The following is a 57,057-nucleotide window of genomic DNA, read 5'->3' as shown; positions in this document are numbered from 1 at the left end:
TAGGGCTAGCGTGTACAATGCCCTTCCGAAGGAAGATGTGCTCTATCTTGCCCAATTCATGAAAGAATTTGAGAGGAAGAACGGGTAAGCGATGATGAAGCTAAAGATGGACGAGACGAACAAAGCGATAATCAAGCAACTGCATGACGGGCGAAAGCCCTTCAGTGCGATTGCAGAAGAACTGAACATCACTGAGAATACCGTACGTGCACGGGTGAACAAGCTCATTGATGAGGGGGTTCTGCAAATATCCGGGCTGGTGAACCCTGAAACCATTCCTGGCCTGCAGGTGGTGATGATGGGGGTCAAGCTCAAGACCTTGGACTTGGAGAAGAAGGCAAAGGAGTTCGCAGAGCTCCGGGGCGTCATCTCTGCTGCCGTGGTCACCGGTCGCTATGATCTGATCGTGCAGCTTGTGCTGGCAGAGGACGAGGGCCTTACCCTGTTGGATTTCTTCAAGAGGGAGTTGGATAAGATTGACGATATTTCTGAGGTCGAGACCTTTGTCGTCTACCAGTCCCACAACTTCAGGATTCCCTATATCCTCTAAAACCTCCCTTACCAGAGTCAAAAGGTGCCGTGAAAACGGCACCTTTTTGCATACATTCTCTGCATGAACTTACGCAAGGCATATGGAGAAACCCTTATATTCATGCTATACTTTGCCTCAGCCGTGTAGTTATGTCCGGCATAAGAGTTTTTGAGGAGTGTGTTATGGCAGATTTGTCAACAAAATATCTTGGTCTGAACCTGAAAAATCCTATCATAGTTGGTAGCAGCCCCCTTACCGCAACGCTGGATTCCCTGAAGAAATGTGAAGACGCAGGAGTAGGTGCTGTAGTTCTTAAGTCGATTTTTGAAGAACAGATCGAGGGTGAGAGCGATGCTGCTGTTGATGATAGCCAAGAGTACCTTGTCCATGCCGATGCCTACGGCTTTATGAAAAACTCCAGTAAGGAGCGGGCCATCGACGAGCATCTGACCCTGCTTGAGAATGCCAAGAAATCTTTGCAAATTCCTGTAATCGCATCCATCAACTGCCGGGAAAACGGCTCCTGGATCGAGTATATCAATCGGTTCATTGCCTGTGGAGCCGATGCCATTGAACTGAACCATTACATAGTTGCCGCAGATAGGGATGTCGATGGCTCTGCCATCGAGAAAAACTATCTCTCCCTGGTAAAGGCTGCCCGCAAGAAGGTCTCCATCCCCTTGAGCCTGAAGATGGGCTCCTCCTTCTCCTCCCTCTCCAATCTCCTGTTGAAGTTTGACCAGCTGTCCATCGATGGTGTGGTCCTCTTCAACCGGTTCTATAGCCCTGATATCGATACGAAGAACCTCTCGTTTACCTCTGCCCACATGCTGAGCTCGGAAGATGAGTATGCACAATCTCTGCGGTGGACTGCCTTGATGAGCGAAGAACTGCGCTATGACATTTGTGCCTCGACAGGGATATACACAGGGGAGACTGTGGTAAAGCAGCTGCTTGCAGGAGCAAAGGCTGTCCAACTCTGTTCAGCACTTATGAAACATGGGCTCACTAGAGTTTCCAAGATCACCGCTGAGGTTAGTTCTTGGATGGATGCACATGAATTCACCCAGATTTCCGACTTTAACGGGCAGCTGGCCCAGGAGAGGATCGCCGATCCCTCACGGTGGGAGAGAACCCAGTACATGCGGACTATCATGGGTGGCAAAAAGGACTGAACATGGATTTGACAAGCTATAGAGACATCTCTCCCTATCGGGGAGCGGATGTTCATGAGGCGGTAGGAAGGGTGTTGGCCGACAAGGATGCCCTTCTGAAGATTCTTGCAGGGTTCATGCCTTCCGAGACAGCAGAGCAACGGGCGATCAACGACAAGTTCGCAAACCACATCATGCATGCATTGCAGAAGGTCGATACCTATGATGACTTCCAGCGGCACATCACCGCTGGTGTCTTCCTGCCTGCAATCCTGCAAAAGAGTGTCGACGCCTTCTCATCCAGCGGGTTGGAAGGAAATTGCAAGGAAAAAGCCTATCTCTACATGAGCAACCATCGCGATATCGTCCTCGATTGTGCCCTCATCGACTATGCCCTCATCCAAAAGGACAGGATGATCTGTGAGATGGCCATCGGTGATAACCTTCTGACCAACCAGTTCATCACAGACCTGTTCAAGCTCAATGGTGGGGTGACGGTAAAGCGTACCCTTCCGATGCGCGAGAAGTATCTGGAATCCATCAGGCTCAGCTCCTACTTTGTGGAGATCATCACCGAGATGAACAAGTCCATATGGGTTGCCCAGAAGAGCGGCCGTGCAAAGGATGGTCTTGATGTGACCACCCCTGCCATCATCAAGATGCTCCATCTTTCCCAGAAGCGGAAAGGGATAACCTTCAACGAGGTCATCAACAGCTGCAACATCGTCCCTGTTGCTGTGAGCTATGAATACGACCCCTGTGACATCATCAAGGCCACAGAAGAGATTGCCCGCAAGAAGAGGGGCGAACAACCCAAGAAAAAGTATGAGGACCTCATCAGCATCTCCCGAGGGCTGAAAGGGTACAAGGGAAGGATCCACATTGCCTTCGGTGAGCCTATCCATGGGGAGTTCCATAACTCCGACCAGGTAGCTGCTGAAGTAGACAGACAGATCCATCTCTCCTACAAGCTTTGGCCGACCAACTGCTTTGCCTACGACTATCTGGAAAACTCCGATAGGTTCAAGGAGGAGTATGCTTCGTTCGATACAGAGGCCTTCCTCGATCGGTTCAGAGGCCAGAAAGAGGATGTGAGGCTGTTCGCTCTCAACTCCTATGCAAATCCCGTCCGGTCCTTCCTTTCCGCACAGGCCAGGTAGCATGAAGGCAAGACTACCCATCCTTGTATGCGTTGGTTTTGCCTTTTCCCTGCTCTTCTCCTGCTCCCGTTCCCCATTTACCCTCATAGAGGTTCACAGTGAAGTGAGCACCGTGCGCCTCTATGACAGAGCCCAGCAACTCATTACCCAGTATGAGAGCTTGGGTGTGTTCCTCCAGACCGAGGAGGAGCAGCCATCGCTTCAGCTGGAGGTAACCTCCCCCGATGGCCTCAACACCTGGCTGTTCAAGGCCGAAAAGAAGGTCGTTGACGGAATCCCCTACTATGGAAGTGCAAACCTCTCCCTTGGGCCCCTGGTGCCGATTGCAGAAGGGCAGTGGAGCCTTCGGGTGCTCAAGGATGATGGGCGTACCCTCTCAGACTCTTTTATGGTAGAGAAGGGCACGGCTTCCCCACGGCCGTTGCCTGAGGTGGACAGGGAGAGCTGGACCCTTGCCGTCGGGGATGGGATAGGGGAGTATGGTCTTCAGCTGTTGGATGAGAAAGGGCGGCTGCTCTTTTCCAAGACAACAGGGGATAGGCAGGTCAATCTGCAGCAGCTCTACAAGAAATGGGAGAACGTCCACACCCTCGGCCTTGCCTGGTATGACGAGCGTGCAAAAGAGAGCCAGATTGTCTGGTATCTTCTCTAGGTCCTTCCTACCGCCTGTGCTAGCTCATCCTTGTTGAGCCTCACCACAAAGGTCCTCCCATGGGGACAGCAGGGCTCCTCCAGGGCAAATACCTTCTTCAGCAACTCGGTCGCCGTGGTCCGGTCAAGAGTGTCTCCGCCCTTGATCGCAGAGTGGCAGGCTACGATGGCATAGAGCCCTTTTTCGATTTCCTTCCCATCCCCGGCATGACGCTGGATGAAGGTGATGATCTCGCTTTCTATGGATTTGTACATTGCAGGAATTGCCAGCAGATTCCATTGCAGATGCCCGACCTTCTCCAGTTTGATGCCTAGGTTGAGGTATATGTCCAACTGCTGCTGAAGATAGATGTCCACATCATTATCCACTTCAAATTCCACCGGTATCATCAGGGTCTGTACATCCTGACGTGATCGAACCGCATCGAAGAGAATCCTCTCATGGGCGGCGTGCTGGTCGACCAAAAAGAGGTCATTGCCTTTTTGCGCGATGAGAAAGAGGTTGAAGGCCTGCCCAAGATAGGTGAAATCTTCATCTGTGGCTTGTTCTTGCCAGATGTCCGACTCTTCTGTGGTGCGGGAGGCCTCCATCCTGTTCTCTTTCAGGGCTTCCTTGGCCTTTTCAAACCAGAGTGGGTCACTAGGTCTCTCACTTGGGGTGTAGGGCCTTCTTGCCTCATGGGAAGAGGAGGGGAAGGAGGGGCCTGAAAAGCCCGAATGGTTTGGGGTGTAGGAGGGGGAGGTGTACTCCCTCTGCTCATTTTCTTCCAGGTTGGCCTGCACCTCCTTGATCAGTCGGGGCAGTGTGCGCTTTACCTGGCTTGCGATCATGGAGACTATCTGGTGGTGAATCTCAGCCTTGTTCCTCAGTTTTGCCTCTCGCTTGGTAGGGTGTATGTTGAAGTCCACCAGGGTTGGATCGACGGTTATGAAGAGATAGCAGTAGGGAAAGGATCCCCCTGGCAAGAGCTCCCCGTAGCCATAGGTGACTGCCTGGACCAGGGCAAAGTCCTCGATCGGCCTGTCGTTGATGTAGATCTTTATATGGGAACGATCGCTTCTGAAGATTGCCGGGGAGGAGCTTACCGCATAGAGGCTGAACCGTGCTGCACTCTCCTGTAGCTCGAGCATCTCGGATGGGACGATGTTCTGGCTTGTCGTTAGTGCATCGAGGATCCTTTTCTTCCTCGTTGTGGCAGGAAGGTCGAGCCTCAGCTTCCCGTCGCTGAAGAACTTGAAGGAACGCTGGGGAAATGCCAGGGCCTTTTCCAGGAGGATGTTCTTGCACATGGTGGCCTCTGTCGAGGGGCGCTTGAGGAACTGCCTCCTGGCAGGGATCTCCTTGAAGAGCCCTTCAACGGTAACCTTTGTCCCCACATCAGGACCACCAGGCAGAACGTCGCTCTTTTGCCCGTTGTCAATGGAGATGTTCCTTGCCGGCTCTCCCTGGTAGCTGCTGCTGATGGTGATCTTCGACACCGAGGCAATGCTGTAGAGAGCCTCGCCCCTGAAGCCCATGGTGCTGAGGTGATACAGGTCGTCCAGGACTGCAACCTTGCTGGTTGCGTGGCTTTCGCACAGCAGGGGAAGGTCCTCCTCTGCTATGCCCGATCCATCGTCAATGACGGTAATCTCCTGAAGCCCACCCTCAACCACGCTTGCCACTATGGTCGTTGAGGATGCATCGAGGGCATTGTCTATCAGTTCCCTCATCACGGAGGCGGGTCTCTCTATCACTTCTCCGGCAGCTATCCGCTGTGCTACCAAGGGGTCAAGCAGTTTGATGTTCATGCACACAATGTAGCATGTTTCTCAACGAAGGGCAAAAGGAAAGGGCCCGAAGGCCCTCATCCTCAGAACTGCATCCCTACCTTGTAGAGTGCCGAAACGGTAACCCTTGGCGTGGTAAAGAGCGTTGTGTCAGGTGGGTAGTCTGCCTTGACCTTCAAGGTCAGATCCCCTGTCGAATATGCAACAGAGAGGAACGAGGTTGCTGTCTGCCCACCGAAGAGTGTGGTTATCGCCTTGCTTCCATCGAGGATGCCCGTGAGGGTCTCGGAGACGCCCATCTCCTGAAGGCCGAGGGAGATGGTGACTCCCTTCTGCTTGTAGGAGAGGGTAAGTTGGCTGAAATCTGCCTTGTAGGGGAGGTTGCCGGTGACTATGCGCAGGTTGTTGTCAAAGGGAAGATTCAGTAGGAGGTCTGCCTTGAAGTGTTCCCCCTCATAGGTTGCCTGTGCCAGGATATCGAAACTTGAGCTGTAGGAGGTGTCGAAAGCGTAGGAGAGGTCGCTGATCAAGAGGTTCCTGTTCTCACCGTCGCTGATGGAGGCCAGGATTTTGGCAAAGAACGGGCCCTGCTTGAGGGAGAGCCCTCCGCTGAGCAGATAGTTTGGAAAGAAGGAAGAGAGGGTAGCGTCAACAAACTGTGAGAAATCAACAGTAGGGTAGGTTGGCAGGTACCCGCTGGCCATCACCAGTGCGTTGAGCTGGGTCGTACGGACATCAATGATCGGGAAGAGGAAGTTGATGTTGGGATAGAGGTCAACCGTCCATGAAGGGGTAATCTTGGCCAAGGCTCCCAGGGAGAAGGCAAAGCGATAGCCTTCGCTTTTTGCGTAGGTCAGGGCAAAGGATCCGTATTGGCTCTTGTTTGCCAGAAGCCGGGTAAGGTAGAGGTCATCAAAATAGATGGTGGAGGAAAAATCTCCCACCTCAATCTTGTTGTAGAGGCTGAGCTTGTTGCTCTCTCCAAATGCAGGGGCGTAGAAGAGGTCGAGCAAGGATGACTGGTGATGGCTCTTGTCCAAGGCCAGGAAGAACGGCGAGGAGCTGTACCCGATGCGCAGGGTATCGATGAAGCCAAAGCCGTAGGAGATCAGGGGGAGGGTGCCTGTCGGGATGTCTGTCACGTTGGAACTATAGGTCGAAAAGTCCTCGGTGGTTACCGAAGCTTGCAAGATCAGGGAAACATTCTTGTAGGTGAAATAGGGCTTGAGGGAGAGTGCGTGGCTCATGCTGTCGTTGTCGGTGCCGTCAAAGACAAAGCTATAGGCGGCCTCCAAACCAAAGGAGCCTGGTTTTGTCTTCTGTTCCACTGTGGAGAGGATCCCCTGGGGTTTCTCTTTCAGGGGAACCTTTTCCTCAGCTACCGTGGGTGCTTGCTCTTGAGTGGCCATTGTTTCACTCTCAACAGTCACAGGTTCCTCAATGGCAATTGGTGCACTCTCAACCACTGGCTCCTGTACTGCAACCTCTGCCCTATCGATTGTTACCTGAGGCTCTTCATATACTGAAGGAGTTGCCTCTGGAAGTAGTGCCGGTTCTTCCTGAATAGCTAGTTCTGCGGTAGCCACGACCTTGCTGGTGGGGGTGGTAGGCATTTGTGGTGCCATGGGTCTGACCGTTACTACGATACGGGCCTTTGGTTTGGGGATCCAGGTGGAGGTGAGGGTTGTTGGGGCCTGGGGAACCTTGACCGGTTCTGTCCTGACTGAGAGATAGGAGGGCTCTGGAGGGAGGGTAAGCATCTTTTCTTCAACCGAGGTGAAGGTTGGTGCTGTTGAAGGCATGATGATGACCCCTGGTGTGGCTGGGGTGGAGGGTTTGGCAGGCCTCAGGAGCACTGAAGAGACCTTGGGAGCTCTTGGTGTCGGAGCTATGACCGGTTTGGCCATCTCACTGATCAGCTGTTTTGCAAGCATCAGGTCGGGGTAGGTTGCATAGGTCAGGTAGTAGCCTGCAGGAATCTGCTTTGCTGTTGCAAGACTCTCCTGCATGAGAAGCTTCTGGAAGGAAGCGATGTGCTTCGTGGCCTTGGTTATCGAGTTGAAGGAGGTGACCTCCCCACTGAAGGATGTCACCGACTCTTCGTTGTCATCGGTGATGACAAACATCTCCCCATCTCCTGTGAGCTTGAACAGGGAGACGGGGGTTGCAACCGAAAGGGTTCCCCCTTCCATGTCATAGGTAGTGAAGGTGGCCTTTCCTTTCACGAGGTAGAGGCTTGGGTTCCTGCTTATGAGATCTCCTGTTATGAGGATGGAGTCCTCATACAGGTTGATGGAGCCTTTTGGGGTTATGATGAGGATTGGGGTATCGGGGTTGTGGATTATCCATCCCTGCCCGATATTGGAGGCAACTTCTGCTGTCGATTCCAGTCTGGTACCTTGGCTGTCAAACAGGCGAATCCCGCCGATGTCACCATCACCAATGAATACAGAATCCTCAGCGGCAATGGGGAACAATACCAACATGGCCACCAAGGCAAGACATACTCTTTTTAGCACCCGACTCATATATTCTCCCTCACCTGAAGTTATAGGATTGCAATCCTGACTGCGGTATCTACTACCAACGTCGATTTAGCTTGTTCATCAAAGATCATACTAAGGCCAATGGTAAACGAATAAGGTTTGACTTTTATGATGGCCGAAGCCTCAATGTCCACATTGCGCAACGTAGAGAGACCTTCGAAGAAAGCTTCATCCGTACTGGTAGGATAAAGCTTTTCATAGCTCAAGTCCAGTGAAACGATATTGAATAACCGTTTGTCAATTCTTGCATTTGCAAGGAATTTGTAGTTAAAGAAGTTCCCGTCGCTATAATCGCTACGGATGTTTGCCCGAAGATAGGCACCCAGGCGGGTAAAGTTCAGCCCAGCCAACGCATCGATTCTCATCGATCCTATTTCGAGGACCGAGTTTTCTCGATCCTCTGCCGTCAACGCTTCAAAGCCAGAATCGAAATAGTCGGGGTAATAGGTCCCGAAGGAGGGGATGGTCAGGCTGGTGTTGAAGATGAAGAAGCTCTTGGAGTGCCCCCATATGCCATACCGGGTGGCGATGCCAGGAGCTGGTGTGTTTGCCCCTGGGGTCTGTACCAACAGGTCTGAGAAGAAGGCAAGGTTGAAGAACTCCCGCTTGAGCAGGGGGATGCCTAGGTCAATGGCGATGAGCTTTCGTGTATGGTGGCTGTCATCAGATCCCTCAGCAAAGGATGCAGAAGGGTTCTCAGCATAGCTGACCCCAACCTCCATGTTTGCAAAGAAGGAGTTCTCATAGGGGTAGAAGGGGCGGGCATAGACCCTCCAGGCAGAGAGGGTCGGCTCAAACAGGTCGTTGGTAACAAACTCAAAGCCCGCATTGGGGATGTGCAGGAGGTTTCCGTCGATGGCAACATCCAGGCCTGGGCGGGTAGCGTGGCTATCGACGCCCCAGTCAAAGAATCCATTGAGGATTGCCCCGTCACCCAGGGTGATTCCTGCCAGCTTCCCATAGCGGATGTAGATGTCCTCGTACCTTTCGCCCCACTGGATGTACCGAATGAAGGAGCTGTACTGCGCCAACGCAGCAAATAGGTAATCGGCTGTTGTTTCCTCAGCTGTTTTGGGTCTCAGGGCCCAATCGGAGAAATCAAAGGAGAGATCTACCGGGTTATTTGTTGCCTGACCCTGGAGCTTGAGGGCAAGCTGGAAGGAGAGTTTGCCAAAGGTAAAGTCAGGGGCAAAGGAGAGGCTGAAAAAACCATCCGATGTGGCGGTTCCTTCAAGAAGGCTCCCTACGGTGTCCTCCAATTGAGCTTGCCCCAGGTTTACAGGGGGTGTCTGTATGGTCCCTTGTGCAGGTTGGCTCTCTTCTGCACTAAGGAGCGAAAGCACAACGAGCAAAATTACCAGAAAAACTGAAATTCGTTTGCTCACAGGCTTTTTCTCCTCCCTACCACTAAGATTACACATAAGGGTCACACATGTAAACCTCGCACAGGGTAAAGAGGTTACAGTCGGCCTTCAAAGCTATGGGCGTTGTAGATGTGTTCCCTTGCATACTTGTCCATGTGTGACAATTCCTTGATAAGGGGTTTGAGTTGGGCTCTGATGTTTGACTGGTCGTAGGGACATACCGGTTTGACAACAGGCAGGTCATAGGAGAGTGCAAGCTGTTTCAGGCTGTTTTCGTGGATTTCGATCATGGGCCGTATCATCTGGATCTTGCCGTCGAAGAAGGGCTGGACAGGTTGCATGGTGGTGAAGCTGGCCCTGAAGCAGAGGTTCATCATCGTCGTCTCCACCAGATCATCGAGGTGATGGCCCATGGCTATGAGGTAGATGCCCCTCTTTTCACACTCTTCGAACAGGATCCGTCTTCGGTTTCTGGAACAGAGGTAGCAGTTAAACTCCCCTTTGAAGGAGGCCGGGTACTGGTTCTCGTCCTTGATGGTGAACTCAATGTCGAGGTCTGCAAAATACTTGGCAAGCCTTGGACGGAACTCCTCCGGGATGGGGTGTTCGATCCAGTTGATCATCACAGCCTGTAGCTCATACTTGATGGGCATCCACTTCCTTCTGAGGGAGAGGGCGAGGGCGAGGGAGAGCGAATCCTTCCCCCCTGAAACGGAGAGCAGGACCTTCTCGCCTTCCTTAATCATGGAATAGGTGTTGATGGCCTTGCCTGTATGTTTTATGAAACGCATCACCCAAGGGGGTATGTCCCCGTCGATGAGCGTGGTGTACGAACGTTTTTCTAGAACCTCATTCATGTCAGCAGAACTCCAATGCCCTCTCTACAGCCTCTTTCGATACATAGGGGGGTGTGAAGATTCTGGTTTTTCTTAGATTTTTTGTAAATACCTTTCCCACATCTTGTGAGAAAACCGTATTGGCCCTGTCAAAGGGAATTGCAGTCCCGTCGTTTTGGATAAGGGGAATATCCGACTCGAAGAGGATCGGCTCGGGGATGTCGATGACCACCTGATGGCTCTCAAGGCCCTTGTAACCGAAGTCAGACCTAAGTCTCTGGCAGAGGGACTCCTCCAGGCCCATCCGTTCGGAAAGGGAGGTGCAGCGCCGGTCGAGGGCCCTGGTCCCGTCAAAATCCTGTTCGTGACGGCAACTGAGGAAGATATTGTTCCTGACCTGGGAGAAAAGCTCCATCGGCCTGTAGTTGAGTTTGTCCGGTAGGGTAAAGAACTGCTCGTCGTCCAGCACATAGAGGTCTTCAGCGGTGAGCACCCCTTCAGTGAGGGCACACAGCAAGGCCTTCTTGATCATCGCTGTAGCGCTACGGACACTCTTGTGCCAATATACATTCTTGTACATCAGATACTTGCTGAAAAGCAGATGCTCGACCGACCCTTCGGCATGGAGAGGCAAGGCGGGCTTTCCCTGGTAGATCATAAGCTTGCTGGTAATGTAGGAGACATCCTGCATGCCATAGGGAACTCCGCAGAAAAATGCATCCCGGTTCAGGTAGTCCAGCTTGTCGGGGTCAAGGGCGCCTGAGAGCAGGCTTCGGTAAAAGAGGAGCTCCGGGTCCTCGCATAACCGCCCTTCGTCGATGATCGCCGCAACCAGGGCGGGCGAGCACCCTGAGTCCAGGATTGCATCATGCAGTTGGGAATCCTCTTCGATCAGGGAGGCTGCAATGGCCTCGTGGGACCGTAAGGGCAACTCTTTCAGCGAATGGGCAAAGGGGAAATGGCCGATATCGTGCAGGAGGGCAGCGCAGAGGAAGGTCCGCATCCCCTCTTCGGTGAGCAGGGTCTCCTCCCCTGTGCTCAAGGCCTGCCTGAGCAGGTTGGTGAGGATGGTGTAGCTGATATGGTAGACCCCCAGGCTATGGTCTAGTCGTGTATGCACAGCCCCTGGATAGAGGTGGAAGGTCGGCCCCAATTGCTTGATCCTCCCCAATTTCTGAACGGCAGGAGAGAGATAGATACGCTTCAGTGGCTCGCTGAGGTGGATATCCTTCCATAGGGGGTCGCGGATGGTTACATCATAGTGGGCATAGAGGCTTGAGAGGGCTTTTGCAGTAGCGGTATTCATACCTGCATAGTAAGCGACGCTTCTTCTTGTGTAAAGTATAGCAATGGGGGATTGGGTTGCCCTTTGCCCACAGCTTCTGTATCACGGCAACCACAAAGGTTTGACAAATCGGGCCCCATCGTCTACACCTAGGGATATGAGAATACAGAGAAGATGCATCCTCGGTCTTGCCCTGCTATGCATGGCGATACCCCTTTCGGCCCTACCTCTGGGCACCCAGCTCTCCTTTGCCTATGGCACACCGACCCTTGCCCAGGATCCTTCCATTGGCCTTCTGATAGAGCCTGAGGAGGGTAGTGTTGAGGCACTCTCCTCTCAGGCCCTATCAATGGCCTACTCGAAGGAGTGGATAGAACGGTATGTATCAGAAGACCTCCGGTTTGCCTTTACCCGCACCTATGACCAGGTTCTTGCCAAACTGCTCCCCCAGTCCTCCATCTCCGTAGGCAAGGCGATCAGGGGCAATGATGTGATAGAGGTCCCCCTACGCTTTGGCCCGGACATGAAGTATGGGAGCTTTGTCTGGATTGAGGTCTCTGAGGGTGTCTATACCTTGGTCTCCATCACCCTTGCCGAATAGGGGCATAGGTCAATTTCCCCATACTTCAATTTCTGGTTCACCTTTTGCGTATTTCCCTACCTAGCAACGGAATTGCTTGCAGATATCGAATACGTTGTCTTGCTAACCCCCAAATCAATGGTAGAATAGTATATTCATTATGCTATTTGGAGGTAAGAATGAAAAAGACTCTGTTGCTGTTGCTTGTTGTCCTCATGGTTCTCGCTCCACTTGTTGCCCAAGGCTCGAAGGAAGATGGCTCTGCTGCCAAGGAATTGGTGGTCTATGCAAGTGTCGATGAAGCAAATGCCGTGAAGATCCTTGACGCCTTTACCAAGGATTCCGGGATCAAGACAAGTTTTGTCCAGCTCTCCTCAGGACCTGCCCTTACAAGGATCCAGGCCGAGAGTGGCCGCCCTCAGGCCGATGTCTGGCTCGGGGCCCCAAGTGACAACCATGTCACAGCCAAGGTCGATGGCCTGACAGTCCCCTACAAGGGTGCTGCCTTCGAAGCCCTTGGTGCCGAGTTCAAGGATCCCGATGGCTACTGGAGAGGTTTCTACATGAACCCCCTCTGTTTTGGTGTCAACACCACCTCCCTTGCAAAACGGGGAGCCGCAGTTCCCAAGAGCTGGGCTGACCTCCTGAAGCCAGAGTATAAGGGCCTGATCCAGGTGCCGACCCCACAGGCATCGGGGACAGCCACCACGATGATCTACTCCCTGATCGAGATCATGGGTGAAGATGAAGCCTTTACCTACATGGCCAAGCTCAATGCAAACGTCCAGACCTACACCTCTTCAGGCACCGGCCCATCCAAGGGAGTAAACGTCGGGGACGCAGCAATTGGCATCCAGTTCTCCCCGGCATTCTTCCAGATGAAGGCCAACGGCCAGCCAGTCGAGATCGTATTCCCAACCGAAGGGTTTGGCTTTGAGTTCCCTGCTGCCTCCATCCTCAAGGGAGCCAAGAACTACGAAGCTGCCAAGATCTTCATGGATTGGCTGGTAAGCAAGAGGGGCCAGGATGTCCTGAAGGCAACCGGGACCTATTTCTACCCTGTCATCGCCGATGCTGAGATCGACCCTGTCATGCCTGCCTTCTCCACCTTGGATGTGGTTGGCGTAGACCTTGCCTACTATAGCTCACGCAAGACCGAATTGGTCGAACGGTGGGTTAGCCAGGTTCTTTCAGCAAAGAAATAACGACGGTTTGTATCGTGTAATTCGGTGGTGCGCCAAAGGCTCACCACCGCTTTCTTCCCTTGTCTGTTGAGGTACCAATGAACAAATCCTTTGTGCAACGCAAGTGGCATGGCCTGATAAAGCTGAGCAAGGACCCCTTGCTGCTCAGTGTCATTGTTGTGCTTACCCTTGCCCTCATCCTTTTTATCATCTATCCCTTGCTAAAGGTCTGTATCGTCAGCTTTCAGGTAGATGGACGGTTTTCCGTGAAGAACTTCACCTCGGTGATGACCTACAGCAACGGCTACTATATGAAGGCGCTGTGGAACTCCCTCTGGATGGGTGCGGCCACCGCTGTCATCGGAACCTTCATCGCCTACATCTTTGCCTTCTCGCTGACACGCGCAAACATACGCGGGCAGAAGTTCTTCAACCTCATTGCTACCATACCCATCATCAGCCCCCCGTTTATCGGAGCGCTTGCTGTAGTCATGTTGTTTGGGCGAAACGGCTTTGTCAGCTCCACCATCCTGGGGATGGACAATGCCAATGCATATGGGCCAAAAGGGTTGCTCTTTGCCCAGATCCTTACCTTCTTTCCTGTGGCCTACATCACCCTGCGCGGGGTGCTGGAGTCCATCAGTCCCACGTTGGAAGATGCTGCGATGGACCTTGGGGGTAGCCGCTTCACCATCTTCAGGAAGGTTACCCTGCCTCTCTCCATCCCAGGCATAGCCAGTTCTGTCCTGGTGTTGTTTGTGGAGTCCCTTGCTGATTTCGGAAACCCCCTGGTGCTTGCAGGGGCCCAGTTCCCCATCCTTTCGGTGCAGGCCTACCTTGAAATTACCGGCATGGGGAACTTTGCCAGGGGTTCGGCCTTGGCCTTCATCCTGCTGGTCCCCTCGGTCTCTGCCTATATGCTGCAAAAGTACTGGGTTAGCAAGAAGCAGTATGTCACCGTTACAGGAAAACCTACCCAGTCATCCAACACCATGGTAAGCAACCGTGCCCGTTGGGCCCTGTTTGCCCTCTGTTGCCTCATCGCATCGCTCATCATCCTCGTCTATGCAAGCATCGTGTGGGGTGCCTTCGCCAAATCTTGGGGAAACAGCGCTCTCCTTACCCTGGACAACTTCAGGTATGTCTTCAGGGTGGGCTTCGAGTCGGTGCTCGACACGATGGTCATAGCTGGCCTCTCCACCCCGATCGCCGGGGTCCTTGGCATGGTCATCGCCTTCCTGGTAGTGAGAAAGAAGTTTTTTGGAAGACGGTTCATGGAGTTCTCAAGCATGTTGAGCTTCGCTGTCCCCGGAACTGTTGTGGGTATCGGCTATATCCTTGCCTTCAACCATTCGCCTTTCTACCTTACCGGCACCCTTGCCATCCTGATGTTCAACTTCATCTTCCGCTATCTTCCCGTAGGGGTGCAGGGCGGGGTGGCTGTCCTCAGCCAGATCGACCCCTCCATTGAGGAGGCCGCCATCGACCTGGGAGCAGGCAGCACCACAACCTTCAGGAAGGTAACCCTGCCGCTTATGATCCCCGCCTTCTTCAGTGCCCTCATCTACTCCTTTGTCCGAAGCATGACAGCCATCAGCGCGGCCATCTTTTTGGTATCGGCACGATGGAAGCTCATGACGGTGCAGATCATGAGCCAGGTGGAGAGTGGAAGGATTGGCTCTGCAGCAGCCTTCAGCCTCATATTGGTCGCCATCATCTTGGTAGCTATGGCTGCCATCAAACTGTTCTTGCGCCTCAAATACCATACGAACAGTTCCATACTTACCCGCTAGGAGCAGAGACATGAGTGTAACACTGGTAAACGTAACAAAGATATTCACCGACCAGGACGATAAGAGCAAGGAGTTCACTGCGGTCAACAATGTGAACATAGAGATTCGGGAAGGGGAGATGGTCACCTTCCTGGGACCTTCAGGGTGTGGAAAGACCACCACGCTGCGCATCATCAGCGGCTTCGAGCAGCAGACCAAGGGGGATGTCTACATTGATGGGCAGCTGGTCAACGACCTTCCGGCCAACAAACGCAACTCCTCGATGGTCTTTCAGTCCTATGCGATCTTCCCCCACCTGACCGTTGCCCAGAACATCGGTTTCGGCCTTGAGCTGAAGGGGTTCAAGAAATCTGAGATCAAGGTCGAGGTCGACAAGATCATGCAGACCATGGGCCTCTCTGCCCTAGGCAACCGCCAGCCCAGCCAGCTTTCGGGAGGCCAGCAGCAACGGGTTGCCCTTGCACGGGCAATCGTCAACAAGCCGAGGGTGCTGCTCTTCGATGAGCCGCTTTCCAACCTCGATGCCAAGCTGAGGGACCAGATGCGCACCGAAATCAGGCGTATCCAGCAGAAATTCGGCATCACCAGCATCTATGTGACCCATGACCAGAATGAGGCGATGACTGTAAGTGACAGGATCATGGTGATGGATAAAGGGGTCATCCAGCAGCTGGGTACACCCTTTGAGATCTACAGCAGGCCTGTCAACCACTTTGTTGCAGACTTCATAGGCCGGGCAAACTTCTTCACCGGGACGGTAACCAGCCTCAACGAACAGGTAACCATCGCGATCAACAAACGGGAGTTTACCTTTCCCACCTTCAACAAGGACATCAAGATGGGCAAGCGTGCCACCATCGTCATCAGGCCTGAGGGGCTGCACATAACCCGCCAGAGCCCAGAGGCCTTTTTCAATGGGACGGTCAAGGAAGCGGTCTACCTCGGGGCGACCATGGAGTATGAGATAGAGGTGAAGGGCAGGAGTGAGCCTGTTGTCGCCATATCCTACAACCCGGTCCTTGAAGGCTTCTATAAGGTTGGCGATGAGGTAGGCCTTACCTTTGAACCCATAAGCGCCCATGTGATCAGCTGACCCGCATAGGCTTGAGTTGCCTCTGGGACCTACGGTATGCTTGGCCCATGCACAAGAGAGAACAAACATACCTACTCGGAGAGTGTAACGAACTGGTCATACGTTCGCTTGAAAAAGCGGATGCTTCCCAAGTGGTTCCCTATATGGGCGCCATGTATGCCAATTCACCGTTCCTGGCACGCTATGGTGATGAATGGCAGATGGCCATTGAGGATGAGGCGGCCTTTCTTGAAGGCGCAGAAAAGTCTGAGAACAACCTGTTGTTGGGTGGGTTCCTCGGCCAGGAACTGGTCGCCCTCTGTGATTTCTCCCCTGTTGGTTCTTCCTACAAGGTCGCCCATCGATGCCAGATGGGGATTTCTGTTTCCCATGGGCAACAGGGAAAGGGTATAGGTTCCCTGATGCTGGCCAGCCTGCTCGATAGTGCAAAGCAAACAGGATTCAGCCAGATGGAACTGGAGGTGGTGGCCAGCAATACCCGAGCGACCAAGCTCTATGAGAAATTTGGATTTCGGCAGGTTGGCGCCATCCCCTGTGGGTTTCGTTATCGGGAAGGGTATTGTGAGGAGTTGCTTCTCCTGGTGAAACAGCTGTGAAATGGATTTCTTCCCAGGGTTGAACGGAGCCTCGATGCTAGTTCCAATACAGGAGGCAGCCTACTGGCTGCCCCTATTCCTATACAATCTACCTCAGGTTTCCTAAGGCTTGGTTTTCTTGATCACCAGGACGTAGCTTCCATTCTGGGGGACGTTTACTGAGAGTTCCTCGACAAAGGTATCTTGCGGTATCGCCTCTCCCTCTCCCTTGGATAGCTCGTAGTCGGAGAGGAGAATCCGCAGGTCCCCGTCAAGCTCTTCCATGTTGAGCACTATGGTTCTCTGGTTGGGTTTGATGTAGATCTTTACGTTGTCAAGGTCGGCATTTTCCACCAAGGGACCTGACCATGTAGGCATATCCTTTGGATTGACTGGGGGTACTTTGCTGTATACCCCACAACCAGAAAGAAAAAGCAGGCCCAGCAGCATGAGGCTGAGGGTAGACCACAGTTTGAAAGATTGTTTTGCCATATTCTTGTGTATGCCCATACCTGCTTCCCACCTTGACAGTATAACCCACCAACTGCCGATTAATTACAATGAGTATAGGGTACTTGACAACAAAGCTACAAGAGTTCCACCTCCGAGCATCCCTCACTTCCTCTTGCATCTGGCCAGCTACCTTTGTAGGATGGAAGGATCATCCCTGGCTGGAGGATCGCATGGCCTTGATACACCTCTCCCTGTTTTCTGATACCCTGATGATGGACAGCTCAGTGGCCATCATATTTCCTCAGGCAAGCCAACGTACTCCTGAGGACCGTAAACCCCTTTTCAAGGGCCCGTACAAGGTACTCTACCTACTGCACGGCCTCAAGCAGAATGAGACGAGCTGGTACAGGATGTCCTCGATCGAGAGGTATGTGAGCAATCTCCCCCTGGTTGTGGTGATGCCATCGGTACACCGCTCCTTCTATACCGACCAAAAGCGGGGATACCCCTATTATAGCTATGTAGCCGATGAGCTTCCCTCTGTGATGAAGGCGATGTTCAACATCTCCGACAGGCGGGAGGACACCTTTGTGGCAGGGCTCTCCATGGGGGGATATGGCGCATTCAAGCTCGCCCTATCAAGGCCCGAGCAGTATGGCTATGCAGCAAGCCTTTCGGGGGCACTGGACCTTGTAGGGTTGAGGGACCAACAGGAGGACTCCCCGTTTGCCGGCGAGATGGAGAACACCTTTGGGGACCTTTCACAGGTTGCAGGAGGTGAGCATGATCTGTTCGCCTTGGCAGGCAACCTCACCTGCCAAAAGCCAGAGCTGTTCATGAGCTGTGGGACCGAGGATTTTCTCTATGCAGGGAACGTACGTTTCTGCTCTTCATTCTCAGAAAAGCTATCCATCACCTACCATGAGGAGCCGGGAAGCCATACCTGGGACTACTGGGACAGGAACATCCAGAGGGTGCTGGACTGGCTGCCCATTCTTGGAGAACAGCACTGAAGTTCAATGCACAGTTTTGCACATCTCATCCTTTGCAAGGAAGAAATACCCCTTGTTCCTAAACCTCTTTCTCGGGTAGATGGCCGTTATGGCGCATCAGGGACCTTGTAATCCAGGCTTTGACCTTCACTGCTACAACTGAAATACACAAAAGTGTTCGTTGACATAGGACATATCTATGCTATTGTGAAGGCATGGCTATTGGCTGTACAAAATTTACCTGTAGCAAAGTTTGAAGGAGTGAATATGGGATTTTTACAATCGCTCGTGGGAAATGCAAGTTCCGTTTCTGTAGAAGATGTGACAAGAGAGTGGGGTAGTATACTCGCAAAAGACGAAAAGATCGAGGTTGCTTATAAACTTGTGAGGGATTATATCATCTTTACAAAAAACCGGCTTATCCTTATAGATGTACAGGGCATCACAGGGAAAAAAATTGAAATCAAATCCGTTCCCTTCAGAAGCATCGTGGCATTTTCTGTGGAGACCGCTGGTGTCCTCGACCTTAATGCAGAGTTGAGCATATGGGTTGCCTCAACACCTTTTGCAATCAAGAAGACCTTCAACAAGGATGTCAACATCTATGAAGTGCAGGCAGTCCTTGCCGATGCTATTGCTTTCGATAAGAATAATTGAACATTCAGGGCAGGGTAAGCCTACATGAAAAGGATGAACCGAATGAGTATCTTCAATTCTGAACAATCCAAGCTAACTGCCTGTAAAAAGGAACTACAAGGTAAAACCACCCCAGAGCTAGAAGCGATCGCTAACCGTACAACCAAAACAGCATTTCTCTTGTCGAATGGAAAGGAAAAACACTATCAGATTGCTGCATATCAATTGTTACGGGAGAGAGCTAACCAGAATAAAGGGTAAGAGATGGTTAGCAACTTCTTGCCTATCTTTGTTTTACCGGCATTTCAAAAGATGTATCCAGTATTTTTTCATTGTTCCTACACGTTTGCTACTGCCAAAGGCATAGCTAACGGCACCCAGCTTGGGTCGAGGGTAAAGACAACGTCTGCCTCACACCAGGATGAGTAGGTGCGCAAATCGAGCAAAATCCGCTTCCTGATGGCATCGAGTTCCCTCAGCCCTCTCTCCTCATGCAGGTAGAAATAGAGGGTTACCGACAAGCTTCGCCCCTGCTTGATGGCAAAGACAGAAGATTTCTTGAACCCTTCCATCTTTACATGTCGCTTTGCAAGCTGTTCGAGGTCTTTCTGCACTGTTGTGGAAGGCGCTGCACCCAAAAGTTCCCGGCTACTCTGCAGCAGCTGCCGAAAGAGCATGGGCGAAAGTCCCACGATGAAGAAGATGGTGACAATGGGGTCAATATAGAGGGCAAGCTGGGCATGGCCAGCCTTGTTGGCAAAGTGTATGAGCACCATGGCCAGCACTGAGGCCAGGCTGATGGCTGCATCGATAAGCCAGGAACGTGCCTCAACACGAAGAACGGGGGAGAGCAGCCTTTTAGCCTGGATTGCAAGTACGGCATAGACGATAACGCAGACGACCAGCGAAAGAAGTGAGATCCTGAATGCTATCCCCACATCGATGGTATAGCCACCGGTAAAGAGAGCGTGTACGGCTCCTACGGCAATGGCAAAGGTCATAAGCAACATCACTGTCGATCGTATGGCGATGAAGAAGGGTTCGAAGGCACTGTATCCAAACTGGAATTTCCTGTTTTCCTTGCGGAACAGGAGGTTCACTATCCGTCCTGATCCGAGAATGAAAAGGCTCTGGATCAAGGAGTAAAGTCCATCGAACAGCATCGAATTGGAGTTTGCTTTGCGTGATGCAACGACGCTGAGTATGCCAAAGGCTAGGCACACTGCGGTAGTTACCCGTAAGAGAAGAAGTTCGGTCTGTTTGTTGCTCATATCCTGCTTGTATGGATGCATGGCGTTAATCCGCCCTGATGAGTGCCGTTTCTGTCCTACGTATAGGGCATGTACACAAGAGGTGTACCTATTTCAACACTATGCAGCATTTCGTATGGCCCTAGCATACCATAGATGCAAATATAAGTGCAAGTACATATAAATGGTCTGAAAGACTTCCTTTGAAGCCTGATACCCTATTTTTTGCTGGAAAATTCCTCATAAAATAGAGGGAGGGTGGTCCCCTGAATCTTGTAAGACATCTGTAAATACCGTATCGTTATTGATAATGACTATCCAATTTTCCACCTCTCTCTTTCCTATAGCCATACACGCTTCTCCCCATAATGAGGTATCGCATGAAACAAACTGGTAAGACTCTGGGTCTTCTCGTAGTTCTTCTCTCTTCGATGGTACTCTTCTCCTGTACAAAGAAAACAGCAGAGCCCCTAGTCCTTGATGGAGTAGCGGCTGCTACCGACTACACCCAGGTAGTCTCCTCGGCTGTGGAGGTGAAGATTGCACCCTTGAGGGACCGGGTCATAGGCAGTGGTACCATCCAGGGGCGCGAAGAGGTGAGTGTAAAGGCCCGAAGTGCCGGTGTCATCAAATCCATCAATTTCAATCTTGGGGCAAAGCTGGAGAAAGACCAGGTGATTTTGGTCCTTGACGATACCATCCCACTTCTCAACGTAAGCCAGCTTGAAAACCAATATACCAACAGCCTCAAGGAACTGAAGGCCAACGAACAGCTCTATGAGCGGGGAGCCATCGCTCTTGTCCAGCTTACCCAGACCCAGTCCAGTGTCGATGGCCTTGCAGCCCAACTGCAGCAGGCCAGGAACAACCTGAAGAACATGATGATCTCCACTCCGATAGCTGGCCGTGTCGCTGAGAAGACCAGCCTGGTGGTTGGTGACCTTATCCAGGCAGGCCAGCAGGTAGTAAGGGTCGTTGACCTCGACCAGCTTCGCCTTACCCTGCCAGTAGGGCAGAACCAGCTCTTCCTCATCAAGGAGGGGGCAAGGGCCATCATTACCCTCCGCACCCCGACAGAAATCATTGAGGCCGAAGGCATTGTCAGTGCCATCAGTGCCGGCAGTGACCTCCGTACAGGGAGCTGGTCAGTCCTTGTGGATTTTACCAATCCCAGGCCCAATCTCATCAAGGCAGGGCTTTCTGCCCAGGTAACCATATTCAACGATGATGCGCCAACCTACACCCTCGTTCCCAATTCTGCCCTGGTCTTTCGTGAAGGGACCACCTCGGTCTACATGGTAGAGGGTACCACTGCCAGGAAAGTCCTGGTCAAGGTTGTTGACCAGTATGGCGACCAGAGTGCTGTAGAAAGCCTTGAGGATGACGTCCTTCTTACTGGAAAGAGCGTCCTGGTAAGTGCTCTTTCGCGAATTCTTGACGGCAGCTCAGTCGTAACGCAAGAAACCTTATAAGGGGACACCATGGACGAACGCTCCCGATTCAGCATAGGAAGGTTCTCGGTAACGAGGCCTGTCCTGGTAAATATCTTGATGCTCACACTGCTCATCCTCGGGCTGCTGAGTCTTGTACGCCTGCCCCAGGAGCAGTTTGCAGAGGTGCCGTTCTTCTGGGTAAATGTCATCGTCCCCTACCCAGGGGTCGGAGCAGAGGACATGGAGTCCTCAGTGACGATACCGGTGGAGAATGCGTTCCAGGGCATGGACAAGCTCAAGAAGATCAGCAGCACCACCAGCGAGGGGCTCTCTGTCGTCAGGGTTGAGTTTGATGATGGAATTTCCAAGCAGGAGTTCAAGTCCCTCTTCCAGGATGCGCAGACACGCTTTAGCCAGGTCTCCCTTCCTGATGGGGTTCTTCAGCCGATCGTCGATGACTTTTCCTCCGCCGACTTCTTGCCGGTCATTGAGGTGGTCATAAGCGGAAACCTACCCTACGAGCAGCTGAGGCAGCAGGCCGTTTCCCTGCGGAACAAGATACTGAAGGTGCAGGATGTCTCAGATGTAGAGCTGATGGGGCTTCCTGACCGGCAGATCATGGTGAACCTTGACAACAGCCGTCTCATTGCCCTTGGCCTTACGGTAAATGAGGTGGTCAGGGCGATAGGGGACCAGAACAGCGTCATCCCTAGCGGTACCCTGAGTACCGATTCCCGGGAGTATTTGCTCAGGACCTTGGGCTCCATCAAGGAGATCTCAGACTTTGGGTCGGTCATCGTACGCCGTTCGGCAACCACCGAGGGGGTAGTGAGGGTCAGCGATGTTGCCCAGGTTGTCGACGGGTTCGACCCTGACTCAAGCCTTGCACGGTTCAATGGGAGCCCTTCGGTCAACCTGAGGGTCACCAAGGTTGTCAAGGGCAGCTCGGTGGCTGTGGTAGAGGGTGTCACCAAGATTGTTGACGAGGCGCGCCTGAACAGTACAACCGGAGCCAAGCTCACCCTGTTCAATGACTCAACAATCCAGATCGCTTCAAGCCTCTCTGTGCTCTCCACCAACTTTCTGATGGGTCTGGTCCTCCTGGTTCTGATTCTCTGGTTGTTTATCGGGCTGCGCAATGCACTCATAACAGCCTTGGGCATTCCTGTGACCTTTGCCGTGACCTTCCTGATCCTGGACCTGTTGGGGGAGACCATCAACACCAATACCTTGTTCGGCCTGGTATTGGTGCTGGGGCTCATCGTTGACCATGCCATCGTCATCATCGAGAACTCCTACAGGCTACAGGCCAATGGGATGCTCCGCCACGATGCTGCCATCGAGGGATCCAACCAGGTAATCTGGCCGGTAGTTGCAGCTACTGCAACCACCGTTGCTGCCTTCCTGCCCTTGATGCTCCTTCCCGGTACCATCGGCAAGTTCCTCAGGGTAATTCCCCTTACGGTAACCATAGCTTTGATGGTAAGCACCGGGGAGGCACTCTTCTTCCTGCCCAGCCACTACGCAGAGTGGGGGCCAAGGGAAGGGGCTAAGAAGAAGGCCAAGGAACCAGGGGCCTGGTTTGGCCCTCTCCAAGGTGGATATGCTCGCCTGCTGAAAAAACTCTACCGGTTCAAGGGCCTTATCCTCATCCTTGCCCTGGTACTGACCGTTGCGGTATTCTCCTTGGTCGGCATGCTCAGGCAGGACCTTTTCTCCGCCGAGGACTTCAGCTATTTCGACATAGAGATCTACACCCCCAGGGGTACATCCCTTGAGCAGACCGACAAAATAGTCTCCCAGTATGAGGCCGTGTTGTTGGCCAAGATTGGCAATGGGGAGATCCTTTCCATCAGCACGAAGATCGGGACCTTGGGTAGTGGAGAGGCAAACTCCACCAAGGCCCAGATAACCGTTGACCTCGCTGAGATGGATGAAGGGAGGAAACGAAGCATCGATGAGGTAATCAAGGAGGTGCAGGACGAGACCTACTATGTCAGCGGCTCTGAGCAGATCTTCTTCCGCAAGGCCCAGAACGGGCCTCCTACCTCTGCTCCCCTGAGTTTCAGGTTCTCGGGCGACGAGTACAAGCAGATCATCGACTCCTCCAATGCCATCATCAACCTGCTCTCCTCCATCGATGGTGTTTCCAACGTAGAGAGCGATTTTGTCCCAGGAAGCCCAGAACTTCGGGTGAGGCTCAACCAGGAACGCGCAAGTGCATTGGGTGTGAAGGTTGCAACCGTGGGCTCCTACCTCCGGGCCCGGTTTGACAGTATCCCCGCCGGTACGTTCTTTGAAAAGAATGAACAGATCGATATCGTGGTGAGGTTCGACCTCGCCGATTCCAAACGGTACGAGGACCTTGAGCAGCTGCTCATCCCCACCGATGATGGTAGGCTGATACCCCTTTCCAGCATTGCAACCATCGAGATGGACAACTCGTTGGGAACCATCAGGCGGGTGGAAGGCAAGCGGGAGATTACGGTAACGGCAAATGCCACGGAAAATCTTGACCTCAAACAGATCAATGCCCAGGTTTCCCAACTCTGGCAGCAGAGCCTGAGTTCCCGCTACCCTGATGTCGCTTTTTCCGTGGGTGGGGAGTTCAGTGACTTCGGAAACCTCATCTTCGACATCCTCAGGGTGTTTATCCTCGGCATTTTCCTTATGTACCTCATTTTGGGAACCCAGTTCAACAGCTATAGCCAGCCTCTCCTGATCCTGGTTTCCGTCCCGTTTGCCTTTGTTGGGGTTGTGCTCTACCTCTTCTTCTCCGGGACACCCCTGTCGACGACGGTCATCTACTCGGGCGTTGCCCTTGCCGGTATCGCCGTCAATGATGCCATCGTCCTGATCAGCTTCATCAACGAGCTTCGTGCAAGTGGAAAGGGTGAGTGGGATGCCATAGCAGAGGCGGCAGGCACACGGCTGCGGCCCATCCTGCTTACCTCGCTCACTACCATTGGTGGCCTGCTTCCTACCGCAATTGGAATCGGGGGTCTGTCGGTGGTATGGTCACCTATGGCAAGCACCATCATCTTTGGCTTGCTCTTCTCGACCCTGACCGCGTTGTTCATCATCCCGATGCTGTACGGAACCATCTACGACAAGAAGAAAAGGAAAACCCCATGAGAAAGTTTGTTCTTCGATATACAGTGATCGTGCTGCTGGCCTCTCTTCCTCTTGCCGCCTCCTCCTATCCAACGCTGACAGGTAGCTATGACCTGAAGGCGAGTGAGATTGTTCCCTTGCAACTGGATGCCTTGCTCTCCTTTCTTGCAGAGTGGCAGGACCCATCGCTGCCAACCCTCACCCATGCTGACCAACGCCTGAAAGAAGCCCTTGAAAAAGAAAACTTGAGCCTTGAGCAGCTTCAGGGCCTCTATAGGATGCAGTCTGAGCAGCTCGCCTTCCAGGTGAGGGACCAGGGCTTCATCGTCGCTCTCTCCTCAAGTCCGCTCTACTCCCTGAGCCGGACTCCCAACTTCACGGCTACCACCCCTCCCTCAACCACCTTCGATACCAAGCACACCCTGGCCGTTGGGGGGAGTGTCACGAAGAAACTGGGAACGGGAGGAACTGCTGTCCTCAATGTAAAGGAGAGTTCAACCTATGTGCTGAACAGCAGTGCAAGCACGAAATGGAGCTGGACACATACCCCTTCTGTAGGCTTGACAGTAAACCAGCCCCTGTGGATAGGTGATGGCTTTCTGGATACCGGGTATGGCTCGAAGAAGCTGGAGAAACAGGGCATTGAGGTACTGAAGGCTAAGCTCTCTGTCGACCAGCTGAAAAGTGGCCTTGTCTCGCAGGGAAATGGCCTCCTTGTCCTGCTGCAGAGCTTGCTTGAGAGTCGTTTTTTGTTGGGGGAACAGCTGTTGCTCGAGCAGGCAACCCTCAAGGATGCCCAGCTCGATCTGGAGAAGGGGAGGATAAGCCGAAATGCCTATGAGGCAAAAACCCTTGTGCTCAACCAGCTGGGCTACTCCCTTTCCGAGATCGACCGGCAGATAGAGGGTGTTCGCTCCTCTTTGGCTCAGCTGTGGGGAGATGAAGCGTATCCTACCCAAATCTCTCTCGACCCAAAGATGCTCTCCTCTGTCCCCGATATCCTTTTCGATTCGCAGCTATTGCTTTCCCACCTATTGGAGAAGGACCCTGCATACGCCCAGGCCTTGGGCAAGCTTCGTTCAGCAGAGTTGGATAGGATGATGAAGAGTCCCTCTGACGCTCCTATGCTCACCCTTTCCCTGCAGTACTCTCCCTACTACGCTCCAGGGGATGGAACCGGCTTCTTCTCCTCAATTGGCGAACTGTTTACGGGCTCTGAACCTACCTTCTCCCTCTCCGTAGGGTTTTCTGCATCGGACCTGTTCAGAAGCACGACAAAGCTCTCCTCAACGCTAGCTGATGAAGGCCTGTTGCAGGCAAAGGCTGAAGTGGAGAAGGCCAGGCAAACTTTGGAAACCCAGGTAGAGCAGACCCAGAGGGATGTCCAGGGCTTGCTGCTCTCCCTCACCGTCGCCCTGAACGACTACCAGCTCAAGGAGAACGCTGTGGAGGTGGAGCGTATCCGCTCCTCTGTTGGCCTTGCCAATGAGAGTACTATCCGGATCAAGGAGCTTGACCGCTTCAAGGCTGCCTTCACCGTCCTACAGACCCTACGGCAGCTCTGCCTGATAGCCCTGGACCTTGAGGGGAGTGGGATCGAACTGTAGATGAGGATTTTTCCTCTATCTAGCCATCCTTCCCAGAACCAGAAAGATTAGGTCAGTAAACCTCTGGCCAAACATGGTGAGAAGCTTCAGCAGGGGACTGTTCTTAACCCGATAGGCACTCTTAGGTCGCTTTGCTTCCAAGGCCTTGATGAGGGCGTTGGTGAAGTGTCTTGGGTCGTGGACGTGCCTAAGTTCCCATTTCAGGATGGGCTCCAATAGCTTGAGGGTAGGGCCATAGAGCTTGGTTGTCTCCTTGAAATGGGCAAACTGCTCTTCTGTCCTTGCATGCATCGCGGTCCGGAATGACCCGCCCTGGATCTTGATGATCCTGTACCCAAGAAAGCCAAGCTCCCTTCGTAGCGTGTCGTTGTACGCCTCCAGGGCCTTCTTGCTGATGGTATAGGGGCCGTTGAAGGGGATGGCGGCAAAGCGCCCCACCTCCGAGCTGCAGTTGATGATCCTCCCCTGGCCGGGGACGAGCAGGTCAAGGAAGGTCTGGTTGACCCTCACACTGCCCATGCAGTTGACGGCAATGAGGTGTTCAACCTCTGTCGGGTCAACCTCGGAAAGGGAGTGCATGGCAAAGATACCTGCCACATTGATGATGGCATCGAGCCTGTCAGTCAGGCCCTGGACCTTCTCCTTTGCACAAAGAAGGGAGTGAGCGTCGGTGATGTCACACTGGATGGGGATAATGGTAGCAGAGGAGCATCCCATAAGGTTCTCAATGGCAATATCAAGGGCAAATATCCTATAGCCCCTTGCTGCAAGCTCAACCAGGGCAGCCTTTCCGAGCCCCCCAGCAGCACCGGTCATCAGAATGTGTTTCATGGGACCAGTCTACCACACTGACAAAAGAAACAAAGCTCTAACTTCTATGATTACAGAAACAAGGTATGGCAGATTTGTTCTCTAAACAAATCGGCCACACCTCTACGCACTATTCACAAGGGAAGGGTTTTCTACATTCCAGTCCAGGAGAGCCCAGCTGATGCCGTGAAGGTTGCGATGTTGTTGGAGGAGTACCGCTCGGCACTCTCGGTCCAGGTCTTTGCAGGTTTGCCGCTCTTGCCGTCTGAGGTTCCCCCAAAGTAGCGCAGCGTCCCAAAGAGTGCAAAGCCTTCAGGTAGGTCGTAGGCCATGCTCAGGGATGCATCGAGGATTGAGCCGCTGAAGTCATAGGTTGCCCCGTTGAAGAAGGAGGAGTTGGCGTACGAACCTGCAATATCGGCACTGAAGGTTAGGCCAAAGGGGAAACGGTACTCGCTGTAGAGGGCGAGGGCGGGTACCAGGCCAACATTCTGGGCAACATAGAGCTGGGTTCCGTCAAGCTTGTTGAACCGGATGGAGACATTACGGATCTGCATTGCAAGGCCGATGCCCAGGTATGCATTGTCATACTTGCTCAGCAGGTCGTAGGTGTAGGTGGCCCGGTAGAAGGGGAAGCTGTAGGTGAGTTCCATGGGGGAACCAGCCAGGAATTTGGTAGGCCCGATCTCCACATCTGACTGGAACACGACGTTCGTTACCAGGTTCAAGGGCTGGTAGGTAAACCAGATTCTATGGACATCTGCAATGGTTGCCCCTACAGAGTATCTGCCGAATGGGGAGAGGGTATCCTGCCCGCCCTGTGTGACAAAGTCAAAGGTAGGGTTCTCACCCTTTGAGTTTCCATTCTGGTAGTTGTGGCTCAGAATGCCGATGGTCCCCTGTTCTGTCTCGACGAAGGGCCTGAAGGAAGGTCCTGCAAAGAGAGGGGAGGTTGCGAGGGTCATGGCAAGGAGGATGGAAAGAAGAGGATGTTTCATGTATGCTCCAAATAGTTGTATTGCTATCAACTATATTTGAAGCTACTTAAATAGTCAACTAGTAAGACCTGTTCCTATTAGCTAATTCTTTCGCACCGTATCGCAAAGGCCGCATAGATGCCAAGAAGGATGTAGATGCTGGTGAGGGCGAATACCATGCCAAAGCCCAGGACCGGTACCAAAAATCCTGCCAGGATGGGGTAGAGGATGTTCATCAGCGACCCGGCCCCAGCAAGGCCTGCATAGAGGGGCCGGTTCTCATCGGTAGAAATTTCCAGCAACACCCCTGGAGCGACGATCTGGTAGAGGGCCGAGGTGCTTCCTGTAAGCAGGAATACCAGGGAGAAGGAGAGTGGTGAGGCTGAGGAAAGGAGGGCTATGAGGGGGGTGGCGAAAGCCAAGGCCACAAATAGGTAGAGCAGTCTCCTGTACCTTTGCCCTTGTGAAAAGAAGGTCAGAAGGGTGTTGGCAAGGAGGGATCCCGCCATCTGGACCAGCAGGAAGGTCCCGGTAAGGCTGCCATCGATGGGGAATCTGGTCCTGGCATAGAGGATGAGGAAGGGGATGGTGGAGAGTATCACCCCACTGGTGTTTATGAGCAGCAGGTAGAGGCGCATGTTCCTGTCCTCCTTGATGACCTTGCCAAAGGCAGCAAACCTCTGACTCAGGGAGAGCTGCTCCCCCATGGGGGCATCCTCCTCCCTGATCATCCAGAATCCAATGGTGGCCAGCATGAGCAAGCCCCCTGCCAGCAAAAAGAGGGTGGCGTAGTTTCGTGGGTAGGAGAGAGAGGAGAGGATGACCTTTACGAGTAGGGCGGAGGCAATGACACCCACGCTTGCAATAAGCTGCTTTACGGTCAAGAGCCTCTTTCTGCGTGTGGCTTCGATGGTCCGTCCCAAGATATCGGTATAGGAGATGTTGGCAAAGGCCCCGCTGAAGGAGAAGAGTGTCATCAGGGCGAGGATGGTCCACACCTTCCAAAGGCCAGTACCGGAGAGTGTCCGTACAAAGATGCCCAGGGCCATGAGGGCGGCGACCCTCAGATAGATTCCGGCAAGCAAGGCTGGCTTCTTTCTTTTGAGGGGGAAGATGATCCCTGCAAAGAGCAGCTGCATGAAACTTGCCCCGCCGATCATGATTGAGGAGAGAATGCCCATATGCAGGGCTGTTGCCCCACTTTCAGCGAGCATGTTGGGGACAACGGTGTTGATGTCGATAAAGTTCATCGTCAGGGCAAGGAAGAAGGCGTGCACCAGGAAGGCTGCATAGTTGCGTCTCTGTATCTGTTGCTTGTCCACAGGAAATCTCCTTCCTGAGAATATACCCCAATTTTGCAGGGTGAGCCAATGTTTGGGCTCTGTGCAGGTCTTTCCCTGTTCTAGACAAAAAAAGTATGGAGTATGGTTACCTCCTGTGCAATCTTTCTGCTGTTTTTTACATCTGTGGTGGGAATCCATATTGTTCTTGTAAAACAAAATGATTGTGGAATGGATGGGGATGGAGTATCATTTGACGAAGAGAGGCTACCCAGCGCCTCCCCATGGTTATATGGTTTTTCAAAAATGTAATCTGTAATAAGGAGTAGTGATGAACACGCGTCAAGAGAAAGAGAAATTGCAGAAATACACCATTGCCTATCTCATAGCGATGGTTGTTGTTTTCGTCGTTGTCCTCATCGGGGTACGAAGTGCAGGCCTAAAAACAGTTGCACTCATCGCTACTGTCGTACTCTTTGCTGCCCTTATTTTCCTGCAATGGAGAAAAACAGGGGAGAAGGTTGCTGTTGCGGAACAAACTCCTCCTAAGGTCGAGAACCCTCCCCTTGCCAAGACAAAGGAAGAGCCTAAGGCAGAGACAAAAACCCATAAGACAGAGAAGGAACCTGTTACCGACATCGCAACCAAGACAGGAGCGGTATGCATGGAGCCTGGCCAGTACCACTGCAGCAAACACCCCCATAGGACAGCGACAATGGAAGAAGGGAAGCGATTCCCTCCCTGCCGCGGTGACAAGAAAGGGCATTCTGCCATTTGGCTGCTTGATGAAGAGTAGGATGTGACTCACTACGGAGCTTATGATAGGTGAAAGGAACCAACAACATGGTTCCTTTCCTTTTTCCATCCTTCCTGATTCAGAATCTCATGGTGCTGACTTCACAGACCATTCCATGAGGAGCCCTCAGGCTAATTGCCACGGTGCCTGAGGCATCATAGCCAAGGATTTTGATACAATAGATCCCTTTTTCCAGATGGTAGGTGTTTTCCGATGATCCCAGATGCTGTGCAATGCGTATGAGCCGCTTGGTTTCCGTCTCTACCATCACCACCTCAAATGGCCCTTGGGGGCTGATGATCGACAGTCCAATATGCAAGGAGCCTGCCTGTTGTACTTTGACAGTCCATAAGGTCTCCTTGCCAAAGAAACGGGAAAAGCGAAGCGTTGCACTGTTGGGCAACACAGTTCCCTCCCTCCTGCTGAAGGTATAGCTGTCTCCTGCCTGAGTTATCCACTGGGTATCGTTGAGTTGTTCTCTCTCATAGCCTTGCCTGTAGCCACAGATGTTCAGCGAACATGACATCATGGTCAGAAATGCAAAAGCCACTATATAGGCCCTTCCTCTGTTCTTCATCAATTTTTCTCTCCTTCCCGTACTTGGTGTATGGTGTAGGCCCAACGTATTGCATCGTACGGGTTGGAGCTATACGACAGAGTTCGTAGAGGATAAAAATACGAAAGAATTCTTGCTTGCATGAGCTTGAGGATGATAAAATCAACGAGTGAAACACTTCATCCTTCTAGCCTACATACTCATATTCTCAACAGGGTTTGCTGCCATCATTGGCCTTGTGGTTTTGTCGGTGAGGGTGGTGGGTAACTTTTCCAGAAGGTTGCTTATCCTTCAGTCCCTCTTTGTCGGAAACCTTGGCCTTGTTGCCCTCTACTACTATCTTGAACAGGTCCTTGACCTGGTAGGTCCTTCTTCATCCCTTGGCTTAGGGTTCTCCCTGGTGGCCTCACTATTGAACATAGCCCTCTACGGCAGCATCATATTTTTGCTTGGAGTGCCGGAATTGAAAAAGAGCAAGCCACAGGTTTTTGCAAAAATCGGATCAGAGGTGACGATGGCGCTTATGTTTCTTTCCATGCTTGTGCAGATTCCCTTTGGCCTTTCTTCCCCGTTGTTGTTGCGCCAAGCCATCTACCTCTCTGTTGCATGGACCATGGTCTGCCTGGGCCTTGCTCTCATCAGAACTCCACTTGCAAACTTCCATGCCTCATACAGGTTGTTGGTATATGGCATAGGGTGGTGTACCCTCAGCTTTGTCCCCTTGAGCTTGGTGGAATACCTGATTATGCTCACTGGTACCAAGAGTTTCCACCCACTCTCCTTGGAGTACCTTTTCTATTTGGGGTGCAATGTGGTGATTGTGTTGGCTTCCCTCAAGGCCCTGAAAAAATCTCCCTCTTCCCAGGATTCCTTTGGCATCTATACAGAGAACCAGGGAAAGCGATTCTCCCTCACCAAACGTGAGGTAGAGATGGCAAACCTCATCGCCCAAGGAAAGACCAACAAGGAGATAGCCTCTTGCCTCGGAATCTCGGAGGCGACGGTACGGACCCACATCTACAACCTTTTCCAAAAAGTCGGGGCATCAAGCAGGATAGAACTGCTGAATCTGCTGCATGACTGAATTCTACGAAAAGATACTGAGCAAACTACGATAGGTTTCCGATTGGGCCTGACGATATTCCCTGTCACACTCTCCTCATCGTAAGGAGTTTCACATGCACAATGGTATCTATCGTCTGATTGTTTCCCTCTGTATTTCATTTGCATTCCTATTTGTCTCGTGCACACATACCTCACCCATCAAGGATTTCGATGGAAAGCCTCTCGCATTGGAAGTGGACATGCGCAGGAAGCTTGAACTAAACGGGTGCAAACAATGGATTTACGCCGCGGGAGTGGATGAGGATAATCCTGTCATTCTTTGGCTTGACGGAGGTCCAGGAGGTTCGGAACTCTCCTGGGTCCGCACATACCTTGGCCCTTTGCACAAAAGTTTCACCATCGTCTGTTGGGACCAGCGGGGGACTGCTGGGAGTTTCCATGCAAATACGGCATCCTTAACAGTAGAGCAATATGTTCTTGATGTTATCGCTCTCTCTGAGATGCTGGCAAGGGAGTTTGGGCAAGAGAAGATCTATCTAGTTGGGCACTCATGGGGCTCTGTGATCGGGCTACTTGCAGCACAGAGAAGGCCCGATCTCTTCTACGCATACATTGCAGCGGCTCAGCATGTCAATTCAATTGAGAATGATGGTATTGGGTGGCAAATGATACTTGACGGTGCAAGGCGAGAAGGTGATTTGAAAACAGTAGGTAGGATGGAGAAACTGGGGCCCCCTCCCTATACGAAGCAGTTGAAGGATGGCTCTGTGGTTCCTGATGGGGATTCCTACTACCAGGTGCTGAAAAGACTCTACCATTACAGCCCAGCAGCCCCCTCAGACGGCTCTTTCAGTTCAACAAAGATGTTTCTTGCCTCTGAGCACTCCCTTGGCTCAAGGATCAACCTGGCAAGAGGGTTGTTGAGAGGTGTAAAACTCGTCTATCCACAACTTGCGTTCCTTGATATGGAAGCAGAAGTGAAAAGCCTCGACTGCCCCCTGTTCCTCATCAATGCTCGCTATGATATGAGTTGTGTTGCATCCATCAGCGAGCGTTGGTTCCTCAAGGTGGAGGCTCCTCTCAAACAGATGGTATGGCTTGAGAACTCTGGCCATAACGGGGTGTTCACCGAAGCCGAGGCCTTCATTGCATTTCTCAACAGGGAGGTACGGCCTCTCAGCAACAAAATAGAGTAGTGCACAACCCTTTCCATGTTCTGAGATGTTCGCTATACTGTAGATAGTAAAGTGAAGTACTAAGATTTAGCAAGGAGGGAACCATTTTGCATACCATTCAATCAATAACAGAGCAACTCTACTGGGTTGGATCAAGTGACCGGCGCCTCGAGCGGTTTGAGAACCTATTTCCCATACCACAGGGTGTCTCCTTCAACTCCTACCTGTTTCTCGATACCAAGACAGCACTGCTTGACACCGTCGATTCGTCGGTAAGCCAGCAGTATCTTGAGAATGTGACCCATGCACTTGGTGGACGAAAGCTGGACTACCTGGTGATAAACCATATGGAGCCCGACCACTGTGCCAACATTGAGGAACTGGTCAGGCGGTATCCAGAGGTCCTTCTTGTCGGCAACAAGAAAACCTTCCAGTTCTTCAGGCAGTTCTACACCCTGGACATCGAGAAAAACCAGTATCTGGTCAATGAATGCGATATCCTTGACATAGGGAACCACAAGCTGCAGTTTTTCTTTGCCCCTATGGTCCATTGGCCTGAGGTTATGCTGACCTATGAGAAAACAGAGCAGATATTGTTTTCTGCTGATGCCTTCGGCACCTTTGGGGCCTTGGGGGGGAACATCTTTGCTGACGAGCTGGATTTTGATCGGTATTTCCTCGATGAGACGCGCCGTTACTATGCCAACATCATCGGCAAGTTCGGCGCCCAGGTACAGGCTGCCTTTTCCAAACTCCCCCTCTCCTCCATCTCCATGATCTGTCCCTTGCATGGACCCATCTGGAGAAAGGATATCCCCTATATCCTGGAGAAATACGAGAGGTGGTCCACCTACACACCCGAGAGGCAAGGCCTGGTGATAGCCTACGCCTCGATGTACGGCAACACCGAGTCAGCAGTGCAATACCTGGCCAAGCTGCTTTCCGAACGGGGCATCCACGATATACGGATGTTCGATGTATCCAGGACCCATCTCTCCTACATTGTCTCGGAGGTGTGGAAGAACAGCCACCTGGTGGTTGCTTCCCCCACATACAACATGCACCTCTACTCGGGCATGGCCAACCTGCTCGATGACCTGGTGGCCCTTGGACTGAAAAACAGGAAGTTTGCCATCATAGGCAACCACACCTGGGCAAGTGCTGCCAAGAAATCCATGGAGGAGACCCTCTCCTCTGTGAAGGGGGGAGAGGTCTTGGCTTCGATGGACATCAGGTCGAGCCTCAAGGAGGATGACTTGGCAGAGATCACCGCCATGGCCGATACCCTGGCAGCATCAATACTGGAAGGCAGGAAGAGCTGATAGGGAGCTCGAACAAGGAAAACAAAAAAAGCGTGCAATCCGACACCTGAGGATTGCACGCTATGCTTTTATTTCCCTGTCCAAGCTAGAACAGGGGCAATGTTACTGCAGGTATTCCACCTTTCTTTTTGAAAGGACCTTCTGGATCGCAAGGATTGCGACCAGAATGGCTATGCCCATCAGGTCCTGGTAGACATTTGCCGTGATGAGTAGCAGTGCCCCTGCCAGGCAGATGGCCCTTAGGGCGTTGTGCATCCTGGTGAACATGTAGCCCTCTGTCGCCATCCCGATCATGCAGACACCTATGATGGCAGTGATGGTGACCCTGAGGGCAACCGGCCATGTGGTGTCGATCAAGAGGAGGGCGGGGCTATAGATGAACATGTACGGGACGATGAAGCCAGCAAGCGACAGCTTCACCGATTGCAGGCCTGTCTTCATCGGGTCCCCTCCACTGATGCCTGCCGCAGCAAAGGACGCAAGGGCAACCGGTGGGGTTATGTTGGCAAACATGGCAAAGTAGAAGACAAACATGTGGGCAGCAAGGGGGGGTATCCCCAACTTGACCAGGGCAGGAGCTGCCATGGTGGCGGTTATGAGGTAGGCAGGGATGGAGGGAAGTCCCATACCCAGCACCATGCAGGTAACCATCGTCAAGATCAGCGTCAGCATGAGGTTTGCCCTGCCAAGCTGGATGATGGCATTGGCCATGTTCAGGCCAAAGCCAGTAAGGCTTACCACCCCTATGATGATACCCACCACAGCACAGGCCACGGCAACGGAGATCACCGAACGGGTGCCTTCTGCAAATGCATCGAGGATATCCCTGAAGCTCATGCGGGTGGTCTTGCGGAACATGCTGACTACGATGGTTGCCACTATCGCCCAGAAGGCCGAGAATATGACGGTGTTGCCACTGAAGAGCAGCATATAGAGCAGGAACAGGATGGGCAGCAAGAGATGGCCCCTCTCCTTCATGACCTGCCGCACCTTCGGCAACTCCTCTTTGGGGATGCCCTGGAGGTTGTTCTTGGAGGCACGAAGCTGGACCTGGACAATGATGCCAAGGTAGTAGAGAAGGGCAGGGATGGCAGCGCTGATGACAATGACCCCGTACTTGATGCCGAGCATCTCAGCCATGATGAAGGCGGCCGCTCCCATGATGGGGGGCAGAAGCTGCCCTCCGACAGATGCAGAGGCCTCGACCGAACCGGCAAATTCCTTGCTGTAACCGGTCTTTTTCATAAGGGGTATCGTAAAGGCTCCGGTGGTAACCACATTGGCCACAGCTGAGCCGTTGATGGACCCCAAAAAACCGGAGGCGATGACGGCGACCTTTGCAGGGCCGCCCTTGCTGCTTCCGGCAAAAGCCAGGGCCAGGTCGTTGAAGAACTTTCCCATGCCGGACTTGTTCATGACGCTGCCGAAGAGGATGAAGAGGAATATGTACGAGGCGGCCACATCGACAGAGGTGCCGTAGATACCCTCTGTGTTGATGAAGATGTGGTTGACCAGCTTGCTCCAGTTGTAGCCTCTGTGCATCAGGATTCCCGGAAGGCTTCTTCCGATGAGCCCGTAGAGGATGAAGAGCAAGCTCAGGATGACCAGTGGCCATCCCGAGATCCTTCGTGAGGCCTCAAGCACCAGGATGATGAGAAGGGTGCCCATGATGACATCCATACGGTTGGGACTGCCCATGCGGCCGAGGAAATGGATGTAGTCGGTCCAGACGTAGGCTGCGACAGCCAGGGAGAGCAGGGCAAAGACCACATCGTACCATACCATCTTGCTCCTGCTTGCGCTCTTGTGGGAGGGGTAGAGGAAGAAGGTCATGAACAGCATCATTGCCACATGGAGGGAACGATGGAGGTGGGTAGCCGGATATCCGATGAAGGAGGTGATGAAATGGTAGAGGGCTATGCCAATGGCAGCATAGTAGATGCCTTGCTGCAGGTATGGCAGGTCGAATTTTTTTACCTTTGAGTCCCTGTCAAATTTTTCCAACAGCTCCTGTTGGTGAGTGGTTAACTGGCTCGTCATCTGGTCAGGGGAAATCTTGGACATAGTGCGCGTTTTCCTTGTATGGTAAGTTCTAGTTTCTCGTGATGGGGGAGCTCTGGGCCCCGGATAAGAATGCTGTCATTAAGGGTGATGGAGACGAGGGCTGTCTGCGAATGGATCCAGGAGAACTTCTCGAATTTCTCGCCGATGTCGCTCATTACCACCATTCCGTCCTCAAAGGATACTGTTCCTTTGTCCTCTGGGATTCCTGCCCCGAACCCCGCGACCCTGATGGTATGCAGGATAACGGTGTTGTCATCCTCTATGGTGTACTCCTCGATCCAGGGAATATGTTCAAAGGAGTGGATCCAGTTGAAGGTCAGCCTGTCATGGGCCTTGACTTCCTTTTCCAGATAGATGACACCACTGTCCTGGTGTGAGAGGACAAGGACCTTTGTGTCGACAACAGCAGAGAGGCAGAAGAGACATATCGTCCCCACCACGATGGTGAGGACGATACCTAGGATTATACGGGTACGGTTTGCCATACCGCTTATTTGATGCCTGCTTCCTTATAGTACTTTGCAGCACCTTCATGCATGGGGATGTCTACCCCAAGATGGGAGTTGGCCAACGAGATATGTTGCTTGGCCGTTGCGTGGGAGGCCTGGATATCCCCGATGTTCTCGAAGATTCCTTTGGTAAGGTCGTAGGCAACGTCAGAAGGGAGGTTTGCATTGACGATCATGATGTTCATGACAGTCGCGGTGGAGACATCAGTCTTGGTATTGTAGACATCGGCAGGGATGGTGGCCTGTACGAAGTAGGGATACTTCCTGATCAGGTTGGCAAGCCCCTCCCCTTCGATGGGGATGATGACGATCTGGGCTGAGGTTCCCAACTCCATGATGGTTGCGTTGGGGATGCCGCTGGTTACGAAGACTGCATCCACAAGGTTGTTCTTCAGCTGCCCGATGGCCTCACCATAGTTGAGGTAGTCGATCTTGCTGTCCTCGTACTTCATGTTATGGGCCTCATACATCATGCGTGCATTGAGTTCCACCCCTGAGTTCGGGGCTCCGACACCAACACGCTTGCCTTTCAGGTCGGTGAACTTGGTGATTCCGGTCTTGGTGGTGGTTATCAGCTGTACATAGTTGGGGTAGAGTCCTGTAAGGGCCCTGAGCTCTGATGCGGGGGCCTTGCCCTCATAGGCACCGGTGCCGGTATAGGCCTGGGCAACCGCGTCACTCATGGCAATGGCCATCTCAGCCCCGCCCTCACGGATGAGGGTGATGTTCTCGGCCGATGCTCCTGTGGCCTGGGCTGATGACTTGTAGCCAAGCTTGTTCTGGAAGAGTGAGGAGAAGGCTCCTCCGATGGGGTAGTAGAGGCCGCTGGTAGGTCCGGTAGCCACTGTTATGAAATGTTTGCTTCGGTCAAGCCCGGTACTTTGGGAAGTCTCTGCCTGTGCCCCAGCAAATAGGGTAGTCATGGTAATGAGCAATATGAGAGCGAGCAAGAGTGTGTTTTTACGCATAGTTCTGTGTTCTCCTGTATGTAGATAATTGCAGTGAGGAAAGTTCTGCTTACTTGTTCTCTGGTTTTTCAAGCATACCATAAGCATGTATGCCCAATCCCTTTCGGGGTAGTATAGAGGATGCATACAGGTTGCATCAATATGCAATAAGTCGATTATAGGGAAGTTTAGGAAAATTCACACAATTTGCGCAGCTATATAGAAAAATACTGTCTAAAAGTGGTAGTGTTGGGTATGACATTCAACCAATTTTTACGAATTGTAGAGATTCGTACCAAGATTATCAGCATGGGTACCTTCGCCGCAGGGACTCTCTATGCCCTATATGTGATGGGAAACCTCAACTACCTGGTTATGGTCCTGATGGGGTTCGCCACCCTGTTTGTGGACATGGGGACCACCGGTTTCAACAGCTATTTTGATTACCGCAACGGGACGGACAACCATGAGATCGAGTGTGAGGACGACAAGGTGCTGGTCCATCAGGGGGTCTCTCCCCTCTGGGCCCTCCTGGTCAGCCTGATGCTGTTCGGCATGGCAGGGGTGCTGGGCCTTGTGCTTGCCTACCTGACCAGCTGGAAGCTCATCGTCGTCGGAGGGGTCTGCATGCTGGTGGGCTTTGCCTATACCGGCGGTCCCTTGCCTATCTCCAGGACCCCATTCGGAGAGGTGTTTGCAGGGTTTTTCCTGGGTACCACCCTGTTTGTCCTATCGTTCTATGTGCAGGCGAAGAGTGTAGTGGTGGAAGCTCTCCTTGCATCACTGCCTTTCCTCATCCTGGTGGGAATGATCCTTTCGGTAAACAACTGCTGCGATCTCATCCGGGACAAGGCAGCAGGAAGGAAGACCCTGACCATCGTGCTTGGCAGGTATGGGGTAGTTCCCCTGTTGGCAATAGAGATCCTGTTGGCTTTCGGCCTTGTCCTTCTGCTCTCTTTTCTTGGAGTCTACCCCCTGTTGCAGCTTCCCTTCCTTGCTCTCTCTGCCATCTTTGCTGCAGTTGAGTTCAGGACCATGGTGAAGCGAGGGTTCGCCTTACAGACAAAACAGGTACAGATGGCATCGATAGGGAAGATCTACCTGGTCTTCTGTCTCTGTTTTTCCCTGGGACTGCTTGTGACCCACCTGCTAGGCTAAAGCTTCTTCTTGCCGTATCGGCTTCTTGATGGTCATGGCGTAGAAGGTGTTCATCAGGCCCAGGAAGCCGGAGAGGGTAAAGAGGACCTCGATGCCAAGCTTCTCCCAGATCAGGCCCCCAAGCAGGGCAATGATGACACTGATGAGGTGGTTGACCGAAATTCCTGTGGTGAGGGTAGCTGTGGTCTCCTCAGGGGATGTGGAGAGGTCCTGCACGTAGACGTTGGAAGCCATGCTCGCCAGCGAGATGATCGAGTCGAGCACAAAGTTTACGCAAACTACGATGAAGGCGATATCCTTGGGAAAGATGCGGTGGGCAAAGCCATAGAAGAAGCAGACCACCATGAGGATCAGCGTATCCCCTACCATGATGGTCTTGTACCCCAGATGGTCGATCAAGCGCCCGATCAGAGGGGAGAATACCATGCCAAAGCCCGCACAGATGGCCAGCAGTAGGGCTATGACCGAGGTATCGGCGCCATAGTAGAGGATGAGCACATAGGGGGCGAAGGTAAGGAATATCTGCTTTCGGGCTCCGTAGAACACCTCCAGCATATAATATTTCGTGAATTTCTTGTTGAAGTAGATCCTGTTCCTCTTCACCGTCTTGCCCTGGTCCTTCATGGAAAGGGCGATGAGGAACGAGAGGAAAAGCAGGACCGCGGCTATGATGAAGACGGTCCTGAACCCCACCAGCGATCCTCTGGGAACCCCCAGGGAAGCAAACACGAGGAAGAGGGCGGTTACGATAAGGTAGCCTACGATGTTGCCCCCGTGGCTGATGGCTGAGGTGATGCCCAGCGAGGCCCCACCTTTGCCCGGCTTTGCATGTTTCATGGAGAGGGAGCTTTTCATCGGCATGACGATATGCTCGCCAGAACTGAAGATGACCATGCACAGGATGACCATGACCTTGGAGGTCCCCAAAAGCAGCAGGCCAACGACACCGGCAAGCATGATGGCCGTCCCTATCTTGAAGACCTTGGTCTCGCTGAACCGATACATGGCAGCTAGGATGAAGATCAGCATCAGCCCTGGCAGTTCCCTGAAGAATTCCACGATTCCCCGTTCGAACTTGGTGATCTTGATGATCTCTGCAAGGTAGTTGTCCTGAATGCCCCGATAGAAGCCGTAGGCCAGGCCGGAGAAGAGGATTACCAGCAGGAATGAGCGTACCTTGAGTTCCGGGCGGTAGATGGAGGGTTTTTTTGCTTGCATTGTTCTCGTCCTTGCTGGGTGGGGTAGGCAGACAGAAAAGCGTGGATAGCATGCTATGCAACGCTAGCACCGACTATGCAAGTAATTTGGTTGTAATGTCAATTGTTCTTGGTTATGTAGGAGAGACCAACCGTCGGTAGGTTCTTTATTTCTGACCTTCCAGTACCTTGTTGATGTCTGCAAGGGAACTTTCCAGGTGAGCCAACATGTATGTCGACGCCTTGTTGGGATTCCTCTCTTCAATGGCCTGGATTATGAGAGCATGCTCGCGAATGGTATTGTCGGAGTTCTTCTTCACGGAAATGGACTTGTAGCGATACTTGCGAAGGTCCCGGGCTGTCAGCACGTTGATCTTGTTCAGTAGGGGGTTGTGTGCCATTGCACAGATCTGGGTGTGGAACTGTTCATCAAGGTTTGCCAGGGCCGAAACGTTGTTGGTCTTGTTCTCCTCAACAAACTGGCGGTGGATCTCCTTCAGCGCCTCCAATTCCTCTTCAGTTCCCCGTTTGACAGCCATGGAGACCTGCAGCGACTCCAGGGCCTCCCTCACTTCGGTCGAGTCCTTGAGGTTTGGTGCAGACTCTATGAACCAGGTCCGGATGGTGTCGTAGTCGTGGCCCTGGTTGTCGAGCACAAAAGCTCCTTTGCCTGCAACAAGTTCAATGAACCCTTCCGACTGAAGGGAGCGCATCGCCTCCCGTACAGTGGAGCGGCTTACATTGAGCATTTCGCACAATTTGACTTCTGTAGGAAGTTTTGTGCCGATGGGGTATTTCCCTTCGATGATGGATTCCTTGATGGAGTCCATCACCTGGGTGGTTACGGGGATACGTTTTATCTCTTTCATGGTTGTCTGATGACAGACTACCACAAGAGAGGGGGAGAGTCAAAGTATAATTTTCCAACTACCTGGTAAAATAGAGGTTGACAACAAAAATATACGTGGTATGCTCAATATTGAGCGATGTCAGACAATCCTACATCGTACAATATTTGGAGGCTATATGAAAAAGACCATTCTGTTGTTAGTCGTGCTTATCCTAGGGGTGGCTTGCGCCTTTGCCCAAGGTTCATCCGAGAAGGCCGTAGCAGGGGACAAGCCTGTTACCCTGACCATCTACTCGCCTGGTAACGTCAATTCCGTCCCGACCAAAACCATCCTGAAATACAAGGAGCTGGTTGAGGCTGCTTCGAATGGGGCCATCAAGCTTACCGTCAACCATTCTGGCGAGCTTGGAAACGACGCTGAGGCCCTGCAGTCTACCCGCATGGGCACCATCGACATCATCTTTGCAGGAACCTCCGGGTTTACCAGCTTCTATGACAATGCAAAGATCCTTGACCTGCCTTTCCTCTTCAAGGATGCACACAGTGCATACCAGATCGTAAACAGTGCAATTGGCGAGCAGATCTTTGCTGACATGCCCTCTGTCGGACTTGTCTATCTTTCGGAAGGTGACAATGGCATGCGCCATATCGCGACCACAAAGAAAGCTATCGCTTCCGTTGAGGACGTAAAAGGCCTGAAGATCCGTGTCCCGACCAGCAAGATGTACCTTGATGTCTGGAGTGCCCTTGGTGCAACCCCTGTTGCCCTCTCCCTCAACGAGCTTGCCATCGCCCTTGCCAACGGCACTGCCGAGGCTCAGGACAATGCGACCTACCACCTGGTGGCCAATGCAACCTATGATGACATCAAGCATTACAGCTTCATCAACTACATGTGGATGGGATGCACCATGGCCATGAACGAAAAGTCATGGAACAAGCTGACAGCCGACCAGCAGAAGATCCTGAAGGAACAGGCCATTGTTGCTGCCAAGTACTCCTTCGACACCATTGAAGAGGACAATATCTCGGCAACCGCAGTACTGAAGAAGGCTGGAATCATCTTCAATGAGACACCCGATATCCAGAGCTTCAAGAACAAGCTCGGTGGTGCCCAGTACTACAAGCAGTATGCTTCAGAAAAGTGGTACAACCAGTCTATCGTGGATGCAATTCTCGCAAAATAACGTGTGTTGTGCAGGACGGGATGGCTAGCCATCCCGTCTGTCTGCCTATAACCCTAGGAATGTATTTGTTGAAAGGATACTCCCCATGAAATTTACCAAAAAGTTGCTGGATGCATTTGTTTCCCTGATATCCGTTCTTCTTATGTGTCTGGTCGCAGGAATAGTCCTGTTGATGCTCAATGAGCTGTTTCTCAGAAATATCTTGAACAAGTCGTTTAGGGGTATGACCGAACTTGCAGGATTCATGTTCCTTTGGATGGCGTTCCTTGGAATCATCGTCCTCGATGACCAGGGCCGTCTCATCGCCCTGGACATATTCTATCTGCAAACCAAGGGCAAAGCCCGAACGGGCCTCTGGTTTGTCCACAAGATAGTCGCTGCTTGCCTTGGAGTCGGCATGGTCGTGGCATTTGCCGGGCTCTACCCCTATGTAAGTACAGAATTCTACTCTTCCATGCCAAAGTTTGCCAAAGCCTGGCAGTACCTGCCCATGGCCATTGCTGGGGTATATCTTACCATCAAGGCAATCTATGACATTGTTGAACGGTTGCTTTCGAGATCAGATCTGCTTGCAAAGGAGTCCACATGATCATTTTTTTTGTGAGTTTTATCGTATTGCTGCTCATCGGGGCTCCCATAAGCATCTCCATTGGGGCAAGCGCAGTACTGGGTTGTATCAATCTGGGCTATCCCATCATGGTCATCGGCCAGAAGATGGTCAGTGGCATTGACTCCTTCCTTCTGATCGCAATTCCCCTGTTCATCCTTGCAGGGAACCTGATGAATGCAGGCAAGATTACCGAAAAGATCTTCGATTTTGCCAAACGGCTTGTTGGTTGGATCCCTGGCGGGCTAGGGCATGCAAACATCGTGGCAAGCCTCATCTTTGCAGGAATGAGCGGCAGCGCTGCCGCCGATGCTGGTGGTCTTGGCACCATCGAGATGGAAGCGATGACCACCAACGGCTATGACAAGGAGTTCTCCGCATCGGTCACTGCGGCATCGACAGTGATAGGGCCCATTTTCCCACCGAGCATCCCCTTGATCATCTACGGCTCTGTGGCGAGCGTAAGTGTTTCGCAGCTCTTTATGGGTGGTGTCCTTCCCGGCCTCCTCATGGCAGTGGCGTTGATGGTCCTTGTCCTGATATTTGCCGTAAAGAGAAAGTATCCCCGTTTCCCCTTTAGCCTCCGTCTGCTTTGGACCCAGTTTCTCCAGTCTATCCTCTCCATCATTACCCCCCTGATCATCCTCAGCGGCTTTGTGTTCGGCTGGTTTACTCCAACCGAAGCATCCAGTGTTGCTGTTGCCTATGCCCTGGTCATCGCCGTATTCGTCTACCGCACCCTCGATTGGAAGACCTTCAAGAAGTGCCTGTTGGAATCGGCCATCACCTCGGCCAATACGCTCTTCATCATCGGGACCTCCATGCTGTTCTCCTATGTCCTGATCAAGGAGGGGGTCTCCCTGCAGATTGCCAATTTCATATTGGGTATCAGCGACAACCCCTACCTGATCCTCTTGGTCATCAACGTCTTGTTGTTGGCCTTGGGAATGTTCATGGAGCCAGGTGCCATCCTGACTCTTATGCTTCCAGTCCTGCTTCCCATCGTGAAGGTCCTGGGTATCGACCTCGTCCATTTCGGCGTCGTGATGGTGCTTAACCTCATGATAGGGCAGGTTACCCCTCCCTTTGGTGTCTGCCTGTTCATCGTCAGTGACGTAGGCGAGGTTCCCCTTAACCGACTGTACAGGGGAATCCTCCCTTTCCTGATCCCTCTCTTGATCGTACTGGCCTTATGTACCTATGTTCCCCAGTTAGTAACCTGGTTACCCAACATGCTGTTGCATGGTTGACCCTAGGCTAAGATATTTTTTGATAAGGATAGAGTTATGAAAGATATGTTGTTTGATGTTTCGGAAAAGATAGTGGTCATTACCGGCGGCCTTGGGCAGATAGGTGCCGAGTTCGTCAAGGAGTTCCACAAACGAGGCTCCCATGTTGCAGTATTCTCCCGTAGTGCAAATGCCCAGAAGGCAGAGCAGATCCTGGGAAAGGAGCTTGCAAGCAGTAACCGGCTAGGCTTCTATGCCGTGGATATAACCAAGAAGGAATCCATCAACGAGGCCCTCGATTCCATAGAGAAGGTCTGGGGTGTAGCTGACGTGTTGATCAACAACGCGGGCATCGATACCCAACCCAGTGCCCCGCCGGAGGTATCCGGCCCCTTTGAGCAGTTTCCCCTGGAGGTATTCCGGGAGGTGGTTGAGACCAACCTTACCGGGACCTTCCTGATGACCCAGGCTGTAGGGGACCGTTTGGTGAAGGCCAAGAAACCTGGCTCCATCATCAACATAGGCTCGATCTACGGGATGGTCAGCCCCGTGCAGGATATCTATGCCTACAAGGAAGAGATGACCGGTATCCCCTTCATCAAGCCTGTGGCCTACTGTGCTGCCAAATCGGGTATCTACAACCTGACCAGGTACTGTGCAACCTACTGGGCCAAGAAAGGCATCCGCGTCAACACCTTCACCCCCTCCGGTGTCTGGAGAGAGACCCAGGACGAGCACTTCCATGCAAACTATCATGCCAGGATGCCGATGGGAAGGATGGCACAGGCAGATGAGTTCAACGGTTCCATGATCTTCCTTGCTTCCGATGCCTCCAAGTACATGACCGGTTCCAACCTTGTGGTTGACGGGGGATGGACAGCATGGTAAGCAAGAAAAGCGAAATATTTTCCGCCCTCATCACCCCCATGCATGAGAGTGGGAAGCTGAACCTGCCTGCCCTCAAGGCGTTGGTACGCCATGAGGTTGCCCATGGAGTGGAGGGGTTCTACTGCTGTGGGTCCTCCGGTGAGGGGTTGCTCCTCGATACCTCCGAACGGAAGGCTATCGTCGATACCCTTGCCCAGGAAATCGGGGGAAAGGTCCCCTTTATCGTCCATACAGGCTCCTTGAGCACAGGGGAGGCTATCGAGCTCTCCCTGCATGCCCAAGGTAGCGGTGCCCAGGCGGTCTCCCTCATCCCACCCATCTACTACCACTACTCTGAGGCCGAGGTACAGCACTACTATGAGGATGTGGCCAATGCGGTGGATCTGGGAGTGATCGTGTACAACATCCCCCAGTTTACCGGCATCTCGTTCTCGAAGAAGAATCCCTTGATGCAGAATCCGAAGATCGTCGGCATCAAGCATACCTCGGTCAATCTCTACGACCTAGAGCGGCTCTCCCAGGCATTCCCTGAGAAGACGCTCTACAATGGGTTTGATGAGATATGGCTCTTCAGTATGGCAGCGGGTGCCACCGCCACGATCGGCACCACCGTCAACGTCTGCCCCAAGCTGTTCATCGAGATCAGGAAGGCATTCCTTGCTGGTGACATGCCCAAGGCCCAGGCTTTGCAGCACAAGGTCAATGACTTCATCGAGGCCTTGGTAGCCCAGGGTATCTTTTCGGCAACCAAGTACTGCATGGAGCTTCAGGGTCTTGAGATAGGGCCCTGCAAGAAGCCCTTTGACAGGCTTACCGACGAGAAGCGGACGATCATACAATCAGCGTTGAAAAAGATAGAGAGTTACCTCTAGAGGGTAAATCTTGACCATGGGGGCTTCCTGTCGTAGGGTATACCCAACGACAGGAGGCTCCTATGCAGAAGAAGTTTGGTTCTGACCTACAGGGAAAAGTGGTACTGGTTACAGGCGCCAGCAAAGGTCTTGGCCGTGGGCTTGCAAAGATACTTGCCCAGGAAGGAGCGCGGGTTGCCATCGCCAGCCGTGACGAAAAGCAACTGGAGAGCCTTGCCCTGGAGATCCGCAATGATGGGGGCGTCTGTGCAACCTTTTCGCTCGACCTGAGGGATGTCGCTTCCATCTACAGCTGTGTTGCCGAAGTGGAAAAGCAGATGGGCCCCATCGAGGTGTTGGTCAACAATGCAGGAATGGGCAACCCCATCCCCGCAGAGCTGATCACCGAAGAGGATTGGGACTGGATGATGGACCTCAATCTCAAGGGCACATTCTTCTGCTGCCAAGCGGTTGGAAGGGAGATGCTCAAGCGCCAAAAGGGCAGGATCATCAACATCAGCAGCCAGGCTTCGGTAGTCGCCATCCCTGAAGAGGCTGTCTACTGTGCTTCCAAGGGTGGGCTCAACATGCTTACCAAGACCCTAGCCGTCGAGTGGTCGGGTAGGGGGGTGACGGTCAATGCTGTAGGACCCACCTTCATCCGAACCCCAGGGACAGCCGAGCGGCTTGATGACCCCGCCTTCCTGGCAGGGGTCCTTTCCAAGATACCTCGAGGGAGGGTTGCCACCATTGAGGATGTTGCCTCATCGGTCCTCTACCTCGCCTCCGATGGTGCAGACATGGTCACAGGAACCCTGTTGCTTGTTGACGGAGGGTGGACTGCCATCTAGCTGCAACTGTGTTCAAAACACGCTATCAGATCGTTGAAAGCCTGTATCTCACTCTTGGCTGGGATGAACAGGTTGAGATGGTCGAGTGCACGGGTTATTGACACATAGATCAGATTCCTGAGGATCTGCTCATTTGCTTTGGCATCATACTGGCTCTGCTGTCTTGGTTCAGAACCCAAACAGAGCAATACCACAGGGAAATCCAGGCCCTTGGCCGAATGCATGGTGCTCAGCCGAATGGCACCTCTATCCTCAAACCTGAAATCCTTGTCCAGGACCTCAGAAACCCTCCTCCCTTCTTTTGCCAAAGCTTCTTCTATTGCAGGAAAGTCCCCCTTTGATGGGGTCAGTATGCAGATGTTCTCAGCCTCATACTCCAACAAGGATGTAAAGAATGAGACCCTTTCTGCCAGTAGGTGCATCTGTTCCTTTTTGTTGGTGAAACGGAAGAGCTCTGGCATGGGGCCATCCCTGAAGGCCAATGCCATGGCATGTGGGCTTGTAGGCTCATCCTTGAGCCTGAAGGCTTGGGCAAAGCTATGGATCTGCACCGAATTCCTGAAATTTGTCCTCAGTACCTTGGCCCTTCCAACCACGTCCAGGCCCGATCGTGCAAAAGAGGACCCAACCTGGTAGATGGACTGCTTTTCATCGCCACAGAGGACCACACACCCTCTGCTCAGCTGTTTCAAGGCACGAAGCGCCCCGGCTCCCAGATCCTGGGCCTCATCGATGAAGAGTTGGTCATATTGCTGGCTCTCCTCAATACCCCGTTCGAGAACCATTTTCTGTAGCAGGAGCGGAATGTAGGTAAAGCAGAAGATGTTCTGCTCTTCCATCGACTGCACTACACCATCGCGTACCTCCCAGACCCGCTGCCGTTGTGCTCTCTTCAGGGGCTTCTTCATTCCCGTCCTATGTATGAGCTGCTCGACATATTCCTGGTAGGAAACGTCCTGTTTCAGAAGGAAGCAGTCGATCTCCTTCTCAAGATCTTCGGCACTCATCCCTTCATATGCATGGCTTTGGCAGAGGGCCTTGAGGATCTCTGTGCTAGGGGTGCAGCAAGGAGAGTATTGCTGAAGGCGTTCGAGCAGGAAGGCATCAACCGTGGTTATCTGGGGCTTTTCCTCAAAACCTGAAAGGATGGAAACCATATACCGGTTGAACTTCACCAAGGTATTGGTAAAGGTAAGAAGGGCTACCTTGGTACTCTTCTTGTCCTCACGATGTTTGAGCATTGCCTTTTCCATCGCCTTGATCAACACAAGGGATTTGCCAGTCCCGGCACTTCCCCTGATGAGGAAGTCACCATCCAGATGGATCTGGTCCAGGATTGATGCCTGCTCTGCCGTTAGGCGCAGCATGAGCTTCTCATAGGAGCCACGGGTTCTGGTGAAGACGGTCATGCGCCTCATCGTGTCAACATACTCCTGGGCTTTGCGTAGGTCCTTTAGCTTTTCTTGCATCTCCTTGATATGGGTTTGGGTTTCAAAGCGTTCAGTGCGCAGTTTTTCTATCTTTTTTGTACGCAAGACATTGCTCTGTTCCAACCTTGCAAGTTCTGCTTCATTGGTTTTCAGTGTTGTGGTAAGTTCCCATAGGGCCTGTTTGCTCTTGGTAAGTTCTTCCACTTGGCTTGCCAGGAGGAGATTGGTTTTTTTCTCGTAAGCGTAGAGGGTTTTCATCCGGTCAAATTCCTGGCAGAGGGAACCCAAGGGAATTCGCTGATCCCAGGCATCAAGATACTGGCGTATCCTTGAAAGTCTTTCCGTAGTTCCCAGTTCTGCAAGCTTGCAAAAGCACTCAAGCTCACATGTGGCCACTTGGGCGGTGGAATTCCCTGCAGGGGAGAAGCGGTGCCGTACCTCATTGGTCTCTATATGGGTGTGTTTCAGTTCTTTCATGGTAGCTATCTCAGGGATGTAGGACTGGGCATCATGGATACACTCCTCGATGAACTGAGAGACCAGTTCATTGAAGCCAATCTCTATGGTCGAAAGGTCATACCGAAGCCTAAGTGTCCCTTCGATAAATGCATGGACGGCAAGGGCGAAGATTGCAGGGTCTGTTCCTTGCAATGCCTCCAGCCTTGTGAGCTGGGAATCAACAAACTCAAGATCTGGTCTCATACATTCCTTCCTCATTACACCCTTCAGTGTAGGGCTGCCTCTTCGAAGAAGCAACCTAATTCATGGCTGAGGGTAAAGGAAGATATACGGGGAGGTAAGGATTCTCAGACAAAATAGAGGTACCACATCAGGGGTCTCTACCCCTTTATCTGGTACCTCTTGCAATGTCCTCTCTGTAAACTAAGATACGCTTGTACTTTTCTGGTTCTCAAGCAGCATTGCCTTCTACAGGAATCCCTTCTCCTCCAGATATGCCTGGGCAACACTCTTTGGTGAGAGCCCTTCAACGGAGATGCGGCTATTCAGGGTCTGTAGGGTCTCAAGGTCCAGGCTCATGAAGACTGGGTCGATGATGGCTCTGATCGAAGGGCTCTTGTCGAGCACCTCTTTGCGGATATTGGGTGCAGGGGCATATACCGGCTGAACCTGTTTGGTGTCGGTGAGTACCTTCAGCCCAAGGGTGGCGAGCTCTCCGTCAGTCCCGTAGGCCATGGCAGCGTTTACCCCCTCCTGCCCTGATGCAGCAGCCTGTTCGGTCAGGGTGGTGTTTCCCCCTGCGAATACCAGCATCTGCTCCTTTTTCAGGGTAAAGCCATAGCCAGCCTCAAAGCTGGGCAGTGCTGGTTCGTCAGAGACAAACTCCTCACTTGCTGCAATCTTGAACTTCCCACCCCGGTTTATGTAGGCAGCGAGGTCCTCAAGCGTTGCAAGGGCTTCCGATTTGGCAAGGTCACTTCGTACCGCAATTGCCCAGGTATTGTTTGCTGGCGATGGTTCCAGCCAGATGATGTCATTCGCCTCTGCATCGAGCTGGGCAACTTTCTCGTACCCCTTGCGCAAATCCTTCCACAAGTCGAAATCGGTCTGGTCCGGGAAGAAATAGTACCCGCTGCCGGTATATTCAGGGTAGATGTCGATCTCCCCAGCAAGAATTGCCGAGCGTACGATCTCAGACGTCCCTGTCTGGGTCTTGTCGATGACGGTAAAGCCAGCATTTCTCAACAGGAGGACTATCATGTTGCCAAGTAGGGCTCCCTCTGTATCTATCTTTGAGCCAACGGTAATCTCCGCCTTCTTCTCCGGCTTCTCCGTTTTTCCCCCAGCTGCCAAGGGCATTGCTATAAGTGTAAGCATGATGAGTATGAGTAGGCTGATCGTCCTATAGTGTTTCATTGGTGTACCTCCGTACTGAGTTGGCTTGATATTTCCGACTGGATTCCGATGTCAGAAATGGGTGCAAAAATCTCCCCTACAAACTCCTGAAGCATAGGTGGGGATGCAAACGATGCAAGGCAGGGCAAAATTCCCTCTGTACAGGCTATGCCTGGGCAGTGGGGAAACAGGTCCAGGAACAAGGGTGCCGTCACAGGAGAGCGCCTAAGGTGTCCCTATACCCTACAATATAGGTGGCTATAGCCTAAAAGCAAGACCAATAGGAAGATATATTGGAAAGTAGTAGGGAATACCTCCCGAATGGAGGGTGTTTTCCCGCAGTCCTGCCTTGCAGATGCCACAGAAACATCTCTTTCGGTATATCGGTATGCCTTGGCCTTGCGGTGTTTTGACTGCACCTATGCTTTCATGCATCTTCCCTTGATTATGCCCAACGCTTTTGCTATCGTAAGGAAGCAAGAGCCTTGAGGATGAGAAGTTTGGCATACCTCAAGCCGAGACGGAGGTACCTTGAGACAGAGAGATGCAACAGACCCATTCAAGCTGAAGCTTGCCTCTATCGTCCTGCTGCTCTTCCTCGTAAGTTATTTCTTGCCTTTCTTCCTTCTTCGTGAAAATAGGATTTCCCCTGAAATTGCCAATGGGATGGGGGCCTTGGACCTGCGATGCAGGATCTTCTTGCTGCTTCCTTTCTTGCTGGTCGCTCTCTACGCCTCTGTAAAGGGCGATTGGCTATCAGATATGTTGCTCAGCCTTGCAGGGACCCTTGGCCTGTTTTTCCCCATGATGGTCCTGGCCATTGTAGGGGGGCGCCTGTCAGGGGATGCATCTTCCCCCTCCCGCTACGGTCCTGCCTCCGGCATGTATGTCTACCTTACCGCCGTATTGGTCATCTTTATGATGAAACCCAAGGTTAAGGCCTATGACCTCATTGGCATCGCCCTGGTCATCGGTTCTGTCCTAGTTGCTGGGTACAGAGGTTCGTATGATCGTCTGGGCCTCCTTTTGGAGGCCAGGAACTTCGGCACCCGGCTGAACCAGGAGCTGGTGGCCCACATCAGGCTTACCCTCATCAGCCTCGCCATCAGCATCGCAATCGGGCTTCCCCTTGCCTTGGTGAGTTATCAGAGCAGGAGGGCAGAGAAGATCATCTTCCCCTTTCTGAACATCCTGCAGACCATACCCGGCATAGCTCTCCTGGGCCTCCTGATAACACCGCTTTCGACCCTTTCCAGGACCTTCCCCCTCCTGAGGGAGCTGGGTATCAAGGGCATAGGGAATACCCCGGCCATCATAGCCCTCACCACCTATGCCCTCTACCCGATAATCAGGTACAGCTTTACCGCTTTCTCCTCCATCGACCAGTCGGTGATTCAGGCGGCCCGTGGCATGGGGATGAGCCCATCCCAGGTCTGGAAGCTTGTTCGCTTCCCTTTGGCAACACCTGGAGTCCTGCAGGGCATGAGGGTGGCCCTGGTGCAGACCATAGGCAATGCAACCCTAGCCAAGCTCATCGGCGGTGATGGCCTAGGTGTCCTGGTGTTTGAGGGCCTTGGACAGGCTTCGGTGGACATGGTCCTCCTTGGCATGGGGCTTATCATCGGCTTGACCGTCATCTCCGACCGGCTGTTCCAGATCCTCATTACCCTTACCACCCCACGTTCCTTACGGGCCAAGGGGGTGGGCAATGGCTGAGAAAACACAAGGAAAAACCATGCAAGTAAACCAGGCCCATCCAATCCTGACCGATACCCACACCTTTCTCAAGGTAGAGCATCTGGTAGTGCAATATGGGACAATAGTCGCTTTGGATGATGTGAGCCTGGAAATTCCGGCGAACAGGGTCACCGTACTTATCGGGCCCAGTGGTTGCGGCAAGTCCACGACCCTACGATGCCTCAACGGCTTGGTTGGGATCGAAAGGGGAACTATTACCTATCTGGATGCATCGGTACAAGGTCTGAGTCAGACCGACTTGCGTAGGAGCATGGGCTACGCCATCCAGTCGGTCGGCCTGATGCCCCACCTTACCGTGGAAGAGAACGTCGACCTGGTGCCTAGGCTTTTGGGATGGGACCGATCCAAACGGAAGGAGCGTGTCGACAAGCTGCTCGCCCTCGTTCGCCTCGACCCTGAGATCTATCGCAAGAAATACCCCAATGAGCTTTCCGGCGGGGAGGCCCAGAGGATTGGGTTTGCACGTGCTTTGGGTTCTGACCCCCCTGTTCTGCTTATGGATGAACCCTTTGGGGCTGTAGACCCGCTTAACCGTATCCTGCTTCAGGATGAGTTCATCCGAATCCAGCGACAGCTGAAGAAGAGCGTTGTCTTTGTTACCCATGACCTTGAGGAGGCGGTTCGGCTTGCAGACTATCTGGTCATCATGAAGGATGGCAAGATAGTGCAGGCCGATACGCCCGAGCAGATCCTCTCCTCCCCCAAAGGGGAGTTTGTCGAGCGGTTCCTCGGCCCTGAGAGGTCCTTGCAGAGGCTGACCCTCGTCACCGCCGACCGTTGCATGGAAAAGGCCCTTTCAGGTCTTGATAGCGATGCCTCAGCCCATCTTCCTGACTGCTCGAACCTCACCTACTGGCAGGTAGATGAGGACGGGGCTCCTGTTTGTGGCTATACGAGAAGTGAAGGGTCCATCATACAAAAGCCCATCACCTCTGCCATACATACGGTCCAGATCTACTCATCCTTGAAGGATTGCATGGCAAAGATCCTCAATTCGGGGCTATCGGCAGCTGCTGTGGTTGACGAGAGGGGACGCCTATGCGGGGAGGTGCGGTTTGAAGCAATCCAGCAGATCAGCATCCTTTGACCAAAATCTTGCTGCCCAGACCAACAGGAAGGCCGGAAATACCCCTGCCCTCATCCTCCTCATCGCCCTGCTATTGCTCTACATCTGCTCAGTGAAGGTTCAGACCGGCCTGCTCTCATTGCTGTTTCCCTCCATACAGCAGTTGACCCATTCCAGAAAGACCCTGTTGGCGATGACAGGTGAGCATATTGCCCTGACACTGCTAGCCTCCCTGCTTGCTACCTTCGCAGGGGTCCTGTTGGGTATTGGGGTGACCAGGGAGGAGGGTAGGGACTTCCAGGTACTGGTATTGAGGTTGAATTCCTTCATCCAGACCTTTCCACCCTCGGCTGTCATCATCCTTGCTTACCCGGCTCTGGGATTCGGCTGGAAACCCGCTCTGCTTGCCCTCTTCCTCTACTCGCTCTTTCCCATCCTTGGCAATACGGTTGTGGGCTTTGAGTCGGTGGACCCAGGGATCAAGGACTCTGCAAAGGGCATGGGTATGAAACCCCTGCAGCAGCTCTGGATAGCTGAGTTTCCCCAAGCCTGGCCCATGATCCTCACGGGAATCAGGCACAGCTATATCCTTAACCTGGGGACAGCTGCCATAGCTGCTGTTATCGGAGGGGGAGGGCTGGGTACCATCATCATCAGTGGCCTTACCCTACGAAACTCCGCCCTCGTCCTCTCCGGTACCATTGTCATTACCCTCTTGGCATTCATAGGCGAGCAGGTCTTCCTCCTGCTCTCCCGCCTTACCCGAAGCTAAGGGTCAACGATTCCTTCCCAGGGCCTAGGAGCAATTGATGGATGAATCCAAAAAGAGGAAAATAAGAGCGATAGAACTACCATTGGTAGTGAGGAAAGGCTCGATTCCTCAGGTTTGTCAAACCCGTGGAGAGAGCGTGAAACCCTTGATTTACGTTGTTATCCTACGGTTTTGATGGTACTGTATGGATAGTTCAGCTAGTCATAAAGGTCTGTAGATATGCATCCAATGTTTATATTTGCTGGTTTTTTCCTGTTTGCAATAGCGAACAATATGCTAGGGCCCTTGGCCACCAACATCATGGCCTCCACCGGCCTGAGCCTCTCCCAATCGGGTTCGTTGATCAGTTTTTTGCAGCTAGGTTCCCTTATCGCGATCATAGGCTCCCTGCTTGTGATGAAGCGCCTGCTCCAAAGTACCGTCATCAAGATCGGATACTTTCTTCTTGTGCTTGCCCTCGTTGCGATTTCCTTCACTACCGGGAGCCTCTTGTTGTTTGCCATGTATGCCGTCATTGGGTTTTCCGCCTTCCTCATCGATAGTGGTTCCAATGCTGTCCTATCCAGTGACTACTATGAGAAACGGGGTGTCTATATTCCCCTCCTGCATTTCTGCTACAGCACAGGTGCCATCATAACAGGGTTTGTGATCCTCCCCTTCAAAGGACCCTTGTGGCGTTTAGCCTATGGCACGGTGGGTCTGCTTGTCGCAATCATTCTCCTTCTGGCATGGAGAGAGCAGCGCAGAAAGCACAAGAAGGGCCAAGGCCTTGCCAAAGAGGCCCCGCCTAAGGCCCAGGTTGGTCCGATCATGCCAATCGTGAAGGACGGGGCATTCATCATCTATACCTTGGCCCTCATGTTGTACATGGGAAGCCAGATCATCTGTGCCACTTGGATTCCAGTCTATGTGGAGACTGAGCTGTTCCAGCCCCCGACGGTAACAGCGATGACCCTTACGGTATTTTGGATCGGCATTGCCATTTCCCGCCTGATCATGGCCCCGATCATGAGCAAGGGGGGAGACCCCTTTGTGCTCTCGATAGTCGGCCTTTCGCTAGCAGGATGCTCCCTGCTTGCCTTGACTTTTTCTGCCAATATTGTTGTTGTCCTCTCCCTTGTTGCACTGTGTGGGTTCTTTGCAGGAACAACCATCCCTCTGTTTATTGTCATTACCGCAACCTGGTACCCCAAGAATACGGCATTCATCTCCCTTTCCTACATCTTGAGCGGAACCATCGGGAAGATGATATTCCCTTGGTTGGTTACAAGAATAGCCGAGGCAAACAACCTCGGCTATGCACTTATGCTCAGCAGCCTCATGTTATTCATTTCAGCCATCTTGACTTTCGTGGTGCAGAAAATGACGAAACAGAGGATGGTCTGACTAGAGGACTTGGCGCTCGATAGCCATTTCACTTCTCAAGCGAAAGAAAAGACTGCCATCACAGCACTGGATACCTCCCTATTCAATACTTTTTGCAGAGGTAGAAGTAGGTAGCCAGATATACAACTGCCTGGGCCCCTGCAACAAAGGATACGATCGTTGCCGCCCCTTCCTTGCCTTGAAGGATCAGGGTAAAGATAGCGACAAACTCAGCCATGATGGTGAGCAGAAATACGAAGCGGCCACTTTTCTCTGAAATGGCAAGGAACCGTTCTTCCTTTTGCCCAATCTCATATGCTTGTAATGCCTTGGGATTCTTGTGCATACGGTAGATTGAGATGAGCCGCGCAACAGAGACACCTATCATGGCAAACGCAAAACTGGTTGTTACGATGCTGCCTGCATGCAGAACCATACTCAGACTAAGCAAGTAGATACCTGCCAACATACTCAGAATTGCCCAAATACTTTTGATCTTCAACGCTTTCTTCATCTTCATTTCTCCTCATACAGAAATATTTCTTCAATCTTCATTCCAAAATAGTGAGCTATCCTGAAGGCCAGTAGTATCGAAGGGTTATACCGTCCGTTCTCAAGCGAATTGATGGTTTGCCGAGAAACCTCCAGAGCCTCACCCAATTCCTCCTGGCTAATTCCACGCACCTTCCGTAATTCTTCTAATGTGTTCTTCATAGGGTTCCCCGCAACGTAAATATGTAAAGCTTGCTTTCCATTTCATAGTAGCACAACTATAGATTTATGTAAAGCGTGCTTTACATAATTTCAGGGAAGATAGACCATATGCAATGCTACTGGTTATTCAGGGCGGGCCAGTTCTTTGGTAAGCCACTGCTATGCCCCACACCGTTGCTAGGTTGGGTCGGTGAAGCTAGTCAGGGGAAAAACCTTGACTTTGGGAAGAGTCCCTTCATAAGATAGATTATCAAGAGCTGCATGGAGGATATGTAATGCACAAGAGACCTTTTGGTGTAGACAAGACAATGGTTTCAGAAGTAGGCCTTGGAACCTGGCAGATCGGAGGTTCATGGGGAGTGGTTGAAGACAAGACAGCCATGGAAATTCTCCAAACTGCGACTGAGGCTGGAATAACCTTCTTTGATACTGCTGATGTGTACGGTGATGGAAGAAGTGAAAGACTCATCGGAAAATTCCTGACACAGCATGCTGGAAAGGTGTTTGTTGCGACCAAATTGGGTCGTGGCTCCGATCCTGGTTGGCCCGATAACTTTACCCCAGAGGCGATGATCCAACATACAAACAATTCCCTAGCACGGCTGGGCCTGGAACAGATTGACCTTATCCAGCTGCATTGCATCCCCCAAAAGGTCTTGGCTGACGGTGCCGTGTTCGATGTCCTGAGGGAGCTGAAAAAGCAGGGGAAGATCGCAAACTTCGGAGCCAGTGTCGAATCTGTGGAAGAGGGGTTGCTATGCCTCAAGCAAGAGGGGATAGCTTCCTTGCAAGTCATCTTCAACTTGTACCGCCAGAAGCTCATCACCGAGCTCTTTGGTAAGGCACAGGAGCAGGGTGTCTCCATTATCGCCCGTGTTCCTTTGGCAAGTGGTCTTCTGTCCGGGAAAATGAAGAAGAGTACCACCTTCGATGTAACCGACCACAGGAACTTCAACCGTAACGGTTCTGCATTCAATGTAGGGGAGACCTTTGCTGGCATTCCCTTCGAGAAAGGGGTAGAGCTTACAGATGAACTCGCCAAACTCAAACCTGAAGGCATGACCCTTGCCCAGATGGCACTTCGCTGGATTTTGGACTATGAAGCTGTCTCTGTCGTCATTCCAGGAGCAAGCCGCCCAAGCCAGGTTCTGGACAATGTGGCGATATCAGACCTTCCGCCCTTATCGCCAGAACTGCACAAGAAGCTGGAAAAATTCTATCTGGAGAAGGTTGCCCAACATATCAGGGGACCCTACTGATAGAGCCATGACACTCTGTTGGTGATACCGAAAAATCTGTACAAGGCAACAAGGATACCTCTGAGGGCAAAGCCCTCAGAGGGTTTCTTGGTAGGACAAAAGGCTTTTCAAAACCAACGAAACCCCAATTCATCAATATTCTTGATCAAAGCCTGCTTCTCTCTTCCCATCCAGTTCATAATAGAGGATCTGCCCACAATGGTCCGTCTTACCTGTGCATCCGCGCTATTCTCAAACCCGTTGTGCTTGTATTGGCCGTAGAGCTTTTTAGTGATTACTCCAATACAACTACATATCAGGGCATCCATCAGTCACATATGTACGACAAGATCAACAAAGATCGTGTATAATTCCTATGGTCGCTTCTGCCTCGAAAATACAGTACTGATAGCGCTAGTATTGCAGTTGTTACGAGAATGTCGATTTCAGGGAAACTATCAGCAGACTCTTCTGTATGTCATGTTCCCTTTGATTGTCTGCAAGCAATGATGGCATCAATAAAGACTCTATTTT

Annotated in this window: 53 protein-coding genes (2 of these 53 running past the window's edge); 32 read left to right on the top strand and 21 right to left on the bottom strand. The window is 52.3% G+C overall.

What is annotated here, in order from left to right:
- The 5 genes from serC to ROJ03_RS04335 form a co-directional block, all read left to right on the top strand.
- Positions 1 to 88 carry the end of a 3-phosphoserine/phosphohydroxythreonine transaminase gene (serC, locus tag ROJ03_RS04355; RefSeq protein ID WP_313725770.1) on the top strand. 995 nt of this gene lie to the left of the window's left edge, so the window shows 88 of its 1,083 coding nt (coding positions 996–1,083); its start codon lies off the left edge, out of view; it ends in the stop codon at positions 86 to 88.
- Between the two features lie 3 nt (positions 89 to 91).
- A complete protein-coding gene (locus ROJ03_RS04350) occupies positions 92 to 550 on the top strand; it encodes an Lrp/AsnC family transcriptional regulator (protein ID WP_313725769.1) in 459 nt (152 codons plus the stop codon).
- A 164-nt stretch (positions 551 to 714) separates the two neighbouring features.
- Positions 715 to 1,707 carry a dihydroorotate dehydrogenase-like protein gene (locus tag ROJ03_RS04345; protein ID WP_313725768.1) on the top strand — a complete coding sequence of 331 codons (993 nt, stop codon included), beginning with the start codon at positions 715 to 717 and terminating at the stop codon, positions 1,705 to 1,707.
- Positions 1,708 to 1,709: 2 nt separating this feature from the next.
- A complete protein-coding gene (locus ROJ03_RS04340) occupies positions 1,710 to 2,846 on the top strand; it encodes a 1-acyl-sn-glycerol-3-phosphate acyltransferase (protein ID WP_313725767.1) in 1,137 nt (378 codons plus the stop codon).
- A 1-nt stretch (position 2,847) separates the two neighbouring features.
- Positions 2,848 to 3,498 carry a hypothetical protein gene (locus ROJ03_RS04335; protein ID WP_313725766.1) on the top strand — a complete coding sequence of 217 codons (651 nt, stop codon included), beginning with the start codon at positions 2,848 to 2,850 and terminating at the stop codon, positions 3,496 to 3,498.
- On the opposite strand, the gene mutL is transcribed toward ROJ03_RS04335, so the two are convergent.
- From mutL to ROJ03_RS04310, 5 genes are all read right to left on the bottom strand, one after another.
- Positions 3,495 to 5,288 carry a DNA mismatch repair endonuclease MutL gene (gene mutL, locus ROJ03_RS04330; RefSeq protein ID WP_313725765.1) on the bottom strand — a complete coding sequence of 598 codons (1,794 nt, stop codon included), beginning with the start codon at positions 5,286 to 5,288 and terminating at the stop codon, positions 3,495 to 3,497. The genes ROJ03_RS04335 and mutL overlap by 4 nt on opposite strands.
- Positions 5,289 to 5,350: 62 nt before the next feature.
- On the bottom strand, positions 5,351 to 7,795 hold the full coding sequence (locus ROJ03_RS04325) for a hypothetical protein (RefSeq protein WP_313725764.1): 2,445 nt from the start codon (positions 7,793 to 7,795) through the stop codon (positions 5,351 to 5,353).
- Between the two features lie 20 nt (positions 7,796 to 7,815).
- On the bottom strand, positions 7,816 to 9,198 hold the full coding sequence (locus ROJ03_RS04320) for a hypothetical protein (protein ID WP_313725763.1): 1,383 nt from the start codon (positions 9,196 to 9,198) through the stop codon (positions 7,816 to 7,818).
- Positions 9,199 to 9,272: 74 nt separating this feature from the next.
- A complete protein-coding gene (locus ROJ03_RS04315) occupies positions 9,273 to 10,034 on the bottom strand; it encodes an ATP-binding protein (RefSeq protein ID WP_313725762.1) in 762 nt (253 codons plus the stop codon).
- A gap of 1 nt (position 10,035) precedes the next feature.
- On the bottom strand, positions 10,036 to 11,319 hold the full coding sequence (locus ROJ03_RS04310; protein WP_313725761.1) for an HD domain-containing protein: 1,284 nt from the start codon (positions 11,317 to 11,319) through the stop codon (positions 10,036 to 10,038).
- 136 nt (positions 11,320 to 11,455) lie between these two features.
- Between ROJ03_RS04310 and ROJ03_RS04305 the strand changes: the two genes are divergently transcribed.
- The 5 genes from ROJ03_RS04305 (at position 11,456) to ROJ03_RS04285 (ending at position 16,544) form a co-directional block, all read left to right on the top strand.
- Complete coding sequence (locus ROJ03_RS04305) at positions 11,456 to 11,899, top strand: hypothetical protein (protein WP_313725760.1); 444 nt, start codon at positions 11,456 to 11,458, stop codon at positions 11,897 to 11,899.
- A gap of 158 nt (positions 11,900 to 12,057) precedes the next feature.
- A complete protein-coding gene (locus tag ROJ03_RS04300) occupies positions 12,058 to 13,083 on the top strand; it encodes an ABC transporter substrate-binding protein (RefSeq protein WP_313725759.1) in 1,026 nt (341 codons plus the stop codon).
- 77 nt (positions 13,084 to 13,160) lie between these two features.
- Positions 13,161 to 14,855, top strand: coding sequence for an iron ABC transporter permease (locus ROJ03_RS04295; protein ID WP_313725758.1), 1,695 nt, complete (start codon positions 13,161 to 13,163; stop codon positions 14,853 to 14,855).
- A 10-nt stretch (positions 14,856 to 14,865) separates the two neighbouring features.
- Positions 14,866 to 15,948, top strand: a complete 1,083-nt coding sequence (locus ROJ03_RS04290) for an ABC transporter ATP-binding protein (protein WP_313725757.1) — start codon at positions 14,866 to 14,868, stop codon at positions 15,946 to 15,948.
- Positions 15,949 to 15,995: 47 nt separating this feature from the next.
- Entirely contained in the window at positions 15,996 to 16,544 is a 549-nt protein-coding gene (locus ROJ03_RS04285; protein ID WP_313725756.1) for a GNAT family N-acetyltransferase, read from the top strand.
- Between the two features lie 102 nt (positions 16,545 to 16,646).
- Here the strand turns inward: ROJ03_RS04285 and ROJ03_RS04280 are convergent, their stop codons facing one another.
- Positions 16,647 to 17,015 (bottom strand): hypothetical protein, encoded by a 369-nt coding sequence (locus ROJ03_RS04280; protein WP_313725755.1) that lies wholly within the window; start codon positions 17,013 to 17,015, stop codon positions 16,647 to 16,649.
- A gap of 191 nt (positions 17,016 to 17,206) precedes the next feature.
- Between ROJ03_RS04280 and ROJ03_RS04275 the strand changes: the two genes are divergently transcribed.
- From ROJ03_RS04275 to ROJ03_RS04265, 3 genes are all read left to right on the top strand, one after another.
- Positions 17,207 to 17,989: an alpha/beta hydrolase family protein gene (locus ROJ03_RS04275; protein WP_313725754.1), complete on the top strand. Its 783-nt coding sequence runs from the start codon at positions 17,207 to 17,209 to the stop codon at positions 17,987 to 17,989.
- 246 nt (positions 17,990 to 18,235) lie between these two features.
- The gene (locus ROJ03_RS04270; RefSeq protein ID WP_313725753.1) at positions 18,236 to 18,625 is read left to right on the top strand and encodes a PH domain-containing protein; all 390 of its coding nucleotides are present in this window, start codon (positions 18,236 to 18,238) and stop codon (positions 18,623 to 18,625) included.
- A gap of 42 nt (positions 18,626 to 18,667) precedes the next feature.
- The gene (locus ROJ03_RS04265) at positions 18,668 to 18,865 is read left to right on the top strand and encodes a hypothetical protein (RefSeq protein ID WP_313725752.1); all 198 of its coding nucleotides are present in this window, start codon (positions 18,668 to 18,670) and stop codon (positions 18,863 to 18,865) included.
- Positions 18,866 to 18,942: 77 nt separating this feature from the next.
- Here ROJ03_RS04265 and ROJ03_RS04260 read toward each other — a convergent pair whose 3' ends face one another.
- A complete protein-coding gene (locus tag ROJ03_RS04260) occupies positions 18,943 to 19,875 on the bottom strand; it encodes a cation diffusion facilitator family transporter (protein WP_313725751.1) in 933 nt (310 codons plus the stop codon).
- Between the two features lie 359 nt (positions 19,876 to 20,234).
- Here ROJ03_RS04260 and ROJ03_RS04255 point away from each other — a divergent pair, with 359 nt between their 5' ends.
- Genes ROJ03_RS04255 through ROJ03_RS04245 form a run of 3 tightly spaced genes read left to right on the top strand, consistent with a single transcriptional unit; the run spans position 20,235 to position 26,008 of the window.
- The gene (locus ROJ03_RS04255; protein ID WP_313725750.1) at positions 20,235 to 21,326 is read left to right on the top strand and encodes an efflux RND transporter periplasmic adaptor subunit; all 1,092 of its coding nucleotides are present in this window, start codon (positions 20,235 to 20,237) and stop codon (positions 21,324 to 21,326) included.
- A 9-nt stretch (positions 21,327 to 21,335) separates the two neighbouring features.
- Positions 21,336 to 24,422 (top strand): efflux RND transporter permease subunit, encoded by a 3,087-nt coding sequence (locus tag ROJ03_RS04250; RefSeq protein WP_313725749.1) that lies wholly within the window; start codon positions 21,336 to 21,338, stop codon positions 24,420 to 24,422.
- A complete protein-coding gene (locus tag ROJ03_RS04245) occupies positions 24,419 to 26,008 on the top strand; it encodes a TolC family protein (protein ID WP_313725748.1) in 1,590 nt (529 codons plus the stop codon). The genes ROJ03_RS04250 and ROJ03_RS04245 overlap by 4 nt, the downstream gene beginning before the upstream one ends.
- A gap of 15 nt (positions 26,009 to 26,023) precedes the next feature.
- Here ROJ03_RS04245 and ROJ03_RS04240 read toward each other — a convergent pair whose 3' ends face one another.
- The 3 genes from ROJ03_RS04240 to ROJ03_RS04230 all read right to left on the bottom strand — a co-directional run bounded on the left by ROJ03_RS04240 (position 26,024) and on the right by ROJ03_RS04230 (position 29,117).
- On the bottom strand, positions 26,024 to 26,839 hold the full coding sequence (locus ROJ03_RS04240) for an SDR family NAD(P)-dependent oxidoreductase (protein ID WP_313725747.1): 816 nt from the start codon (positions 26,837 to 26,839) through the stop codon (positions 26,024 to 26,026).
- 131 nt (positions 26,840 to 26,970) lie between these two features.
- Complete coding sequence (locus ROJ03_RS04235) at positions 26,971 to 27,816, bottom strand: hypothetical protein (protein ID WP_313725746.1); 846 nt, start codon at positions 27,814 to 27,816, stop codon at positions 26,971 to 26,973.
- A gap of 77 nt (positions 27,817 to 27,893) precedes the next feature.
- Complete coding sequence (locus tag ROJ03_RS04230; RefSeq protein ID WP_313725745.1) at positions 27,894 to 29,117, bottom strand: MFS transporter; 1,224 nt, start codon at positions 29,115 to 29,117, stop codon at positions 27,894 to 27,896.
- Positions 29,118 to 29,406: 289 nt separating this feature from the next.
- Between ROJ03_RS04230 and ROJ03_RS04225 the strand changes: the two genes are divergently transcribed.
- Positions 29,407 to 29,871, top strand: coding sequence for a hypothetical protein (locus ROJ03_RS04225; RefSeq protein ID WP_313725744.1), 465 nt, complete (start codon positions 29,407 to 29,409; stop codon positions 29,869 to 29,871).
- Positions 29,872 to 29,950: 79 nt separating this feature from the next.
- On the opposite strand, the gene ROJ03_RS04220 is transcribed toward ROJ03_RS04225, so the two are convergent.
- Positions 29,951 to 30,448 (bottom strand): hypothetical protein, encoded by a 498-nt coding sequence (locus tag ROJ03_RS04220; RefSeq protein WP_313725743.1) that lies wholly within the window; start codon positions 30,446 to 30,448, stop codon positions 29,951 to 29,953.
- Positions 30,449 to 30,596: 148 nt separating this feature from the next.
- Between ROJ03_RS04220 and ROJ03_RS04215 the strand changes: the two genes are divergently transcribed.
- The 3 genes from ROJ03_RS04215 (at position 30,597) to ROJ03_RS04205 (ending at position 33,989) form a co-directional block, all read left to right on the top strand.
- On the top strand, positions 30,597 to 31,511 hold the full coding sequence (locus ROJ03_RS04215) for a helix-turn-helix transcriptional regulator (RefSeq protein WP_313725742.1): 915 nt from the start codon (positions 30,597 to 30,599) through the stop codon (positions 31,509 to 31,511).
- Positions 31,512 to 31,605: 94 nt separating this feature from the next.
- Positions 31,606 to 32,688 (top strand): alpha/beta hydrolase, encoded by a 1,083-nt coding sequence (locus tag ROJ03_RS04210; protein WP_313725741.1) that lies wholly within the window; start codon positions 31,606 to 31,608, stop codon positions 32,686 to 32,688.
- Between the two features lie 86 nt (positions 32,689 to 32,774).
- Positions 32,775 to 33,989 (top strand): FprA family A-type flavoprotein, encoded by a 1,215-nt coding sequence (locus tag ROJ03_RS04205; RefSeq protein ID WP_313725740.1) that lies wholly within the window; start codon positions 32,775 to 32,777, stop codon positions 33,987 to 33,989.
- A gap of 102 nt (positions 33,990 to 34,091) precedes the next feature.
- Here the strand turns inward: ROJ03_RS04205 and ROJ03_RS04200 are convergent, their stop codons facing one another.
- The 3 genes from ROJ03_RS04200 to ROJ03_RS04190 are packed head-to-tail and all read right to left on the bottom strand — an operon-like array spanning position 34,092 to position 37,530.
- Positions 34,092 to 36,053 carry a TRAP transporter permease gene (locus ROJ03_RS04200; protein WP_313725739.1) on the bottom strand — a complete coding sequence of 654 codons (1,962 nt, stop codon included), beginning with the start codon at positions 36,051 to 36,053 and terminating at the stop codon, positions 34,092 to 34,094.
- Positions 36,026 to 36,538 (bottom strand): DUF1850 domain-containing protein, encoded by a 513-nt coding sequence (locus tag ROJ03_RS04195; RefSeq protein ID WP_313725738.1) that lies wholly within the window; start codon positions 36,536 to 36,538, stop codon positions 36,026 to 36,028. Before ROJ03_RS04195 ends, ROJ03_RS04200 begins: the two co-directional genes overlap by 28 nt.
- 5 nt (positions 36,539 to 36,543) lie before the next feature.
- Positions 36,544 to 37,530 (bottom strand): TAXI family TRAP transporter solute-binding subunit, encoded by a 987-nt coding sequence (locus ROJ03_RS04190; protein WP_313725737.1) that lies wholly within the window; start codon positions 37,528 to 37,530, stop codon positions 36,544 to 36,546.
- 234 nt (positions 37,531 to 37,764) lie between these two features.
- Here ROJ03_RS04190 and ROJ03_RS04185 point away from each other — a divergent pair, with 234 nt between their 5' ends.
- A complete protein-coding gene (locus tag ROJ03_RS04185; RefSeq protein ID WP_313725736.1) occupies positions 37,765 to 38,667 on the top strand; it encodes a prenyltransferase in 903 nt (300 codons plus the stop codon).
- Here ROJ03_RS04185 and ROJ03_RS04180 read toward each other — a convergent pair.
- Entirely contained in the window at positions 38,659 to 39,885 is a 1,227-nt protein-coding gene (locus ROJ03_RS04180) for an MFS transporter (protein WP_313725735.1), read from the bottom strand. The genes ROJ03_RS04185 and ROJ03_RS04180 overlap by 9 nt on opposite strands.
- 145 nt (positions 39,886 to 40,030) lie before the next feature.
- Positions 40,031 to 40,732: a FadR/GntR family transcriptional regulator gene (locus tag ROJ03_RS04175; protein ID WP_313725734.1), complete on the bottom strand. Its 702-nt coding sequence runs from the start codon at positions 40,730 to 40,732 to the stop codon at positions 40,031 to 40,033.
- Between the two features lie 157 nt (positions 40,733 to 40,889).
- Between ROJ03_RS04175 and ROJ03_RS04170 the strand changes: the two genes are divergently transcribed.
- The 6 genes from ROJ03_RS04170 to ROJ03_RS04145 all read left to right on the top strand — a co-directional run bounded on the left by ROJ03_RS04170 (position 40,890) and on the right by ROJ03_RS04145 (position 46,326).
- Positions 40,890 to 41,900, top strand: coding sequence for a TRAP transporter substrate-binding protein (locus ROJ03_RS04170; RefSeq protein WP_313725733.1), 1,011 nt, complete (start codon positions 40,890 to 40,892; stop codon positions 41,898 to 41,900).
- Between the two features lie 85 nt (positions 41,901 to 41,985).
- The gene (locus tag ROJ03_RS04165) at positions 41,986 to 42,489 is read left to right on the top strand and encodes a TRAP transporter small permease (RefSeq protein WP_313725732.1); all 504 of its coding nucleotides are present in this window, start codon (positions 41,986 to 41,988) and stop codon (positions 42,487 to 42,489) included.
- Positions 42,486 to 43,757, top strand: a complete 1,272-nt coding sequence (locus tag ROJ03_RS04160) for a TRAP transporter large permease (RefSeq protein WP_313725731.1) — start codon at positions 42,486 to 42,488, stop codon at positions 43,755 to 43,757. Before ROJ03_RS04165 ends, ROJ03_RS04160 begins: the two co-directional genes overlap by 4 nt.
- Before the next feature lie 36 nt (positions 43,758 to 43,793).
- Positions 43,794 to 44,624 carry an SDR family oxidoreductase gene (locus ROJ03_RS04155; RefSeq protein WP_313725730.1) on the top strand — a complete coding sequence of 277 codons (831 nt, stop codon included), beginning with the start codon at positions 43,794 to 43,796 and terminating at the stop codon, positions 44,622 to 44,624.
- Positions 44,618 to 45,496, top strand: coding sequence for a dihydrodipicolinate synthase family protein (locus tag ROJ03_RS04150; RefSeq protein WP_313725729.1), 879 nt, complete (start codon positions 44,618 to 44,620; stop codon positions 45,494 to 45,496). Before ROJ03_RS04155 ends, ROJ03_RS04150 begins: the two co-directional genes overlap by 7 nt.
- Positions 45,497 to 45,558: 62 nt before the next feature.
- Complete coding sequence (locus ROJ03_RS04145) at positions 45,559 to 46,326, top strand: SDR family oxidoreductase (protein WP_313725728.1); 768 nt, start codon at positions 45,559 to 45,561, stop codon at positions 46,324 to 46,326.
- On the opposite strand, the gene ROJ03_RS04140 is transcribed toward ROJ03_RS04145, so the two are convergent.
- Positions 46,323 to 48,458, bottom strand: a complete 2,136-nt coding sequence (locus ROJ03_RS04140) for a UvrD-helicase domain-containing protein (protein ID WP_313725727.1) — start codon at positions 48,456 to 48,458, stop codon at positions 46,323 to 46,325. The genes ROJ03_RS04145 and ROJ03_RS04140 overlap by 4 nt on opposite strands.
- 225 nt (positions 48,459 to 48,683) lie before the next feature.
- Positions 48,684 to 49,631, bottom strand: coding sequence for an ABC transporter substrate-binding protein (locus tag ROJ03_RS04135; RefSeq protein ID WP_313725726.1), 948 nt, complete (start codon positions 49,629 to 49,631; stop codon positions 48,684 to 48,686).
- 510 nt (positions 49,632 to 50,141) lie between these two features.
- Here ROJ03_RS04135 and ROJ03_RS04130 point away from each other — a divergent pair.
- The 4 genes from ROJ03_RS04130 to ROJ03_RS04115 all read left to right on the top strand — a co-directional run bounded on the left by ROJ03_RS04130 (position 50,142) and on the right by ROJ03_RS04115 (position 54,592).
- The gene (locus ROJ03_RS04130) at positions 50,142 to 51,326 is read left to right on the top strand and encodes an ABC transporter permease (RefSeq protein ID WP_313725725.1); all 1,185 of its coding nucleotides are present in this window, start codon (positions 50,142 to 50,144) and stop codon (positions 51,324 to 51,326) included.
- Positions 51,319 to 52,455, top strand: a complete 1,137-nt coding sequence (locus ROJ03_RS04125) for an ABC transporter ATP-binding protein (RefSeq protein ID WP_313725724.1) — start codon at positions 51,319 to 51,321, stop codon at positions 52,453 to 52,455. Before ROJ03_RS04130 ends, ROJ03_RS04125 begins: the two co-directional genes overlap by 8 nt.
- Entirely contained in the window at positions 52,424 to 53,206 is a 783-nt protein-coding gene (locus ROJ03_RS04120; RefSeq protein ID WP_313725723.1) for an ABC transporter permease, read from the top strand. Before ROJ03_RS04125 ends, ROJ03_RS04120 begins: the two co-directional genes overlap by 32 nt.
- Positions 53,207 to 53,425: 219 nt before the next feature.
- The gene (locus ROJ03_RS04115; protein WP_313725722.1) at positions 53,426 to 54,592 is read left to right on the top strand and encodes an MFS transporter; all 1,167 of its coding nucleotides are present in this window, start codon (positions 53,426 to 53,428) and stop codon (positions 54,590 to 54,592) included.
- 82 nt (positions 54,593 to 54,674) lie between these two features.
- On the opposite strand, the gene ROJ03_RS04110 is transcribed toward ROJ03_RS04115, so the two are convergent.
- Together ROJ03_RS04110 and ROJ03_RS04105 are read right to left on the bottom strand one after the other, a co-directional pair.
- A complete protein-coding gene (locus tag ROJ03_RS04110; protein ID WP_313725721.1) occupies positions 54,675 to 55,085 on the bottom strand; it encodes a hypothetical protein in 411 nt (136 codons plus the stop codon).
- 2 nt (positions 55,086 to 55,087) lie between these two features.
- Positions 55,088 to 55,285 carry a helix-turn-helix transcriptional regulator gene (locus ROJ03_RS04105; protein WP_313725720.1) on the bottom strand — a complete coding sequence of 66 codons (198 nt, stop codon included), beginning with the start codon at positions 55,283 to 55,285 and terminating at the stop codon, positions 55,088 to 55,090.
- Between the two features lie 275 nt (positions 55,286 to 55,560).
- Here ROJ03_RS04105 and ROJ03_RS04100 point away from each other — a divergent pair, with 275 nt between their 5' ends.
- Complete coding sequence (locus ROJ03_RS04100; RefSeq protein ID WP_313725719.1) at positions 55,561 to 56,544, top strand: aldo/keto reductase; 984 nt, start codon at positions 55,561 to 55,563, stop codon at positions 56,542 to 56,544.
- A 457-nt stretch (positions 56,545 to 57,001) separates the two neighbouring features.
- Here ROJ03_RS04100 and ROJ03_RS04095 read toward each other — a convergent pair whose 3' ends face one another.
- Positions 57,002 to 57,057, bottom strand: the 3' end of a protein-coding gene (locus tag ROJ03_RS04095; protein WP_313725718.1) for a hypothetical protein. 142 nt of this gene lie beyond the right edge of the window; the window shows 56 of its 198 coding nt (coding positions 143–198); its start codon lies off the right edge, out of view; the stop codon is at positions 57,002 to 57,004.

The organism is Sphaerochaeta sp. PS (assembly GCF_032144095.1).
Taxonomy (GTDB): Bacteria; Spirochaetota; Spirochaetia; order Sphaerochaetales; family Sphaerochaetaceae; genus Sphaerochaeta.
This window is presented reverse-complemented; position numbering and strand designations above follow the sequence as displayed.

Coding starts and splice junctions, on each gene's coding strand:
- ROJ03_RS04175 (WP_313725734.1), bottom strand. CDS start 40,732: ATGAAAGAGATAAAACGTATCCCCGTAACCACCCAGGTGATGGACTCC.
- ROJ03_RS04150 (WP_313725729.1), top strand. CDS start 44,618: ATGGTAAGCAAGAAAAGCGAAATATTTTCCGCCCTCATCACCCCCATG.
- ROJ03_RS04285 (WP_313725756.1), top strand. CDS start 15,996: ATGCACAAGAGAGAACAAACATACCTACTCGGAGAGTGTAACGAACTG.
- ROJ03_RS04300 (WP_313725759.1), top strand. CDS start 12,058: ATGAAAAAGACTCTGTTGCTGTTGCTTGTTGTCCTCATGGTTCTCGCT.
- ROJ03_RS04325 (WP_313725764.1), bottom strand. CDS start 7,795: ATGAGTCGGGTGCTAAAAAGAGTATGTCTTGCCTTGGTGGCCATGTTG.
- ROJ03_RS04115 (WP_313725722.1), top strand. CDS start 53,426: ATGCATCCAATGTTTATATTTGCTGGTTTTTTCCTGTTTGCAATAGCG.
- ROJ03_RS04220 (WP_313725743.1), bottom strand. CDS start 30,448: ATGAAGAACAGAGGAAGGGCCTATATAGTGGCTTTTGCATTTCTGACC.
- ROJ03_RS04310 (WP_313725761.1), bottom strand. CDS start 11,319: ATGAATACCGCTACTGCAAAAGCCCTCTCAAGCCTCTATGCCCACTAT.
- ROJ03_RS04245 (WP_313725748.1), top strand. CDS start 24,419: ATGAGAAAGTTTGTTCTTCGATATACAGTGATCGTGCTGCTGGCCTCT.
- ROJ03_RS04250 (WP_313725749.1), top strand. CDS start 21,336: ATGGACGAACGCTCCCGATTCAGCATAGGAAGGTTCTCGGTAACGAGG.
- ROJ03_RS04210 (WP_313725741.1), top strand. CDS start 31,606: ATGCACAATGGTATCTATCGTCTGATTGTTTCCCTCTGTATTTCATTT.
- ROJ03_RS04135 (WP_313725726.1), bottom strand. CDS start 49,631: ATGAAACACTATAGGACGATCAGCCTACTCATACTCATCATGCTTACA.
- ROJ03_RS04270 (WP_313725753.1), top strand. CDS start 18,236: ATGGGATTTTTACAATCGCTCGTGGGAAATGCAAGTTCCGTTTCTGTA.
- ROJ03_RS04160 (WP_313725731.1), top strand. CDS start 42,486: ATGATCATTTTTTTTGTGAGTTTTATCGTATTGCTGCTCATCGGGGCT.
- ROJ03_RS04280 (WP_313725755.1), bottom strand. CDS start 17,015: ATGGCAAAACAATCTTTCAAACTGTGGTCTACCCTCAGCCTCATGCTG.
- ROJ03_RS04145 (WP_313725728.1), top strand. CDS start 45,559: ATGCAGAAGAAGTTTGGTTCTGACCTACAGGGAAAAGTGGTACTGGTT.
- ROJ03_RS04125 (WP_313725724.1), top strand. CDS start 51,319: ATGGCTGAGAAAACACAAGGAAAAACCATGCAAGTAAACCAGGCCCAT.
- ROJ03_RS04315 (WP_313725762.1), bottom strand. CDS start 10,034: ATGAATGAGGTTCTAGAAAAACGTTCGTACACCACGCTCATCGACGGG.
- ROJ03_RS04265 (WP_313725752.1), top strand. CDS start 18,668: ATGAGTATCTTCAATTCTGAACAATCCAAGCTAACTGCCTGTAAAAAG.
- ROJ03_RS04155 (WP_313725730.1), top strand. CDS start 43,794: ATGAAAGATATGTTGTTTGATGTTTCGGAAAAGATAGTGGTCATTACC.
- ROJ03_RS04340 (WP_313725767.1), top strand. CDS start 1,710: ATGGATTTGACAAGCTATAGAGACATCTCTCCCTATCGGGGAGCGGAT.
- ROJ03_RS04345 (WP_313725768.1), top strand. CDS start 715: ATGGCAGATTTGTCAACAAAATATCTTGGTCTGAACCTGAAAAATCCT.
- ROJ03_RS04225 (WP_313725744.1), top strand. CDS start 29,407: ATGAACACGCGTCAAGAGAAAGAGAAATTGCAGAAATACACCATTGCC.
- ROJ03_RS04260 (WP_313725751.1), bottom strand. CDS start 19,875: ATGAGCAACAAACAGACCGAACTTCTTCTCTTACGGGTAACTACCGCA.
- ROJ03_RS04235 (WP_313725746.1), bottom strand. CDS start 27,816: ATGAAACATCCTCTTCTTTCCATCCTCCTTGCCATGACCCTCGCAACC.
- ROJ03_RS04180 (WP_313725735.1), bottom strand. CDS start 39,885: ATGCAAGCAAAAAAACCCTCCATCTACCGCCCGGAACTCAAGGTACGC.
- ROJ03_RS04170 (WP_313725733.1), top strand. CDS start 40,890: ATGAAAAAGACCATTCTGTTGTTAGTCGTGCTTATCCTAGGGGTGGCT.
- ROJ03_RS04105 (WP_313725720.1), bottom strand. CDS start 55,285: ATGAAGAACACATTAGAAGAATTACGGAAGGTGCGTGGAATTAGCCAG.
- ROJ03_RS04200 (WP_313725739.1), bottom strand. CDS start 36,053: ATGTCCAAGATTTCCCCTGACCAGATGACGAGCCAGTTAACCACTCAC.
- ROJ03_RS04185 (WP_313725736.1), top strand. CDS start 37,765: ATGACATTCAACCAATTTTTACGAATTGTAGAGATTCGTACCAAGATT.
- ROJ03_RS04190 (WP_313725737.1), bottom strand. CDS start 37,530: ATGCGTAAAAACACACTCTTGCTCGCTCTCATATTGCTCATTACCATG.
- ROJ03_RS04255 (WP_313725750.1), top strand. CDS start 20,235: ATGAAACAAACTGGTAAGACTCTGGGTCTTCTCGTAGTTCTTCTCTCT.
- ROJ03_RS04295 (WP_313725758.1), top strand. CDS start 13,161: ATGAACAAATCCTTTGTGCAACGCAAGTGGCATGGCCTGATAAAGCTG.
- ROJ03_RS04140 (WP_313725727.1), bottom strand. CDS start 48,458: ATGAGACCAGATCTTGAGTTTGTTGATTCCCAGCTCACAAGGCTGGAG.
- ROJ03_RS04165 (WP_313725732.1), top strand. CDS start 41,986: ATGAAATTTACCAAAAAGTTGCTGGATGCATTTGTTTCCCTGATATCC.
- ROJ03_RS04100 (WP_313725719.1), top strand. CDS start 55,561: ATGCACAAGAGACCTTTTGGTGTAGACAAGACAATGGTTTCAGAAGTA.
- ROJ03_RS04305 (WP_313725760.1), top strand. CDS start 11,456: ATGAGAATACAGAGAAGATGCATCCTCGGTCTTGCCCTGCTATGCATG.
- ROJ03_RS04290 (WP_313725757.1), top strand. CDS start 14,866: ATGAGTGTAACACTGGTAAACGTAACAAAGATATTCACCGACCAGGAC.
- ROJ03_RS04275 (WP_313725754.1), top strand. CDS start 17,207: ATGGCCTTGATACACCTCTCCCTGTTTTCTGATACCCTGATGATGGAC.
- ROJ03_RS04195 (WP_313725738.1), bottom strand. CDS start 36,538: ATGGCAAACCGTACCCGTATAATCCTAGGTATCGTCCTCACCATCGTG.
- ROJ03_RS04335 (WP_313725766.1), top strand. CDS start 2,848: ATGAAGGCAAGACTACCCATCCTTGTATGCGTTGGTTTTGCCTTTTCC.
- mutL (WP_313725765.1), bottom strand. CDS start 5,288: ATGAACATCAAACTGCTTGACCCCTTGGTAGCACAGCGGATAGCTGCC.
- ROJ03_RS04110 (WP_313725721.1), bottom strand. CDS start 55,085: ATGAAGAAAGCGTTGAAGATCAAAAGTATTTGGGCAATTCTGAGTATG.
- ROJ03_RS04350 (WP_313725769.1), top strand. CDS start 92: ATGATGAAGCTAAAGATGGACGAGACGAACAAAGCGATAATCAAGCAA.
- ROJ03_RS04240 (WP_313725747.1), bottom strand. CDS start 26,839: ATGAAACACATTCTGATGACCGGTGCTGCTGGGGGGCTCGGAAAGGCT.